General features: G+C 31.9%; 56 protein-coding genes, 2 tRNA genes and 1 pseudogene (2 of these 59 running past the window's edge). 19 read left to right on the plus strand and 40 right to left on the minus strand.

Features of this window, described 5'->3' with window-relative positions:
• Positions 1–651, minus strand: the 5' portion of a protein-coding gene (gene cbiD, locus SM9_RS08625) for a cobalt-precorrin-5B (C(1))-methyltransferase CbiD (protein WP_058739760.1). 426 nt of this gene lie to the left of the window's left edge; the window shows 651 of its 1,077 coding nt (coding positions 1–651); it begins with the start codon at positions 649–651; its stop codon lies beyond the left edge, outside the window.
• A 28-nt stretch (positions 652–679) separates the two neighbouring features.
• A complete protein-coding gene (locus SM9_RS08630; RefSeq protein WP_058739761.1) occupies positions 680–940 on the minus strand; it encodes a thioredoxin family protein in 261 nt (86 codons plus the stop codon).
• A 118-nt stretch (positions 941–1,058) separates the two neighbouring features.
• Here SM9_RS08630 and SM9_RS08635 point away from each other — a divergent pair, with 118 nt between their 5' ends.
• Positions 1,059–3,140, plus strand: coding sequence for a DEAD/DEAH box helicase (locus SM9_RS08635; protein WP_058739762.1), 2,082 nt, complete (start codon positions 1,059–1,061; stop codon positions 3,138–3,140).
• A gap of 8 nt (positions 3,141–3,148) precedes the next feature.
• On the opposite strand, the gene SM9_RS08640 is transcribed toward SM9_RS08635, so the two are convergent.
• Complete coding sequence (locus tag SM9_RS08640; protein WP_058739763.1) at positions 3,149–3,445, minus strand: DUF2098 domain-containing protein; 297 nt, start codon at positions 3,443–3,445, stop codon at positions 3,149–3,151.
• A gap of 16 nt (positions 3,446–3,461) precedes the next feature.
• Positions 3,462–3,749, minus strand: a complete 288-nt coding sequence (locus tag SM9_RS08645; RefSeq protein ID WP_058739764.1) for a PRC-barrel domain-containing protein — start codon at positions 3,747–3,749, stop codon at positions 3,462–3,464.
• A gap of 91 nt (positions 3,750–3,840) precedes the next feature.
• Here SM9_RS08645 and SM9_RS08650 point away from each other — a divergent pair, with 91 nt between their 5' ends.
• Together SM9_RS08650 and deoC are read left to right on the plus strand one after the other, a co-directional pair.
• Positions 3,841–5,496, plus strand: coding sequence for a tRNA uridine(34) 5-carboxymethylaminomethyl modification radical SAM/GNAT enzyme Elp3 (locus tag SM9_RS08650; protein WP_058739765.1), 1,656 nt, complete (start codon positions 3,841–3,843; stop codon positions 5,494–5,496).
• Between the two features lie 70 nt (positions 5,497–5,566).
• Complete coding sequence (gene deoC / locus SM9_RS08655) at positions 5,567–6,292, plus strand: deoxyribose-phosphate aldolase (protein WP_058739766.1); 726 nt, start codon at positions 5,567–5,569, stop codon at positions 6,290–6,292.
• Between the two features lie 101 nt (positions 6,293–6,393).
• Here the strand turns inward: deoC and SM9_RS08660 are convergent.
• From SM9_RS08660 to tes, 8 genes are all read right to left on the minus strand, one after another.
• Positions 6,394–6,466: transfer RNA gene (locus SM9_RS08660), tRNA-Phe, on the minus strand.
• A gap of 3 nt (positions 6,467–6,469) precedes the next feature.
• A tRNA-Val gene (locus tag SM9_RS08665) sits at positions 6,470–6,541 on the minus strand.
• A 124-nt stretch (positions 6,542–6,665) separates the two neighbouring features.
• Positions 6,666–6,866 carry a histone family protein gene (locus SM9_RS08670; protein WP_058739767.1) on the minus strand — a complete coding sequence of 67 codons (201 nt, stop codon included), beginning with the start codon at positions 6,864–6,866 and terminating at the stop codon, positions 6,666–6,668.
• Between the two features lie 204 nt (positions 6,867–7,070).
• Positions 7,071–8,345, minus strand: coding sequence for a tRNA (N(6)-L-threonylcarbamoyladenosine(37)-C(2))-methylthiotransferase (locus tag SM9_RS08675; RefSeq protein WP_058739768.1), 1,275 nt, complete (start codon positions 8,343–8,345; stop codon positions 7,071–7,073).
• A gap of 12 nt (positions 8,346–8,357) precedes the next feature.
• Complete coding sequence (locus tag SM9_RS08680; RefSeq protein ID WP_058739769.1) at positions 8,358–8,978, minus strand: HVO_0476 family zinc finger protein; 621 nt, start codon at positions 8,976–8,978, stop codon at positions 8,358–8,360.
• 23 nt (positions 8,979–9,001) lie between these two features.
• Positions 9,002–9,484: a homoaconitase small subunit gene (gene hacB / locus SM9_RS08685; protein WP_058739770.1), complete on the minus strand. Its 483-nt coding sequence runs from the start codon at positions 9,482–9,484 to the stop codon at positions 9,002–9,004.
• 8 nt (positions 9,485–9,492) lie between these two features.
• Positions 9,493–10,482 (minus strand): beta-ribofuranosylaminobenzene 5'-phosphate synthase, encoded by a 990-nt coding sequence (locus SM9_RS08690; protein WP_058739771.1) that lies wholly within the window; start codon positions 10,480–10,482, stop codon positions 9,493–9,495.
• A 20-nt stretch (positions 10,483–10,502) separates the two neighbouring features.
• The gene (tes, locus tag SM9_RS08695; RefSeq protein ID WP_394326117.1) at positions 10,503–12,008 is read right to left on the minus strand and encodes a tetraether lipid synthase Tes; all 1,506 of its coding nucleotides are present in this window, start codon (positions 12,006–12,008) and stop codon (positions 10,503–10,505) included.
• 150 nt (positions 12,009–12,158) lie between these two features.
• Here tes and SM9_RS08700 point away from each other — a divergent pair, with 150 nt between their 5' ends.
• Positions 12,159–12,725, plus strand: a complete 567-nt coding sequence (locus SM9_RS08700; RefSeq protein ID WP_058739773.1) for a CDP-2,3-bis-(O-geranylgeranyl)-sn-glycerol synthase — start codon at positions 12,159–12,161, stop codon at positions 12,723–12,725.
• Here the strand turns inward: SM9_RS08700 and SM9_RS08705 are convergent.
• The 5 genes from SM9_RS08705 to SM9_RS08725 form a co-directional block, all read right to left on the minus strand.
• Complete coding sequence (locus SM9_RS08705; protein WP_083495890.1) at positions 12,722–13,339, minus strand: ribonuclease H family protein; 618 nt, start codon at positions 13,337–13,339, stop codon at positions 12,722–12,724. The genes SM9_RS08700 and SM9_RS08705 overlap by 4 nt on opposite strands.
• Positions 13,282–14,304: a hydantoinase/oxoprolinase family protein gene (locus tag SM9_RS08710; protein ID WP_058739775.1), complete on the minus strand. Its 1,023-nt coding sequence runs from the start codon at positions 14,302–14,304 to the stop codon at positions 13,282–13,284. The genes SM9_RS08705 and SM9_RS08710 overlap by 58 nt, the downstream gene beginning before the upstream one ends.
• A gap of 3 nt (positions 14,305–14,307) precedes the next feature.
• Positions 14,308–15,381 (minus strand): ATP-grasp domain-containing protein, encoded by a 1,074-nt coding sequence (locus SM9_RS08715; protein ID WP_232299117.1) that lies wholly within the window; start codon positions 15,379–15,381, stop codon positions 14,308–14,310.
• The gene (gene wecB / locus SM9_RS08720; protein ID WP_058739777.1) at positions 15,365–16,687 is read right to left on the minus strand and encodes a non-hydrolyzing UDP-N-acetylglucosamine 2-epimerase; all 1,323 of its coding nucleotides are present in this window, start codon (positions 16,685–16,687) and stop codon (positions 15,365–15,367) included. Before wecB ends, SM9_RS08715 begins: the two co-directional genes overlap by 17 nt.
• A 379-nt stretch (positions 16,688–17,066) precedes the next feature.
• On the minus strand, positions 17,067–17,615 hold the full coding sequence (locus SM9_RS08725) for a DUF2115 domain-containing protein (protein WP_058739778.1): 549 nt from the start codon (positions 17,613–17,615) through the stop codon (positions 17,067–17,069).
• 113 nt (positions 17,616–17,728) lie between these two features.
• Here SM9_RS08725 and SM9_RS08730 point away from each other — a divergent pair, with 113 nt between their 5' ends.
• Together SM9_RS08730 and SM9_RS08735 are read left to right on the plus strand one after the other, a co-directional pair.
• Complete coding sequence (locus SM9_RS08730) at positions 17,729–19,066, plus strand: NCS2 family permease (RefSeq protein WP_058739779.1); 1,338 nt, start codon at positions 17,729–17,731, stop codon at positions 19,064–19,066.
• A gap of 43 nt (positions 19,067–19,109) precedes the next feature.
• Entirely contained in the window at positions 19,110–19,538 is a 429-nt protein-coding gene (locus SM9_RS08735; RefSeq protein ID WP_058739780.1) for a hypothetical protein, read from the plus strand.
• Between the two features lie 6 nt (positions 19,539–19,544).
• Here SM9_RS08735 and truA read toward each other — a convergent pair whose 3' ends face one another.
• A complete protein-coding gene (gene truA / locus SM9_RS08740; RefSeq protein ID WP_058739781.1) occupies positions 19,545–20,405 on the minus strand; it encodes a tRNA pseudouridine(38-40) synthase TruA in 861 nt (286 codons plus the stop codon).
• A gap of 76 nt (positions 20,406–20,481) precedes the next feature.
• Between truA and SM9_RS08745 the strand changes: the two genes are divergently transcribed.
• The gene (locus SM9_RS08745; protein WP_058739782.1) at positions 20,482–20,895 is read left to right on the plus strand and encodes a hypothetical protein; all 414 of its coding nucleotides are present in this window, start codon (positions 20,482–20,484) and stop codon (positions 20,893–20,895) included.
• A 19-nt stretch (positions 20,896–20,914) separates the two neighbouring features.
• Here SM9_RS08745 and SM9_RS08750 read toward each other — a convergent pair whose 3' ends face one another.
• From SM9_RS08750 to SM9_RS08765, 4 genes are read right to left on the minus strand one after another with little or no spacing between them, the layout of a single operon-like run.
• Positions 20,915–21,418, minus strand: a complete 504-nt coding sequence (locus tag SM9_RS08750) for a GNAT family N-acetyltransferase (protein WP_058739783.1) — start codon at positions 21,416–21,418, stop codon at positions 20,915–20,917.
• Between the two features lie 57 nt (positions 21,419–21,475).
• A complete protein-coding gene (locus tag SM9_RS08755; RefSeq protein ID WP_058739784.1) occupies positions 21,476–22,333 on the minus strand; it encodes an ABC transporter permease in 858 nt (285 codons plus the stop codon).
• The gene (locus tag SM9_RS08760; RefSeq protein ID WP_058740341.1) at positions 22,326–23,318 is read right to left on the minus strand and encodes an ABC transporter permease; all 993 of its coding nucleotides are present in this window, start codon (positions 23,316–23,318) and stop codon (positions 22,326–22,328) included. The genes SM9_RS08755 and SM9_RS08760 overlap by 8 nt, the downstream gene beginning before the upstream one ends.
• A 46-nt stretch (positions 23,319–23,364) precedes the next feature.
• Positions 23,365–24,972: an ABC transporter substrate-binding protein gene (locus SM9_RS08765; RefSeq protein ID WP_058739785.1), complete on the minus strand. Its 1,608-nt coding sequence runs from the start codon at positions 24,970–24,972 to the stop codon at positions 23,365–23,367.
• A gap of 364 nt (positions 24,973–25,336) precedes the next feature.
• On the opposite strand from SM9_RS08765, the gene SM9_RS08770 reads away from it, so the two are divergent.
• A complete protein-coding gene (locus tag SM9_RS08770) occupies positions 25,337–26,029 on the plus strand; it encodes a 4Fe-4S double cluster binding domain-containing protein (protein WP_058739786.1) in 693 nt (230 codons plus the stop codon).
• Here SM9_RS08770 and SM9_RS08775 read toward each other — a convergent pair.
• A complete protein-coding gene (locus tag SM9_RS08775; RefSeq protein WP_058739787.1) occupies positions 26,024–26,587 on the minus strand; it encodes a GNAT family N-acetyltransferase in 564 nt (187 codons plus the stop codon). The two genes, SM9_RS08770 and SM9_RS08775, sit on opposite strands and share 6 nt — an antisense overlap.
• 153 nt (positions 26,588–26,740) lie before the next feature.
• On the opposite strand from SM9_RS08775, the gene SM9_RS08780 reads away from it, so the two are divergent.
• Together SM9_RS08780 and SM9_RS08785 are read left to right on the plus strand one after the other, a co-directional pair.
• Positions 26,741–27,688: an ABC transporter ATP-binding protein gene (locus SM9_RS08780; RefSeq protein WP_058739788.1), complete on the plus strand. Its 948-nt coding sequence runs from the start codon at positions 26,741–26,743 to the stop codon at positions 27,686–27,688.
• Position 27,689: 1 nt separating this feature from the next.
• Entirely contained in the window at positions 27,690–28,304 is a 615-nt protein-coding gene (locus tag SM9_RS08785; RefSeq protein WP_058739789.1) for an ABC transporter ATP-binding protein, read from the plus strand.
• Here the strand turns inward: SM9_RS08785 and SM9_RS08790 are convergent.
• The 16 genes from SM9_RS08790 to SM9_RS08865 form a co-directional block, all read right to left on the minus strand.
• Complete coding sequence (locus SM9_RS08790) at positions 28,301–29,662, minus strand: MATE family efflux transporter (protein WP_083495891.1); 1,362 nt, start codon at positions 29,660–29,662, stop codon at positions 28,301–28,303. The two genes, SM9_RS08785 and SM9_RS08790, sit on opposite strands and share 4 nt — an antisense overlap.
• A 74-nt stretch (positions 29,663–29,736) precedes the next feature.
• Positions 29,737–30,000 carry a DUF6110 family protein gene (locus SM9_RS08795; RefSeq protein WP_058739791.1) on the minus strand — a complete coding sequence of 88 codons (264 nt, stop codon included), beginning with the start codon at positions 29,998–30,000 and terminating at the stop codon, positions 29,737–29,739.
• A 206-nt stretch (positions 30,001–30,206) separates the two neighbouring features.
• The gene (locus tag SM9_RS08800) at positions 30,207–32,963 is read right to left on the minus strand and encodes a heavy metal translocating P-type ATPase (RefSeq protein ID WP_058739792.1); all 2,757 of its coding nucleotides are present in this window, start codon (positions 32,961–32,963) and stop codon (positions 30,207–30,209) included.
• Positions 32,964–32,980: 17 nt separating this feature from the next.
• Complete coding sequence (locus SM9_RS08805; protein WP_058739793.1) at positions 32,981–33,358, minus strand: ArsR/SmtB family transcription factor; 378 nt, start codon at positions 33,356–33,358, stop codon at positions 32,981–32,983.
• A 102-nt stretch (positions 33,359–33,460) separates the two neighbouring features.
• Entirely contained in the window at positions 33,461–33,811 is a 351-nt protein-coding gene (locus tag SM9_RS08810; protein WP_058739794.1) for a hypothetical protein, read from the minus strand.
• Between the two features lie 95 nt (positions 33,812–33,906).
• Entirely contained in the window at positions 33,907–34,353 is a 447-nt protein-coding gene (locus SM9_RS08815; RefSeq protein WP_058739795.1) for a hypothetical protein, read from the minus strand.
• Between the two features lie 16 nt (positions 34,354–34,369).
• Positions 34,370–36,628 carry an ABC transporter permease gene (locus tag SM9_RS08820; RefSeq protein WP_058739796.1) on the minus strand — a complete coding sequence of 753 codons (2,259 nt, stop codon included), beginning with the start codon at positions 36,626–36,628 and terminating at the stop codon, positions 34,370–34,372.
• Between the two features lie 65 nt (positions 36,629–36,693).
• Complete coding sequence (locus SM9_RS08825; RefSeq protein ID WP_232299118.1) at positions 36,694–38,898, minus strand: ABC transporter permease; 2,205 nt, start codon at positions 38,896–38,898, stop codon at positions 36,694–36,696.
• Positions 38,899–38,965: 67 nt separating this feature from the next.
• Positions 38,966–41,236 carry an ABC transporter permease gene (locus SM9_RS08830; RefSeq protein WP_058739798.1) on the minus strand — a complete coding sequence of 757 codons (2,271 nt, stop codon included), beginning with the start codon at positions 41,234–41,236 and terminating at the stop codon, positions 38,966–38,968.
• 4 nt (positions 41,237–41,240) lie between these two features.
• Positions 41,241–41,945 carry an ABC transporter ATP-binding protein gene (locus SM9_RS08835; RefSeq protein ID WP_058739799.1) on the minus strand — a complete coding sequence of 235 codons (705 nt, stop codon included), beginning with the start codon at positions 41,943–41,945 and terminating at the stop codon, positions 41,241–41,243.
• 103 nt (positions 41,946–42,048) lie between these two features.
• Positions 42,049–43,479, minus strand: coding sequence for an ABC transporter ATP-binding protein (locus SM9_RS08840; RefSeq protein WP_058739800.1), 1,431 nt, complete (start codon positions 43,477–43,479; stop codon positions 42,049–42,051).
• Between the two features lies 1 nt (position 43,480).
• The gene (locus tag SM9_RS08845; RefSeq protein WP_058739801.1) at positions 43,481–44,188 is read right to left on the minus strand and encodes an energy-coupling factor transporter transmembrane component T family protein; all 708 of its coding nucleotides are present in this window, start codon (positions 44,186–44,188) and stop codon (positions 43,481–43,483) included.
• A 9-nt stretch (positions 44,189–44,197) separates the two neighbouring features.
• Positions 44,198–44,779: an MptD family putative ECF transporter S component gene (locus SM9_RS08850; protein ID WP_058739802.1), complete on the minus strand. Its 582-nt coding sequence runs from the start codon at positions 44,777–44,779 to the stop codon at positions 44,198–44,200.
• A gap of 50 nt (positions 44,780–44,829) precedes the next feature.
• Positions 44,830–46,575 carry an ABC transporter ATP-binding protein gene (locus SM9_RS08855; RefSeq protein ID WP_058739803.1) on the minus strand — a complete coding sequence of 582 codons (1,746 nt, stop codon included), beginning with the start codon at positions 46,573–46,575 and terminating at the stop codon, positions 44,830–44,832.
• Positions 46,576–48,366: an ABC transporter ATP-binding protein gene (locus SM9_RS08860; protein WP_058739804.1), complete on the minus strand. Its 1,791-nt coding sequence runs from the start codon at positions 48,364–48,366 to the stop codon at positions 46,576–46,578. It abuts the gene before it with no gap.
• A 218-nt stretch (positions 48,367–48,584) separates the two neighbouring features.
• On the minus strand, positions 48,585–49,523 hold the full coding sequence (locus SM9_RS08865; protein WP_232299120.1) for a helix-turn-helix domain-containing protein: 939 nt from the start codon (positions 49,521–49,523) through the stop codon (positions 48,585–48,587).
• An 82-nt stretch (positions 49,524–49,605) separates the two neighbouring features.
• Here SM9_RS08865 and hisA point away from each other — a divergent pair, with 82 nt between their 5' ends.
• The 5 genes and pseudogenes from hisA (at position 49,606) to pyrI (ending at position 52,820) form a co-directional block, all read left to right on the plus strand.
• Positions 49,606–50,343, plus strand: a complete 738-nt coding sequence (hisA, locus tag SM9_RS08870; protein ID WP_058739806.1) for a 1-(5-phosphoribosyl)-5-[(5-phosphoribosylamino)methylideneamino]imidazole-4-carboxamide isomerase — start codon at positions 49,606–49,608, stop codon at positions 50,341–50,343.
• 9 nt (positions 50,344–50,352) lie between these two features.
• Positions 50,353–50,813, plus strand: a pseudogene (locus SM9_RS08875) (adenylyltransferase/cytidyltransferase family protein).
• Positions 50,814–50,824: 11 nt separating this feature from the next.
• The gene (gene argC, locus SM9_RS08880) at positions 50,825–51,838 is read left to right on the plus strand and encodes an N-acetyl-gamma-glutamyl-phosphate reductase (protein WP_058739807.1); all 1,014 of its coding nucleotides are present in this window, start codon (positions 50,825–50,827) and stop codon (positions 51,836–51,838) included.
• A 12-nt stretch (positions 51,839–51,850) separates the two neighbouring features.
• Positions 51,851–52,351: a flavodoxin family protein gene (locus SM9_RS08885; protein ID WP_058739808.1), complete on the plus strand. Its 501-nt coding sequence runs from the start codon at positions 51,851–51,853 to the stop codon at positions 52,349–52,351.
• A 1-nt stretch (position 52,352) separates the two neighbouring features.
• On the plus strand, positions 52,353–52,820 hold the full coding sequence (gene pyrI, locus SM9_RS08890) for an aspartate carbamoyltransferase regulatory subunit (protein ID WP_058739809.1): 468 nt from the start codon (positions 52,353–52,355) through the stop codon (positions 52,818–52,820).
• 4 nt (positions 52,821–52,824) lie between these two features.
• Here pyrI and SM9_RS08895 read toward each other — a convergent pair whose 3' ends face one another.
• Entirely contained in the window at positions 52,825–54,030 is a 1,206-nt protein-coding gene (locus tag SM9_RS08895) for a GMC family oxidoreductase N-terminal domain-containing protein (RefSeq protein ID WP_058739810.1), read from the minus strand.
• Between the two features lie 121 nt (positions 54,031–54,151).
• On the opposite strand from SM9_RS08895, the gene SM9_RS08900 reads away from it, so the two are divergent.
• From SM9_RS08900 to SM9_RS08915, 4 genes are all read left to right on the plus strand, one after another.
• Entirely contained in the window at positions 54,152–55,522 is a 1,371-nt protein-coding gene (locus SM9_RS08900) for a TldD/PmbA family protein (protein ID WP_058739811.1), read from the plus strand.
• An 8-nt stretch (positions 55,523–55,530) separates the two neighbouring features.
• Entirely contained in the window at positions 55,531–56,088 is a 558-nt protein-coding gene (locus tag SM9_RS08905; RefSeq protein ID WP_058739812.1) for a TIGR00296 family protein, read from the plus strand.
• Positions 56,089–56,096: 8 nt separating this feature from the next.
• Entirely contained in the window at positions 56,097–57,128 is a 1,032-nt protein-coding gene (locus SM9_RS08910; protein ID WP_058739813.1) for an NOG1 family protein, read from the plus strand.
• Between the two features lie 70 nt (positions 57,129–57,198).
• A protein-coding gene (locus SM9_RS08915) for an Hsp20/alpha crystallin family protein (protein ID WP_058739814.1) crosses the window boundary here: on the plus strand, positions 57,199–57,671 show its 5' portion. Its footprint extends 148 nt past the window's final position; the window shows 473 of its 621 coding nt (coding positions 1–473); its start codon is at positions 57,199–57,201; the stop codon falls past the right edge of the window.

The following is a 57,671-nucleotide window of genomic DNA, read 5'->3' on the forward strand; positions in this document are numbered from 1 at the left end:
TTTCAATGCCAATTTTTCACCAATATTTCCAGGAACGAAAACCAAATCATTCAAAGACGATGCTATTGCAACATCAATTTGAGTAACTATAGAATTTTTATATGCTTCACTGGACATGGATCTTGCAATACCCGTTGTTCCCAAAACAGAAATACCATCAATAATACCTAATTTAGGATTCATGGTTTTTCGAGCAATTTCACGACCTTTAGGAATAGAAATAGTAACTTTAGCAGATTTATCTTCTGGCACTTTATCTTCCAAATTCTTTTTAATCATTTTTCGTGGAACGGGATTTATTGCATAATCTCCCACAGGAATTTGAAGACCAGGTTTTGTTATTATGCCAACTCCTTCACCACCAGTGATAATAACTTTTTCACTAGCAAAATCAATTAATTCAACATTAGCAACAATATCCAAATTTACTGTAACATCAGGATCATTATAAGGATTTTTATGAGCCACAGCATATGCAGATGAATCTGACAACCTGCAGCATTCATCAATTAGTATATCCAATGTCTTTTTGGGAGTCTCAACATTAACACAAACAATATCTGGTGAATCTAAAATAGCATCAATAGCTGCAAGAGAACAAGCAGTTGCAACAGTTCCTGTTGTAACACCAGTATAATTTTCATCAGTCATTTTTACAAAAAGAAAAAAAAGAAAGAATCTATAATAAAGATTCTAATTTGTCAATTAAGTCACTGTCACTAGGTGCACCAATAAATTCAACATTTCCATCAATTACAACAGTTGGTACAGCCATAATTTGATATTCTCTAGCCCTATCAATGCTGGCAGGTTCGTTGACATTAACTATTTCAACATCAATTTGATCACCTAACTTAGCTTTTGCACTTTCAGCAGCACTTACTGCAGCAGGGCAGTGTGGACATGAATCAGTTTTAAATACTTCAACTTTGATTGCCATATTATCTACCTATAAAATTTCTATTTTGTAACTATTATATTAATTATAGTATTTATAAATATTTGTTATCAAATGCTCTCACATAATATATTATATATGTAAAAAAACAATATTTTAAATGATTAAAATGGAAAATTTACCTGAAGATATTAAAAAAATAATAAATAGTGCATACCCATATATTGAGGAGTTCAATCCCGCACAAAAAGCAGTAATTGAATCTGGATATCTGGATGATAATTCAAACTATATTATTTGTATTCCAACGGCAAGTGGAAAAACAGTTTTAGGAGTATTGCCTGCTCTAAAAACAATACTTAACAAAGGAAAAGCAGTTTATGCAGCACCGTTATTATCTATTCAAAATGAAAAAGTACAGGAATTTAAAGCATTTGAAGAACATGGAATAAGCGTGGGCAAACATCCGTCAAGTGCAGATTTATCAGTGATGGTTTTTGAGTCATTTGATGCTCTTACACGATTTTCATGGGATACTCTTCGTGATGTTGATACTTTAATTATTGATGAATTCCATATGATCGGAGAATACACAAGAGGCCCCACATTAGAAGCGGCCATAACTAGAGCCAAAATTATTAATCCCTCCATGAGAATAATTGCCCTTTCTGCAACCCTTAGAAACATTGAAGAAATTGAAGGTTGGCTTGAAGGAACATGTATTGAACATGACTATAGACCAGTGCCTTTAAACAAAGAAGTTTTAGATGCTGAAATGTTTAATACAAAAAATAAGAATGATGTGATTGTCAAGATTGTTGAAAAAGCTATGCAAGATAATTCACAGGCATTATCCTTCGTGTCCACCAGACGTTTTACCGAAAGTCTAGCCACATATGTTGCTAAAAAAATAAATAAAAAACTTTCAAAAGAACAAAAGAAAACATTCAAAGAAGTTGCAAATAAACTATTAGAAGTTCCTAAAAATAAAGGTTCACTTCCAACAACAACATGTGTAAAATTAGCTGAAGCTGCAGAGAAAGGAGTTGCATTTCACCATGCAGGACTTTTTAATGAACAAAAAGAAATCATTGAAGATGAATTCAGAAAAGGAAATATTTTGATGATAAGTGCAACACCAAGTTTAATGTATGGTGTTAATTTGCCTTCAAAATCTGTTGCGATAAGAGATACAACACGTTGGACAAGCAATGGCCCACAACTCATCCCTGTCTTTGACTATGAACAGATGTCTGGTCGGGCAGGAAGACCACAATACGATGATACAGGATATTCTTATCTCATCGCCAAAACCGCAGATGAAGCCTTTGAATTAGAAGAACATTTTATAAACGGCGAAATTGAATTAACCAATTCCAAGTTAATTGACAATAAGGATGCTATTTATAAACAAATCATAGCACAAATTGCATCGACATTGTCCAAAGATTTAGACGAATTAATTGATTTCTTTGAAAAAACATTATACGGATACCAAATGAACAATAATCCATCAATGTCCTTATTCGCATCAGACAGTTTAAAATGGGAACTTGAAAATGCACTCCAATTCTTACTTCAAAACGGAATAATTAGGGCAACCCCAGATGGACTTAAGACAACAGATTTCGGAAATTTAATAGCAAAATCAAATTATACTGTTGAAACTGCTGTTAAAATTAAAGAATACATTTCATCAATGGATACATTCAATATTCCTGAATTTATCTATGCACTTGCTGAAACGCCAGACTTGCCATTAATAACATTTAAAGGCAGGAAAAATAAAGACCCCGTTCGTGAAAAAATGTCTGAAGTAGGGCTTTTCGCAGTAGACATTGGAAATCCTGAAGCGACAACAGTTTCATTAATTGAATGGATTAATGAACGAAATGAATTTGAAATAGAAAATAAGTATAGTGTTTATTCTGCATCAACCAGAAGAACTGCTTATGAAGCATCAAGACTTATTCGTTTTGCCAAAAATACTTCTGAAGTCTTAGGGGATTATTCCAAATTAAAAGATTATGATTACCTGTCTGCAAGACTTTACTATGGCGTTAAACAAGATATAATTCCTCTTGTTGTAGGTGTAAAACGTCTTGGAAGAAAAAGAGCTAGAAATATTGAAAAAATATTTGGCCTAGATTTAAAATCCGTCAGTGAAAAAGAGTTACAACAAATTGATGGTATCGGTGAAACATTATCTAAAAAAATAAAACAGTTTGCAGATAGTTATTAAGGGGAGGATTATCCTCCACCTTCTGCAACACTAGAATCCATTTCCATGTTCTCTAATTTTGCAGCTTTTTCTTTAAGATCCTCAATGTCAATGTCACGACCTGTTGGCGTGTTCTTAATATTAATATCTTTTTCATCAAGAATTTCAACTAATTTAGATTTATACCATAAATTAGTCTTATCAATTAAAACCCAACCGATTTCATCTTCGGTTTTTGTATCAAGAACTTTACCTACAGTTCCCGTATCTACATAACGAACATGATCATCGATTGAAATTTCTTTATCACGAGCATCAAATGCCATGATATTACCTCAAAATTTATTCGTCTTCTACTTCAATAGTGACTTGTTTAGGGTCTTCTTCGTCAGCTTCTTCTTTTTCTTCTTCTTTAGAAATTTCAGTGTTTAAGAGAATGCAGTCTCCAATAGTAGCAATTTTATCATATCCAACTTCAATTAAATCATTAGATAAAATACCTTTTTGTAATGATACAATAAGGGTGGTTATATTACCTGTTTCAGTATCGATGTCAACATCTTCTACTTTACCTACTTCATTTACTTTTTTATCTAATACAGTAATTCCGAAAAATTGTTTTGCACGCATTTTATCGCTTCCATATAAATATATTTTAATATACTATTAAAACATACCCATATATAAAATTAACTATATATAATAGAAATAGGTGAAATTAATGAAAGATGCATGTCGAATCATAATTGATGATATTATTGAAGGTAAAATATCCACTCGACGTGATTTGGAAGTTCGAAAAAGACAACTTTGTCGTGAATTAAAATTATCAAGATTTATGAGCAATGCAGATATTCTCGAATATGCCAGTGAAGAAGAAAAGGAACTTGTTTCAGATACTTTAAAGAAAAAACCTACAAGAACAAAATCTGGGGTGGCAATAGTTGCGGTAATGTGTCATCCACACAAATGTCCCCATGGAAGATGTCTTTATTGTCCGGAAAGTGATATTGCTCCGCCAAGCTATACTGGAGAAGAACCTGCTGCACTTAGAGGCAGAATGTTTGAATATCACCCATATGTACAATGTTTCAACCGACTAGCCCAACTTAAAAAAATTGGACATCCCATTGATAAAGTAGAGCTAATTATAATGGGTGGAACATTTCCATCAAGAGATTTGTGCTATCAGGAGTGGTTTGTATCACAATGTCTTAAGGCAATGACTGATTTTGGTTTAATATTAGACAACAATGCTGAATTTGAAATAAATAAGAAACTAATAAGAGAATTTGAAAAGGATGTGGTGAAAACTTACCCCCCTAACGATTATGTTTTAATAGAAGATATCCAGCTGGCTAATGAGAATTCAAAAGTCAGATGCGTTGGAATGACATTTGAAACAAGACCCGATTACTGTAAAAAAGAACATATCAATAGAATGCTTGATTTTGGTGTTACTCGAGTTGAATTGGGTGTACAGACATTATCTGACAAGCTATATGAAAAAGTCAAAAGAGGACACACAATTGCTGATGTGATTGAATCCAATCAACTTTTAAGAGATTCGGCAATTAAAGTAGCAATGCACATGATGCCTGGATTATTTGTTCGCCAGAAAGAAGACCTAAAAATGTTTAAACAACTTTTTAGCGATGAAAACTTCAAGCCAGATATGCTTAAAATTTATCCATGCCTTGTTACAAAAGGTAGTGAAATCTATGATATGTGGCAGGAAGGCATTTACAGACCATATAATGATGAAGAAGCAGTTGATTTGATTGTTGAAATTAAAAAAATACTTCCAAAATGGGTTAGGACAATGAGAATTCAAAGAGACATTCCTTCTACACTCATTGAGGCAGGAGTTCAAAAATCAAACCTTGGAGAACTCGTATACAACAAATTAGATGAAAATCACATTAACTGCCAGTGCATCAGATGTCGTGAAATAGGGCATAAAAAAACCAATGAAAATTATGCTTTAGAGGATTTCAGATTATTTAAAGAATCTTATACGGCATGTGGCGGTGAAGAAACATTCATTTCCATTGAAGATAAAAATGAAGAAAGTATTGCAGGATTTTTACGATTCAGAATACCATCCCAAAATACTTTTAGACCGGAAATTACAGATAAAACTGCCCTTATCCGTGAACTTCACGTTTATGGAAACATGATCCAAATCGGAGATAAAAACCCATCAATAGGTCAACATACAGGATTTGGTGAAAAATTACTTATGGAAGCTGAAAATTTGGCTATTGATAATGATAAAGATGAAATAGCCATCATTAGTGGTATTGGAACTAGAAATTACTACCGAAAATTTGGTTATGAAAGAAAAGGCCCATATATGGCAAAAAAATTAATCTAAAAAATCAAGACAAAAATTATATATAGTTTCATTCGTATATTAACAAACAATTAAAAAATAGAGTGGTAATATGTACAGAATAAAAAATTCAAAACACTTAGCAAGTGTCATCAATTACACAAATCTAAGTAATATGATTAGTGAAGCTGAAATGACTGAATTCTTAAATCAAGCAAAAGAATTAAACTTCAATACAGCGACAATTAATCCAACATATGTTCCATTAGCTAAAGAGATTTTAGCAGACAGTAATGTAAGAGTGGGTAGTGTAATAGGATTCCCGTTAGGATTTGAAAATACAGAATCAAAAGTTGGCGAGGCATTATCCCTAGTCGAAAACGGAGCAGACGAAGTGAATACCGTGATCAATTTAAATCATGTAGCAAGCGAAAAATATGATTTGATTGAAGATGAGGCAAGACAAATAAAAGAAGCCTTAGGTGATACAACACTGAAAGTAATTATTGAAAGTAAAATCCTTGAAGATGAACAAAAAGCAAACGTTGTAATAAGATTAGAAAATGCCAATGTGGATTATATTAAAACATCAACAGGATTTTTAACTCCAAATCACATTTATGAAATTGTAAATGACATCAATATCTTCCAGAAATATGCACCAAAAACAAAAATTGAGGTATATGATGGAATAGACATCTGGAAAATGGCACACCAAGTATTAACAGCAGGTGCAGATTTAATTGCATCAAATAATGGATATCAAATTGTATCCAAATACAAGGAATTAAGAGAAAACACACAAATCAAACCTAAACCAATAACCTTAAAAAAATAAATTGAACACATCACCATTTTTATTATTTTTTATAACACCAAAAATTTTTTTATAAAATAAGCATATAATGAAAAAATTTTAAAAAAATAAAAAATTAGTAATGCCATGGGCCGGACTTGAACCAGCGACATCTAGATCTTCAGTCTAGCGTTCTCCCATCTGAACTACCATGGCACATGGACCGAACGAGATTCGAACTCGTGATCTCCTCCACGTCAAAGAGGAATCATACCCCTAGACCACCGGTCCTGCACAACATATTATAATATATCAAAAGTAATATATAAAAGTTTGCAATTTACAGAACCGATAAAAAAATAAAATAAATTGACCAAGAAAAATGGCCAATAGATTTTAAATAACAGTAAAAAGCCTATTTGATAACTAATTTGATATCTTCAGCTTTTACAGTTTTTCTACCAGCGTGGCGTGCGAAATTAACTGCTTTTTTAGCGATTTCGTCACCTTTTTCTTCTAATGCTTCAGCTAATGCAATTTTAGCTTCGTCACTAATTCTTTGAGCTCCAGCATTTTTTAAGATACGACCTACTGGTGCAATTGGTAATTCACTCATTATTTCACCTCCAAATAAATTGTAGTAAAGCATAGTATATAAATGTTTTGGAAAAAAGGCCTAAATTTTAGTTATATATTAACCACCAAGCTATTAAGTAATAATTTTATTAATACAAAACAATAATAAAAAAAATAGATGAATAAAGACAAAACTTTATAAAAAATAATAAAAATGACAATTTAAGAAAAGTTAAAAATTATCTCATTCTACAATCCCTTTCAAGTAAGTAGCCGTTGCATGAGTTATTTTTACACGAACAAAATCTCCTAAATTAACATTATCAACAACCACAGGAATATAAGAATTTGTTTTAGCAATGAATCCTCCTTTAGAACCTTTTTCAACAACCAACGCAGTTTGATAAGAATGGAGCAATTCCTTATTTTCTTCCATCGTTATTTCACTCTTAATTTGAGTTAAAAATTTAGAACGTTTCTTCATAGTTTCATGAGGAATTTCCTTAAGTGATGAAGAAATTGCACCTTTCCTGTGCTGGTATTTAGATAAATGAATCAAACTAGGTTTAACACATTTCAACAATTCAACAGTTTTTAAAAAATCATCATCAGTTTCAGTAGGATAGCCAACAATAATATCAGTAGCCAGTGTCAAATTGGGAATTTCATTTTTGAATTTGCGGACAATATCCAGATATTGATCGATAGTGTGGCCACGCCTCATTTCCTTTAGGACTTTATCACTCCCACTTTGTATAGGCAAATGAATAAAATCATATACATTGGGTTGTTTTATTGCATCGATTATGTCATCAACATCATCTAAAATATTTTTAGGATGCATCATTCCAACACGAACTCGAAAATCTCCTTTTAAATTAGCCACTTCTTTTATTAAATCAGATAACTTTTCACCAGTGTCCCGACCAAATGCTGCAGTATCCTGTGCAGTGAGCTGTATTTCACAAGCCCCATTTTCAATAGCTAACTTGGCTTCTTCAACAATATCTGCAATAGGATAACTATTCAAAGGTCCTCGGGCAAAACGAGTACAACAAAAAGTGCAAGCACCCAAACAACCCTCACAAATCTGAATTATATGAATTAAACTATCATCAGTAACTTTGGCAACACCAACTTTACTTTCTTTTGAAAGACCACATTCCCGTACAACCTCACCACAATACGTTTGTTTTACAACATCTGCTGCTTTGTTTAATTGATGAGGTCCAATCCAGCTGCAATCAGGCCCGATATTGTTCAACTTTTCAGGATCAATTTCGACCATGCATCCCCCAACAATAATTTTTTTATCGGGAAAATTCTCCTGCAATTGTTGAATTTTATAAATAATCTTATTTTCAGTAGGTAACTTAACATAGCAGGTATTTACAATGACAACATCAGCATCATCAATATTATCAACTAAATCAATGTTATTTTCATTTAAAACACCTGCCATAATTTGGCCATCAGCTTTATTAAACGTACAACCATAGGATTCAATATATACTTTCATATAATAATCACACTAACCAGTTTTTTTGAAAATATTCGAGGTTAAATCATAATCATAATTATTGAATTTGACTGGTTTTGAATAAACTCTTTTAATTACTCCTGCCTTAGCAAATCCTGATGTAAGTTTTCTTTCATCAGTTTTGATAACATGAACTTTAACAATATGGTTCTCAATTTTGACAACATCACCAGGAGCGATTTCAAAATCCCTTTCCAAATCCAATTTATATGAATCAACTTTACCATGCAAATCAACTGAAAAACCAATACGAGCAGGAATTTCAATTGATGTAGCCCATATCGTTTCAATATTTTCAACCAAAGCTTTATTAACTCGAGTATCATCCACTTCAATACTTGATACTTCGACTTGACCCAAATCAGAAAGCAAAATATCTCCAACTTTCAATTCATCACTTGGAGATAATTCAATAGTTGTTTTATGAGATTTATTTTGTTCTGAAATAATAAGTCGATAATTTTTAGGTTTTTTTGCAGAAACAACATCTTTAAAAACATGACCGCAATCAAAACATTTTAAAAGATATTCCTCTGTAAATTTCTTTTTAGATTCTTTCTGTTTTGAATTTAAAATTTCAAGTTCATCAGAACCACAAATAGGACATTCCATATTATGCCTCCTTAATAAAAAAATTAATCATTATTTAAATAATGGTTTACTAAACCACCATCTTCTAAAATATTTAACATGAATTCTTTAAAAGGTTCAAAATTTTGAGATTCACCTGAAGTTTCATTAATCAAAATTCCTTTGGATAAATCAATTTTAATGATATCCCCATCTTCGGCATTAATATCACTTACAATTACAGGCAAACCTATATTTATTGCATTTCTATAAAAAATTCTTGCAAATGATTTGGCGATTATTGCATTTACACCCGCAGTTTTGATAGCTACTGGTGCCTGTTCACGAGAGGAACCGCATCCAAAATTTTCACCTGCAACAATAACATCACCCTGTTGAACATTTTTAGTGAAATCAGGACGTTCTCCTTCAAGAACATGATCCGCCAAATCCTGAGGATTAAAAGTTCTTAAATATCTTCCCGGAATAATGACATCCGTATCTATATTTTCACCAAAAGTCCAAGTTTTTCCACAAATAATATCCATAATAATCACTATTTTGTAAGAACATGACCATGATTTTGAGCTTTTGTTGTTATAACTATACCATCATCGCCAACATAATCTTTAATTTCTTGTACAATATGTTTGTTTGTTTTATCATAAAATGAATAAACTGTAGGTCCAAAAGAACTCATTCCTACAGCATAAGCACCAATTTCAGTTAATTTTGCCATTAATTTTTTTATATTATCTGACTGAAGTTTTATTTCAATATTCTTAAATCCTATTGTTTGTATCTTATTAATTATGTTTCCAAAGCAAGGCAAATCTTTTTCAAGTAAAAAAGGTATCATATTCATAAATATCAAATGAGAATATAATTCCACTTCATTACGATCAATAGGACAATATTCCTGGAAAATATTTACTTCTTTTTGACCGTTGACACTTACATCAGATTTTAATATGACAAGTAAAACTCCCCATTCATCAGGAAATTCATAGCGACCAAACAGTTGTGGGGGACTAGCTTTAGAAGCTGATGAAGGTAAAAAAGATGTCTTTTCCTTTCTGCTGTGACCACCATCAACAATGAAACCACCATAATCAAAGGCAAACACACCAATACCCGAAGTTCCGCCACGACCAGTGATTTTACCTAAAGTATAGCCATTAGCTTCTTGACCAATATGTTCGGTAATAAGTTTTCCAGTGGACAATGCTATTTGAGTTCCAGAACCTAATCCCGAATGAGGAGGATATGCTCGGTCAACTCTAAAATAAAATCCTTCATCCACACCATAAAAATCTATGACTTCTTGGGCTGCTTTAGTAATTTTTGTAATGCACTCATTCCGGATAGTTTCATTAAAGTTAAAGTTTTCGTTAAAATCAACAGTGATTCCTTTTTCAGCAGGTTCACCGAACAATATCAGATTTGGATCTTGGATTGTGAGCCCAATTCCCCCATCTAATCTACCATAAGACCCATTCATATCAATCAGACCCAAATGAAGTCTAGAAGGTGATTTAATTAACATGCATTACAACCTCGGGAAGACTATGCTTTAGATTTTTTCAAAGGGGTTGAAAACTCTTCTTCAACACCTTCACGATACATTGAATTGAATGTACAGAATGGAATAATTCTACCATCAGGGGTTGCATAATGGATAACACATTTTTTAACCCGGTCTTCATCAAAGTTAAAAGGATCCATAAAATGCATACATGAAATAAGCATTGCATCTTTTGAAAAAGCACCTAAAGCATCATATGATCTTTTAGTGAATACATTAAGTAAAATTCTCACAATATCCAAACCTTTCGGAGTTCTGCTTGTATGAACCAATTTTGGAAGAGCTGCAGTAGCACTAGCCAAAACCCTTTTTTTAATACCAAAACCGCCTTCATTTAATTTATTAGTTAATTCTGTTAATTTTTCAAATAAATCATCAACATCAATGAATCTATTGATAGGTATTAATTTATCCTTACCTGGACCCTCGGTCTTTTCTCTGAACACATAGGTAGCTATACCACAATGTTGATGACAATTTAATGTAACACTTGGTTTTTCACCATCCAATGCACCAATGAAGTTAGCTACTGGTTCAACTGATGAAGGAGGATAAAAATCTGTGGTTTTCACTTCACCATCAGTTTGGTCTTCGATAATCTTTATAAAGTCAGGAATAGTTATTCTTTGATCTTCAACCTGATCAGCAGGTGTTCTTCCTGCAAATGACACCGGCTGGAAGTTAACACCATAAATATTTTCATTATGGTCAAATGCAAATTTAATAATTTCCCCAACCTGGTGGTCATTTACCCCTTTAATTAAAGTAGGAACTAATACAACACCTAAATTTGCTTTTCTACAATTTTCAATCGCATCCAATTTATATTGAAGCAAATCTCTTCCCCTATTGTTAATATATGGTTCAGGAGTAACACCATCAAATGCTAAATAAACAGTGTTTAAGCCAGCATCTTTTAATTCCTGAGCCAAATTTTCTTTCATAGCTAATTTTAAACCATTAGTAGCAATTTGAACGTGAGTGAAACCTTCTTCCTTAGCCATTGCGACCAATTCAACAATATCTTTTCTAACAGTAGGTTCCCCACCAGCATACTGAATAGCAGGAGTTGGATTTGGTTTTAAGTTTCTTAAATTTTTAAGCATTTGTCTAATTTCATCTTGAGTAGGTTCAAATAAACGACCTGATGCTGCTGCATTAGCAAAACATACAGGACATCTTAAATTACACCTATTAGTAACGTCAATTAAGCCCAATACAGTAGAGGTTTCATGTTTAGAACAAAGTCCACAATTAGATGGACAAGGTGCAGTATTTTCTACACAGGGATTTTCTACAGATGTAATTGAAGGTTCAAATTTATTTACCCTATTATAATCATCGTCATTACTCCAGTAAGTGTTAATAAACTCCCCATGTTCGTCACAAGTTTTTTTGATATAAACTTTTCCTCCCTCATCATAAACTTCAGCATCAAGAGGTTTACCGCACTCTGGACATAAACTTTTTGTATCCTTTATTTTCAAAAAAATCACCTTACTAACAAACATAAATCATTAGTATAAATATAATATAAAATTATATAGTTAATATTATATTTAAACTTATTTAAAATTTAAATACTTTAACGATAAAACAATATATTATATATTAAACTTTATTGGAGTTAATAAAAAATGAATATTAATTTTACAATGTTGGCTGCATCCTGTATCACCATATTATACTTCTTACTTCCCGCATACCTATCTAATAGTGGAGGATTAATCTTTGGAGGAGGTAGACCAATCGATGGAGGCAAAACCGATTCAAAAGGCAACCGATGGATTGGAGATGGAGTAACCTGGAGAGGTTTGATTGGAGGAACCCTTCTTGGAACATTAGTCGGTGCGATACAGGGATACTTCGGACTGGACATTATTTCAGCATTCGGCCCATATATAGTAACTCCAATACCAATGGGAGTTATAAATGGAGTAATCATCGGATTTTTACTTGCATTTGGAGCTTTGGTTGGCGATGCAATAGGTAGTTTCTTAAAAAGAAGAATAGGAATCGGTCGCGGAAAACCAGCGCCAATATTAGATCAGCTTGACTTTTTAGTAGTGGCATTACTGTTTGTTTCATTAGTTGTAAAATTAGATTTAGGATTCGTAATAATAGCTATGGTATTAACAGTAATAATTCATTTGATTGCTAATACCGGAGCATATCTGCTTGGAATAAAAGATGTGTGGTACTAATCCACATATTTAGATTTTTTACCCAACAAGCCATCATTTTCATCAAAATAAGTTGTTTTATCTGTTTTAAATGCATCCATTTTAGCATCAACTGCTAATTTATCTGCCTCATCATTATATTTATTTGATGAATGACCTTTTACTTTTATAAAATTTAAGATGCATGAATTATTTCTAATTTCACCCATCAAATCCCATATTGATTTGATAATCTTTAAATTTTGAATAGGTTTATTATCAGACTTTTTCCATCCTCTTTTTTGCCAACCCGCAGCCCATTGTGTGAATATATTAATACAATATGCAGAATCAGAAAATATCTCAATAATATCCCCAGATTGTGACTTTAAAAGAAAATCTTTCATTGACGCATACATAGCATACAATTCCATTTCATTGTTAGTTGTCAGAGGACATCCTCCAAAACGAATAGAATCCTCACAACCATCAATTAATAATACAAAAGCCCATCCCCCAGCTTCACGAACATATTTGCCGTTTTCTTGTTTCATAGTGGCTGCGCCATCTGTATAATATGAATACTTGGACATGTTAATCAGCCCAGATATTTCTCCATCATGACAGCAGTCCCAACGGCAGGCGCTACAACACATTGTTCGTCTGTTAAAATATCCCCCATGGATTTAACTTCCAAACCCAAAAGCTCTGCAGCAGGTTTATCCAAAATATCTTTTCCCAAACCAGTCGTTACAATCAAATCAAGGTCTTGGGCTTCATGAACCTGTTTTAAACCATCAGCAATTTGTTCAATTTGCTTTTGATGAATGAATTTGGACATTTCAACAATATCATCCGGTGAAAGCATTTCTAAATCTGCACATACAACACGGGCAATACGTTTAGAGCAATCCCTTTTAGATTTGGATTCACCATCAAATGTATCGCAAACATAATCATCTTCTGAAATTAAATCCAAAACAGTGTAGACATCAGCAGTTTGAGCAAATAGTTCACTAGCTACACGATACTCTTTCCCATTTAACTCAACTTTATCCAAAAAACTAGCCAAATTAGTTCTTAAAGTACCAGTATAGACTAATTCACCAGTAGCGGATCTATCAAAATCAGATTTGCCTATTGCACATTCATTCCCATTTTTAATTGGAATAATGTCAGTTGTAGTACTTCCAGTATCAATAAAAATACAATTGTCTGATATTAATGTTGCAATCTGTGCTGTAGCTATCCAGTTTGCTGCAGCTGCTTTTAAAGGATTTTTTTCAATTTCTTTTCTAGAAAGCATTCCATCAATACCAACATAAGCTATAGGACAAGAAAATGTATCTTCACATTTTTTAACAACATCCAAAACTCCATCTTTTTTAGTATCATAGGCATCAACAAGCTCTGCAGTCATTGATATTCCAACAGCGTCAATTTCAGAAACTGGGCAAATATTCTCAATTAATTCGACTAAAACCTGTGATAAATCATCATTATTACTCCACATAGGAAGATAAGCAAAATCAACTTCAATATCTTTTATTTCACCATTTTCAAAGTCCAATACTGCCAAATCAGTATTAGCCCCACCAATGTCAAAACCTGCTATTTTCATGTTTTAAATTCTCCTAATATCTAAATTATCTCCTTGTTTTTTAAATTCGACTTCACCATCAAGAGAAATATCAGTTTCTTCAATATTTCCTTCAATAATAGTTTTTGCCAGATTAAAATTGGCTATTTTTCTAAGACCCACATAAGGAGTTGTGAATCTTGAATTTATCTCAAGCACATAAACAGGATAAATATCTTTTTCATCAGCACTTATTATTAAATCAACACCTACAAAACCATTTAAACCTTCAACTGATTCACACGCTTTTTTAGCAATGCTAAAAGCCTCATCCTTGTATTCACTTTCAAAAGGTAATTTACCACCAACATAAGTTCCTTTATCATTTTTAAGTTCTACAAATTGCTTATTTAAACTGATTGGTGTTGCTTTTCCATCATGACATATTAAGCTAACGCTAACATCTGTCCCTTCAATAAATTCCTGAACAATAATTCTGGACTCAGGAGGAAATATTTCTTCCAAATCATAGCCTAAATCTTCAATGTTTTCTATTATGACAATATCTTCACAGTCCACACCAATTAACGGCTTGATTATTAATTTTAATGGAGTGAATGGATCTTCAGCCTGCCATTTTTCATGTAAATTTGTAATGGCTCTTTTCCAATATCCTTTTGAATCTATTTTGAATCTGAAAGTTCTTGGCTGAGTAACAGTATTTGATATTTTTTCATATGTTAAAGACTTGTCTGATGAAATAAGACATGCTTCACTTGATGAAGTGTAAATAAAGATATCATTTTCCTCTAAAATTTTTGTGATATTATATAAATTATTGTTATTTTCTGCTGCAATGAAAATAGCCTTATTGAAATTGCAGGCATTATCGTTCAACCAAGAGATAATATCTGTTTCAATTAATATGGGGTTAACATTTTCATACTTTGATATGATATTTTCATAGGATTTATTTACAACAACATCCAAATTATAATCGCTTAAATCTTCAATTAATGCAAATAACATTGCTTCCGCTTCAGAAATGATACATTTATCTTTTTCACCGGAAGCAGTGAAATACTCAAAAACCAATATTGAATCATTCGTAGATATCATAAGTAACACACATCTCATTAATATTTAATTCATCATTAGGGAAAAACATTTTTTGTCCATCAAACACCATATGGATTAATGCATTGTTTTTTTCTTCAAATTCTTTAACAGTAATGTCCTCTTTGATTAATGCCATTTTTCTTTCAAAGGATGCCATTATATCTTCTGGAGCTTCAATGTTAAGCAGTCCCTCATCATAGTATTTTTGAATTGCATCAACAGTTTTTTCGGCAGAATTACCTTGTCCATATGGATTTGGTGCATTTCTCATTTTTTCTGCAAATTCTTCATCATTCAATATTTTATTTGCATTTTCAAGAATAACATCCTTATCTGATCCGACCAAAATGTTTCCACCGGCAGTGACGGTTTCAGGCCTTTCTGTATTGTATCTTAATGTTAATGCAGGAACATCAAGCGTGATTGCCTCTTCCTGAAGGCCTCCGGAATCAGTTAAAATTAAACTTGATTTAGCAGTTAACTGTAAAAAGTCCAAATAACCTAAAGGTTTAATGATATGAACATGATTCAAATTATTTAACTCATCAAACAATCCAAAGTTTTGTAAAGTGTTTTTAGTTCTTGGATGTATTGGAAAAATAATATTCATCTGATTCAGTTCTTTTAAAGCTCCAATAATATTTGTAACTCTGGATTTATCATCAACATTTTCTGCCCTGTGCATAGTTAAAGTTAAAATATTATCCATATTGCCAATGTCCAAATCCGCTAAGGATTTTTCTTCAAATCCACGTTTTCGAGCAATTTCCAAATGCCTAAAACAGGCATCAACAACAGTGTTTCCAGTTATAAATAGATTTTTTCTTGAAAAACCTTCAGCCAAAAGATTAATGGCTGACTCTTCAGTAGGAATAAAATACATTGTTGAGACAATATCACAAGCCCTGCGGTTTATCTCTTCTGGCATGGTCATGTCAAAAGAGCGAAGTCCAGCTTCAACATGTCCAACGGCAATGTGCAGTTTAGAAGCGACAAGAGCACCTGCAAGAACAGCATTGGTGTCTCCTTGGACTAAAACGATATCCGGTTTTTCATCCATCAAAACCTCTTCAATACCTTTCATCATCAAACCAGTTTGCTTTCCATGAGAACCTGACCCCACATGAATATTATAATCAGGAGATGGAATTTCAAGGTCTCTAAAAAAGTTATCAGACATTTCCTTATCATAATGCTGACCCGTGTGAATAAGACACAAATCAATACCACGATTCACAATTTCATCAATTATTGGAGCCATTTTAATAATTTCTGGCCTTGTTCCAAGTACAACAGCTATTTTCATAATATCACTTAAATATATTTATATAACATTTAAATAATAAAAATTTTTGTTGAAATAAACTTATTATTCAGTAAAAATGAGATATTGGCAATGAAAATAAACCTGTTAAACAGATTATAATAAATGTAAAAATATATACCCATTTATCTCTACTTTTCTAGATTTTATATCTATTATTAACGGCAGAAAAGCAATTATCGGCAGAAAATATCTTGACGCCCAATATGGTGCTACTTACTAACGGACTCCACATTATATAAAAACAATCATTGATTTGTGATAGTCAGCGAAGTAATTTGTTAATATTCATTAACAATATTATTAAAATAAATGAATAAAATATTTTTTATTAATATGAAATTTTTTGAAATTAAAAAATTTAAAAATCCAACTGCTCTGCAATACACATTTTGCAAACAGCATTAGGAGATTCAAGATTTGCATCCTTAACTGGACAATAAAAAACACCATTTTTCTCTTCAACTTTCAGAGACCCTGGAAATGGAGTGCCAACAGGATGAATCGGCTCTTCCAAAACAAAAGTGGTGTATAATGATACGATTGCATATATTAATGGGAATTTAGTCTTATGAGTTAATGATTCTGCATCATGGTAGGATTTTAAAGTAGCTACTGCATCAATAAACTCTTCCTTATCAATATCATTATCATATATTGCATTATCATTACGTATTTCACGAATGCGACCTAAAAAATATTTGGCATAAACAGCATGACTTTTATCTTTGTAATTTTCCTGAACATATTTGCTTTCCTCAATCATTTCAGCGTTCACCTTCATCAAATCAAATACTGAAATTGTAGCCGAATATTCCTTTAATACTTTCAAAATAGCCTGAGGAGATACTTTTTCCTCAGCAATAGCAACATTTGAAAAATCATTATACATTGCACTGTAACCACTCATTAATATCACTATAAATTACAATTATTCAATTAATATCTAAATCATTAACTTTTATAATATTAATACTATATAAATATTAATATCGAAATAGACAGTTTCGATGAGAGGATTATATGTTAGACAATTATTTTAATTTTAAGGAAAATGGTACAGATTTTAAAACAGAAATTTTAGCAGGAATTACAACATTTCTTGCAATGGCATACATCCTTGGAGTTAACCCTACAATGTTAGCAGATGGGGGAATGCCAGCGTCAGGAGTGTTTTTTGCAACGGCATTATCCTCAGGAATTGCATGTATCATAATGGGTATTGTTTCTAAATATCCTGTGGGACTTGCACCAGGTATGGGATTAAATGCATTATTTACATATACGATAATACTTGAAATGGGAAATACATGGGAAACTGCCCTGGCAGCGGTATTTGTTTCAAGTATTGTATTTTTAATAATAACTGTTTCAGGTTTGAGGGAAAAAATTTTAAATATTATTCCAAATGATTTGAAACTAGGTATAGGTGCAGGTATCGGATTTTTCTTGGCTTTCCTTGGACTTAAGAGCTGTGGAATAATCACGTCAGACCCATCAACATTTGTTACAATGGGATCCCTTTTATATCCACCAGCACTACTTGCATTAATTGGTATATTAATTACATTAATTTTTTATGTACAAAAAGTGCCTGCAGCAGTATTTTTCGGCCTGCTTGCAACTGCAATAATAGGTTTGATTTTTACATTCCTCGGATTTGGTGCAGGAGATATGTTAATGCCATCCATCCCAAAACAAATCATAACTTTAAATATGGATACAACATTAGTTGGTGGATTTTCAAGAGGATTCGGACAGCTATTTTCAAATATCCCTAATTTAATAATTATGATATTTTCATTAGTATTTGTTACATTCTTCGATACAACAGGTACATTAATGACTATTGGAAGACAATGCGGATTTGTCGATGAAGACGGAAATGCCAAAGGAATTGAAAAAGCATTCTTAAGTGATGCATTAGCTGGAATTATCGGTTCTGTTTGCGGTACAAGTACTGTGACTGCATATGTGGAAAGTGCAACGGGAATCGGCATTGGTGGAAGAACTGGATTAACAGCAATAGTTACTGGAATCCTATTCATATTATCAATATTTATCTCCCCATTAATATTATCATTATTTACTTCATCAGTAACTGCAGCGGCATTAGTTATTGTTGGAATTCTAATGGTTAGTCAGTTAAGGGAAGTAAACTGGAATAGTCTAGTTATAAGTGCATCAGTATTTATGACTATAATAATCATGATATTAAGTTACTCAATTTCTATTGGTATTGCTTGGGGATTCTTAATATATGCTCTTGGAACAATAGCCAAAGGTAGATATAAAGAAATGGGACTTGGAATTTGGATTCTTGCCATAATCTTTTTATTATATCTGTTCTTCGGATTATAGTTGTATGATTATTCATACAACTAATTTTTTTAAAGTGGTTAACATGATTAAAAAAATATTCTTATTATTAATAATATTGCTTTTTAGTGTTAGCGTAGCATTTGCTACCAATATGAATGATTTAGAAATACCCCATGATTTTTCAGGAAAAAAAGCTGATGGAAAATACTTCATACCTAAAGCTTATGATAATCCTAGATTCATTATAGAAGAAGTAAATGACAATAGCCCAAACTTTAAAAATTCATCATTGTATGGATTTTGGCCAAGCGGTGAAGAAAATATATATTTCTTTTCAAATCATCAGGTAAGTGATATGGGCGGTATTGAATTAATTGAAATGGATGGAAAAAAATACACAGTATCTGTATTATATGCAAGTACATTAATAGATGAGGATTATTTACAGGATTCACTGAAATATCTTAAAGAATTCAATCAAAAAAATAATATTACACCAATTAAGCCATAATTCAGATTAAATTAAATCATCCAAACTTTTTATCATTGATTCACGAATTGCATACCTCTTTTGCAGATTGTCGAGTGAATCAACCAAATCTCTTTTAAAGCGTCTGCAGGCATATTCATCATATTTAAATTTAATACCATCATATTCAATATCCATTAAGATCAGATATTCTGCTTCCATTACTTTAATATTTGCTCTTGGAGAATTTTCCGAAGGATTCAATAATTCACAGACTTCATCCAAGGACATTTTATCCAATGAAACATCTACAAAAACGCGCATCATTTTTCTTACCATATTCCATAAGAATGATTCTCCATAAATATCAACAAAAATAGGAGCAATTGTCTCATGAAGATTAGGAAATTCCCTTTTGTGATAATCACCCAATTCCACTTTTGTAATCTTTATATCGTCAATTGTTCGTGTGGTTGTTTTTTGAAATCGTTTAGTGAAATTAGTGAAGTTATGAGTTCCTTTAAATATTTCTGCAACTTTATTTAATTTATCTATATCCAAATCCTGGAACAATAAATATCGATATTGTCTCATTTGAGCATATCTCGGCTTGAATGCATATCGAACAGGTGCTTTAGCAAGTATCTGGATATCATCAGGCAGACTGTTGTTAATTTCATTTACCTGAACTTCCTTATCTGACTGGAAACTGATTACATTTCCCAAACTATGAACTCCAGCATCAGTCCTGCCTGCAATTCTAAATCGGGATTTCTTTAAATCATCAATGTAGCCTAATTTACGCAAATGATAAATCAATTCTTCCTCAACAGTCCTAACATCAGGCTGTCTTTGAAAACCATGAAAATTAGTTCCAATATATCCAATTTTTAAAGCTGTCCGTTTCATCAATAATTATTTTAATTTTAATATAAAATAAATTTTAGCAAAAAAAGTATTAATTTAATGTGAATAAAATATTAATATGAAGAGTAAAAATATCATATTAATTTTAACAATTATCGTGATAATTTTGGCAGCTGCAATAGCAGTTGAAGCAATTATTTTAAATAATAAAAATACAGTTAATCCAATAAATAATACAACAACAAGCAATACAACAACAGTTGTATCCATATCTAACGATTCACAACAAAGCAGTGATAGTAGCAGCAGCGAAAATTCAATCGATTCAAATAGGCCAAAAAATGATCCAAACTACAAAGGATACAACCCCTATCATGAAAGTGAAGTAACAAGCGACGGTTGGAATCCAAAAGAGCATGAAGTTGGACGTGACAAATTAAATGATGGTTCACAAAGAATTCGTTATGATGACGGTTACTTTAGAATCGTTGATAAAAACGGATATGTAATAACATATGGTTATGGTGGTTAAAAAGCATGAAAATGCTTTTTTATAAATTTTTTATCATATGACTAGTTTCGTCATAATCATCTTCTTCGACAGTTATCTCATAACCTAAAGATTTCCAGAATGATAAAGCTCCATCAAGATACCTGTGTGTGTGAAGATACATTTTATCATAAGATTTTTTACGTGCAAAATCCTCCATTACATCTACAAGATTTCGGGCAAGACCCTGTCTTCTATAATCTTCATCAACCATCAATCTCCATATACTGGCAGTATCATCATTAGAGTATACCCCTTTGAACATTTCATAATCTTTATCATAAGCCCGCACAGCGGCTGTTGCTACTATATTATCACCATCCCAAGCAACATAAAAATTATTTCTGGAAGGCAAAATATAGTATTCTTTTAATTGATCAATGTCATAATGAAACTTAGGATTTCTACCGATTCCATAAACTTTTTTAATTTGATTAAATAAGAAGCATTTAGCAAGATTTATTTCTGCATCATTATTGTTAATTTCTTTAATTGTAATATTCATAGTATCTCCTGTAAAAATTAAAAAAAGAGAAATGATTAATTTCTCATGATTATATTGTTATTCTTGTGCTGTTTCAGGATTTAGTAATTTTTCAACATTTTCCCCAATCAAATCAAATAGCAACACAACTATCAATAAAGACAAACCAGGATAAAATGCCAACCACCAATATCCAGAAGATAAATAGTGCATTGATTCTGACAATATTACTCCAATTGCAGGCTCATGAGGAGGCAAACCAAATCCTAAAAATGTTATGGCCGCTTCGTGCATAATAGCATGAGGAAACATTAAAATAACACCCACAATTATTTGAGAGATAATCAATGGCAAAATATGCTTAGTTGCAATCCAAATTTTTGATTTTCCCAGATTTTCAGCCAAATGGATATATTCTTTAGTCTTAATTTCTTTTACTTCAGACCTGAGCACTCTTGCAAGAGGAGTCCAATGAGTCAAACCAACACCCATGATTACCCCAATTGTTCCTCCACCAAACATGATTGAAATAAGAATAATCAAAAGTATGTGAGGTATTGAACCAAATAAATCAATGATACTTGCAACAGCCTCATCGGCAAATCTATTGAAACTTGAAAATAATCCTAAAATAATAGAAATTAAAGTACTTACTAATGAAGCAACAATACCAACAGTTAAGCTTAATCCAAGACCTGCAACAGTTCGCTGAAACATATCTCTACCCATCCAATCAGTTCCGAACAGATGAGCGAAAGAAGGCATCTGATTAGCACTGGTGAAACTTGTTGGAATTTCGCCAATGAACAAACTTGAAATCAAAATACTGACTATGACCAATGCAGAAATTCCAATGATTATGAAAGTCTTAGTTCTAAGATTAGCTCTAAACAAAAACCATTGTTCCTTTTCATTAACTTGTTTTTTCCTAATCATTGAACTCATTCTCCTTAATTCTTGGATCTATAAAGTAATAAGAAATATCTGCAAGCAAATTACCTACAAAAACAAACACAGCACTGAAAAGCACAATACCTAAAAACAGTGGAACATCGCTTTGAAGACCCGCTGCAACAGCGGTTTGTCCAATTCCCGGATATGAAAATACTTGTTCTACAAGTACCGCACCACCAAATAATTCACTGAAAGATAAAAATTGCAATGTAACCGCTGGAAGTAAAATATTTCTAATTCCATGGTTTTTTACTAAATTCCAACCTTTTTCACCTCTTGATTTTGCAAATAATACATAATCAGAGGACAATACTTGAATTAATTCATTACGAGTATACATTGCTATAGGTGCTAAACCAACCAAACTTAATGTTAAAGTCGGAAGGACAAGCCTTGATGCCCAATCCATAAATGATGCATCAGTACTGCTTACACCAATCGGAACTCCAAACCCAATTGGGAATAATCCCAAATATACTGCGAATACCATTAATATAAGCATACCAACCCAAAATGATGGAGCAGATTGAATTGCATAACAATATACTTTTACGGCTTTATCTATCCAGGATCCTTTATTTTTACCTGCAACAACACCTAGTGCGAATCCAATGATTCCACTAAATATCCATGATAAAGTCATCAATGCGAGAGAAGCAATGAATTTCTGAGTGATTACATCAATGACCGGTGCACGATATATTAAAGATGTTCCTAAGTCTCCTTGTATTAAATTTAATAACCAATGATAAATTTTAATATGTAATGGGACGCCCACACCAAAATATTGATTTAAAATAGTCCTTTGAGCTTCAGATACAGCAGCACCTTTCAAATAAACAGTTACTGGATTAATAGGGGATAAATCTAACAATATAAAACTAAAAATTGCAACAGCAATCATCAAAATTATAAAACGCAATAATTTATAACTAAAAAATTTAATTATTCCTTTTCTATTCAAAATAAACCCCCACAAAAGTTTTAAAAAAATAAAATAGAAAAGAGATTAATTAAGCTCTTTTCCATTCACAAATATTAATTAAAATATCATTTCCTAAACCATCAGGTTGGTTTCCAATATCAATTCCATCTTTAATGAAGTAATTGTAATCATAGTTAGCAATCCATACCCATGGAGCATCACCAGCTGGTCCCCAACCATGACCATTTACAAGAGCAGATTCCGCCCATAAACTATTAGCTTGATTGAAATCATTTGAAGCCATAGCTTTTTCCATTAAAGCATCAGATGCGGAATCATTATATAAATTAGGGTTCATATAGAAACCATCCATTTCTTTACTGTGGTATTGTTGGTAAATTGATTTATAAGGGTCTGGAGAAGTTTGTTGCATTAAAGCAGCAGAGCTATACATATTTGCATAGATTGTATCCCAATCAGCTCCAACAAGTTTTACTTCAATTCCTAACTGTTTTGCCTGTTCAGCGAAAACTGTGGATAAGGATTGTCTGTCAAGATAATCTGGAGGATAGTATAAGTCAAATGATGCTTTAGTACCATTCTTCTCAACAATTCCATCACCATCAGTATCTGTCCAGCCACCCTGAGCTAAAATTTGTTTTGCTTGTTCAACATTACCGTCAGCGACTTTACTTTGATTATTTGCATAATCCCTAGTGTCAACACCAGTAAATTCAGGAGTAGCATGTCCTGAAAATACAGAATTAACAATTTCAGTACGATTAATACCAACATTTAAAGCTTCACGAATAGATTTATCCGCAGTTACATTATTACCTACCTTCATAGAACCATTATATACAACTCCAGTATCTTCAAGGTATGGTAAGGATACACCTTGTGCTCTACCTGCTGATTTTTCAACAAATTGGTATCCGTCAACAGTTTGATTCAATGCGGAAGTTGCAACAGGCACTACATCCACATCTTTAGATTTAGCTAGTTCTAACCATGTTGATTCTTCAGGGAATAACATAGTAATTTGAGTAAAGTATGGTTTTTCGCCATAATAATTATCATTTATTTTAAATATTGCTTGTTGGCCTTTATCCCAATGATCCAATACATATGGGCCTGATCCAATAGGGTGTTCACCATAAGTACTCTGGTTATAAGTGTCTGAAGGTACAATACCAACATATCTTAAATCATATATGAATGTTGATCTAGGTTCAACCAAGTTAAACTGAACACATGTATCATTTACAGCAGTTGCATTAGCCAAGTTTGTTAAATCCAATTCAGATTCAGTTTCTTTAGCAGTATTGAATGTGAATGCTACATCTTCAGCATTTAAAGTAGAGTTATCGGAAAATTTAATATCATTTCTTAAGTTTACAGTCCAAGTTTTTCCATCACTACTGATTGAATAATCAGTTGCTATATCAGGAACAATAGTTCCATTACTATCTGTTTTAAATAAACAACTTTGTATTAATGGATTATAGTTCTGATGTCCACATCCCCAACCAGTCAGAGGATTGAAACCCGCTTTTGGTTCTTTAATGTTACTGTGAGCAGCCACAACCAAATGAGTTGGGTCATCATCATGATGAGAATTGCCCATAAATGCAAAAGCACCCACAATAACAATTAATAGAACTACAATTCCACCAATTATTATCTTTTTGTCCATAATTTTCACCATATTAAAAACCATATTAAAATAAGTAATACTTTTTTTTATCAAAATGCTTAAAAAGTAATACTATAAATATATATTTTAATACAGTTTAAAATATATTTAATAATATATAAAAACATGTTTATTAATTATTAATAAAACAATGAAAATATAAAAAATAAATATTTATAAACTATAAATTAAATAAAAATATAAAAAAAACAATATTTTAAATAAATAACCATTAAATAAAATTTAAAATTAAACAAAATAAATATTTAAAAAAAACACCAAAGTAATACTTTATTTATAATACAAAGTTATACAATAGATAATAACTAAATTAATATAAAACTAAAAATAAATATTACCAATAATGTCATTTTCAAACAAATTAAAAAAATTTTTATTAAAAAATGGTGCAGATGAAGTAGGCTTTGCCAACATAAATAATTTTACTCCTAAAAATAAATTAAATATTGGTGTGGTCTTTTATATTACTTATCCGAAAGAAATAATTAGAAGAATGGTAAATGCGCCAACCCAAGAATATGTAGATGAATTAGTGAGCTTAAACACCAGATTAGATGCTTTGGGAATGAAATGCGAAGAATATTTGATTGAAAATGGTTATGAAGCATATGCGCAAACCAAAAAAAGATTAGGTACTGATTTTGGCGAAAATAATTCCTTTGAATTACCTCACAAAACAATAGCAACACGTGCAGGCTTAGGTTGGATTGGAAAATCAGCACTTTTTACAACATTAAAATACGGATCCGCTTTAAGACTATCATCAGTTTTAACCAATGCCCCATTAGATGTTGGAATACCAATTACTAAATCAAAATGTGGAAAATGCATGGAATGTAAGAATGCATGTCTTGGAGGGGCAATAAGTGGGAAAGAATGGAATTACAAATTAAAAAGAAACGATTTTTATGATGATAAAAAATGTGAAAAATATGCTCTAAAAATTTCTTATGAAAATTTAGGAAAAGAGGATACAGTATGTGGAAAATGCATTTTCGCCTGCCCACATACACAAAAATACATTAAAAAATCATAATTCCAAAGCATAATTAAAAGTAGAACTAGGAGATGTTATTTCAATACCCATTATCTTTTTATCCATATGAACCGTTTCCAGTTCGTCACCAGCATCTATAGTAATAACAAAACCCATTTTCGTCCAAAATTCAAGAGCTCCATTCAATGTCCTATGAGTATGCAAATAAATGAAATCATAATCCTGTTGATTAGCAAAAGTCTCAGCTACACCAAACATTTTAGAAGCCAAACCACAACGCCTATATTTTTCGTCAACAAATAATCTCCAAATGCTTGAAGTAGATTTACTGGAATAAATATTTTTAAATTCAGTGAAATCTTTATCATAAGCCCTGATTCCAATAGTTGCTATAATTTCATTTGTTTTACTATTGAATGCAACAAAAAAATTATTCCTTTCAGGATTGATATAATAGTTTTCTAAGTCAATAATATCTTGATGCCACTCAGGAACATACCCATAGCCAAATTCTTTTTCTATTTGATAAAATAAAAATTCCTGAACATTTTTTATTAAATTTTTATCATTAGATAATTCCTTGATTATTACATTCATATAAATCCCTTTTAAATAGTATTACTTTTAATATCAAATATATGTTATTGGTAATACTTTTTATTGAATTTTGAATAACTTTAATATTGATAAAGTTCAATATAATATATAAAAGTTATCATTTGACAAAAATCAGATGAACATGGTGAAAAAATGGATAAATTATTGGACGTAGAAAATGTTTCTATTTCTTTTATACAATACACACAAGGACTAAATCAAAGAAATTTAAAAGTAATTACAGATTTAACATTAGATATAAACGAAGGAGAAATATTGGCAGTTTTAGGTTCAAGCGGTTCGGGAAAAAGTCTGCTTGCTCATGCGATAATGGGAATATTGCCGGAAAATGCACAGTTAAATGGAAAAATAAAATTTAAAGGTAAAGATTTATCACAAGAAGATAAAGAAGAAATACGAGGATCAAAAATAGCATTTATTCCACAGTCAGTTAATTTTTTAGACCCATTAATGAAGATTTCAGACCAGGCAATAGGGCATACTGAAAGCGAAGAAGAAAAAAAATCTAAAAAAATCAAACAAAGAGAGATATTTGAACATTATAATTTAGGTCCGGAAGTGGACGAAATGTATCCATTCCAATTATCCGGAGGTATGGCGAGACGTGTACTGGTATCTACAGCATTATTATCAGATCCAGAATTAGTCATTGCAGATGAACCGACACCAGGTTTAGATGAAAAAACTGTAAAAGAAACCCTCAACCATTTCAGACATATGAAAGAGGACAATATTGGAGTTCTTCTAATTACACACGATATTCATGCTGCTTTAGATGTTGCAGACAGAATTGGAATATTTTACTCAGGTTATGTTATAGAGATAGCTGAAACAAAAGACTTTACCGGAGATGGTGAAAATCTGCTTCATCCTTACACAAAAGCATTATACAAGGCATTGCCTGCAAATGGATTTGAACTAAAAAAAGGACATCAACCATTGCACGGAGAAATTCCTGAAGGATGTCCTTATTACAACCGATGCGAAATGGCATTTGACAGATGTGAAAAAGAAAGACCTCAACTAATAAGTTTGGGCAATAAAAAAGTAAGATGCTTCAAATATGAAGAAGGTGCATAAAATGAAATTAAAGGCAGAAAACATTTCCTTCAAATATCCTTCAGCTAAAGAATATCTCTTAAAAGACATAAATTTAGAATTAGACAACACTAAAATAATGGGTTTAATTGGAGATAGTGGAAGTGGAAAATCCACTTTATGTAAAATATTATCCGGATATGTTCAAAAATATGAGGGAAACGTACTATTTGATGGAAAAGAACTTCCAAAAAAAGGATTTAAACCAGTTCAATTAATTTATCAACACCCTGAAAAAGTAATGAATCCAAAATGGAAAATGGATAAAGTACTTTCTGAATCATGGGATGTGGATGATGAAACATTATCCGAATTCGGTATTCAAAAAACATGGCTGACCCGTTTTCCACAAGAACTATCTGGAGGAGAACTCCAAAGATTTTCTGTTGTAAGGTCACTCAATCCAGAAACTAAATTTTTAATAGCTGATGAAATGACAACAATGCTTGATGCCATAACTCAAGTACAGATATTGGATTCAGTGTTAAAAATTGTTAAAAAAAGACAAATGGGATTTTTACTTGTAAGTCATGATATGGATTTGGTTGATACAATATGTGACGATAAAATATATCTAAAAGACATTAATGGTATTTAATCATTAATGTTAATTAACTTTTTAATTGCATAATCTGCCCAAATTAAAGTAATGTTATTTGATACAACCTCACCTAAAACAATACCCATCCACGCTCCCCAAACACCCCAATTGAATATAAATGTAAACAATAAAGCAAAGACTAATGTAAATCCAGTTTCTCTCATAATCGTTTGAAACATTGCAGTCATTCCACGACCTATTCCCTGAAAAACATAAGTTGATGCTACACCCACAGCCATTGTAGGATAATACAGCACAATCCATGTTAAAAATGCAGCCAACTCACCAGAGATTCTAACACTGCTTGATGAAGATGAGAATACAGAAGCAATTTGCGGAGCAAAAGCTATAGTAAAAATCATCACAAAAACTGCAAAAATCATTGAAATCTTCATTGCATATCTGTGAGCTGTTTGAATGTTTTTGTAATTGCGAGCACCATAATTTGCTGCAATAACCGATATTAATGCTGTTCCAATAGCCAAAATTGGTGTTGTTCCTATAGTGACTATTCTCCACCCAGTAGAATAAACCGCCACAGAATCAGTTGATGATATAAATACCAAAAGTACAGAAAACACCGCAGCAAAAAATGCATTGTTTAAAAGCTGCAGACTTGCAGGAAAACCTACTTTTATAATATCAAATGAAATTTCTTTTTTGAAATTAAAATTACTTAAATAGGGCTTTAAATAGGTGTCCTTTTTAATATAAAACCAATAGAATTGTATTAATATGACAAAAAATGCGGAAATTAAAGTAGCAATTGCAGCACCTTTAACTCCAAGATTTAGAGTGTAAATGAAAATAGGGTCCAAAACCATGTTTAAAACAGCCGATGCAATCATAGCATACATTGGCCTTTTACTATCACCTTCACCTCTAAAGATACCATACAATGCATTGGACAAAATTACAAATATCGAACCAAAAATGATTATCTGACCGTAATCCATCGCATAATTTAAAGTTTGTGATGCTCCCATAAATATTAAGATATCTTTTAAAAATAAAAGTAAAATAGCCGTAATGATAATTGATGTAATGACCATGATTAATATTGCATGTATTGAACCGTTATCTGCCTTTTGTTTATTATTTTCCCCAATATATTTTGAAATTGCAAAAGCAGATCCTGCACCCAGACCATTTCCAAAACCTATCAGAATCATAAATATTGGAGTTACAAATCCAACACCCGCAAGTGCATCAGCTCCAAGGCCAGAAACCCATATTGCATCGATTACATTATATAAACTTGAGATTAATAATGAAATAACAAGTGGAATAGACAAATTTATTAAAGCTTTTTTAGGATTGCCCAATAATACTTCCACATTATTTTCATTGAACATTAATAATAATATATTTCAAATAGTTAATAATATTTTCAGTGGTGTTAAAAAAAAGTTAAAAATGAATAATAAAATTATTCATCATCAGTTACATAGATTTCTTTTTTAGTTTCTGCACTAGCATCAACAACAATATCTTCTGCATTTTCTTTCATGTCCTGGAAAACTTCTTCAGCATCCTTTTTAGCAGACATTACAGTAGCCATTCCTTTAGTAGCAGCATCTTTAACTACATCTGATTCGATAATTTTTTTACCTACAATTGCAGTTGCAATACCTGCAGCAAAAATTAATGCATGTTTATGTTCTAGTGCTTGATCGACATATCTTCTAACCATTTTTACATCTCCCTAAATTTAAATCATTATTTATCTACAAAAATTAAGTAATATTACTTAAATAAACATAAGTAAAAAGTAGTATATAAATTATTCGATTTTAAGTGCTTTTTTAGGTAAAACAAATAATTAAATTTAGTTATATCAAAATTAGGCTAATCTAAACCTTTAAAAATTTAGCAATACCAAAAAAATAAAAAAAGTAATTAGAATAGTGGATCTTTCACCATTCCAATCCTAAATGAGTTCAAAATAACTAAAAGTGTTAATCCCAAATCACCAAAACCAACAGACATCATCAATGTGATTATTCCCATAATAGCCAATACTACACATAATAATTTAACAGCAATAGCTACTGAAATGTTTTGTTTAATAATACCCATTGTTTTACGACTTAAACTGAATAGATATGGCAATTTTGAAATATCATCCTGCATCAATGCCACATCCGCAGTTTCAATAGCTACATCAGAACCTGCAGCACCCATTGCAATACCAATATTTGATCTAGCCAGTGCAGGTGCATCATTAATACCATCACCAACCATAGCAACATTACCGAATTTATTCCTAATAGTGTCTAAAATATTCAATTTATCTTCAGGCATCAAATTGGAATAAACATATTTTATTCCTATTTGATTAGCAACATTACGAGCAGCAAGTTTATTATCACCAGTCAACATTACTGTCTGTACACCTTGTTTGTTTAAATCAGCAATGACTTCTGCAGCATTATTTCTGATTTTATCAGATACTGTAATTATTGCCAATAATTCTTTTGAGTTACCTACAAATATGACTGTTTTACCTTCAACAGAGTATTTATTTACATCATCATGAGAAATTTCAAATGCACTGCCTTCAATTAATGATTCATTAGCAGCATAATATTGTTCGCCACCAATAACACCAATAATTCCTTTTCCAGGAACATTTTTAAAGTCATCAATTTCTTCAAATTCAATATCTTTCATTGTTGCATAATTGACAATTGCCTGTGCAATAGGGTGGGAAGATCCATGTTCAAGAGATGCTGCTATTTTAACTACTTCCTCTTCAGATACTGAATCACTTACCACTTCAATTTCACTTAATTCAAGTTTTCCTTCTGTTAAAGTACCAGTTTTATCAAATATGACTGCTTTAATATCCCTCATTTCTTCAACATATGTACTTCCTTTAATTAAAACACCGTTTCTGGTAGCTGAAGTAATAGCAGACACCATACCCACAGGTGTTGAAATCAGAAATGCACAAGGACATGAAATTACTAGAAGAGAAAGTGCTTTATAAACCCAATCAACTAACGGTTGGCCTAATAAAACTGGAGGTATTAATGCTACACAGAGTGCAGCCACCATCATAACAGGAGTGTAATACTTAGCAACTTTTTCAACTAAAGATTCTGTTTCAGACCTGTTGAGCTGAGATCTTTTAACCAATGTAACGATTTTGGAAATTACGGAATCTTTTGCCTTTTTGGTAACAACCATTTCAAAGTAACCATCTTCATTAACTGTTCCGGAAAATACTTCATCACCAACTTCCTTGTGTACAGGAACACTTTCACCAGTGATTGATGCCTGATTTATGGAAGAAGAACCTGAAATAACATTTCCATCCAATGGAACTTTATCTCCAGGTTTTACAATTACAATATCACCAATATTTACATCATCAACATTTTTTTCCACTTCAGAATCGCCGACTTTTACCCTAGCAGTTTCAGGAGCGATTTCTACTAAAGATTTGATTGAACGTTTAGCTCTGTGTTCCGCATAATCTTCCAAGAATTCTGCAATATAGTAAAGGAATGTTACTGCTGCACCTTCTTCAGGATGTCCAATGATAAATGAAGCAACACATGCAATACACATAAGCATTGCAGGACCAACAGTATGTCTTTTAACTAATGACCTATATGCCATACCAGCAATTTCATAACCTGCAATAATAGCAGCACACATGAAAACAAGTGTTACAATAGTTGAGTTGAATGACAGGAATTCTAAAATATGTCCTGCTGCAAATAGTATACCACTTGCAACAATGATTTGGATTGGCCTATTAACTATTAAAGGTTTTCCTTCAGCTAAAAGTTCCTCATTGCTATGTCCATGGTCATGACCGTGATCATGGTCGTGGTCATCATCCGCACAGTCAGGACAACCACAGATACTTATTTCAACATCATCATCGTCATGGTCGTGACATCCACAGTCAGGGTCTGAGCAAGTATCCTTTTCTTCATGTTCATGATGATGTTCATGTTCATCATGACAACCACAATCCGGATCAGAACAAGAATCCTCATCCTCATGCCCATGATGATGCTCATGCTCGTGCCCATGGCCATGCTCATCATGACAACCACAATCCGGATCAGAACAAGAATCCTCATCCTCATGCCCATGATGATGCTCATGCTCGTGCCCATGGCCATGCTCATCATGACAACCACAATCCGGATCAGAACAAGAATCCTCATCCTCATGCCCATGATGATGCTCATGCTCGTGCCCATGGCCATGCTCATCATGACAACCACAATCCGGATCAGAACAAGAATCCTCATCCTCATGCCCATGATGATGCTCATGCTCGTGCCCATGGCCATGCTCATCATGACAACCACAATCCGGATCAGAACAAGAATCCTCATCCTCATGCCCATGATGATGCTCATGGTCATGATTGTGGTCATGGTCATCTGCACAGTCAGGACAGCCACAAATATTGATATCTACATCCTCATCATAGTCTATTTCTTCTCTGTGATTATAAACACTTAAATCAGCATTAGCCTGATAATCTTTTAATAATTGCTTATCAAAATGTTGTTTGTTTTCACAGTGAATATCTTCACAATTAGGATCAAAACAAATGAAATTGAAATGTTCCGGATTATGACAATCCCCATCATCACAATCAGGTTCATAACACCTATTTTCCGCCATTTAAAACACCATTAAATTTATTCTAAAATATGTTCCAAACCAACTTTATAAATCATTTCAATATGAAGATCTGTAAGAGAGTATCTTGCCATTTTTCCTTCTTTTTGATATTTTACAATATTATTTGCTCTTAAAATCCTTAATTGATTTGAAACAGTAGTTTGATTTAAATCTAATGCATCACAAATGTCACAAACACATAAATCTTCAATAGCAAGTAATGAAAGAATTTTTAATCGTGTAGGATTACCAAATATTTTAAAAAACTCAGCTAATTCTGAATATTGGTCTTCTTCAATCATACGTTTTTGTACACGTTCAATAACATCTTCGTGAGAATTGAAAACTTCACACATATCATCATTGTTATTTTCAAGATTATTTTTGTCTGCCATCATAATCACATTAAATTTTATCTAGTTCATATTTTATAATGTTTATATATATAAATATTTTTATATCATAATATTATGATATGTTAATCTAAAAAAAATAAATTAAAATAAATCATCAAAACGATGTTTATCTTCTTTAATAGCTTCCAAATATCTAGTTTTTGATATTTTAGTGATATTTAAATCTAAAATATGTTCAGGATTTAGCATTTCTTTTGTATTGTTAGCTAATTCAAAAGTGATACAATCATCACTTGTATCCAATACAACCGTATCCACGTAGAATTTATCTTCAACAATCTTTTCTTCACCATCCCAAAGATAACGAATATCACATCTAACAGGAACCACACCAAACTCGTTGAATGTGAAATAATCCCCATTTTCTTTTGAAATGACATCAATAGTTGTAGATACAGCTTCAAATTTATCTAAAATGGTTTGGGTTTTCATGATAATTCTCCTAAAAAACAGTATTATTATATTGTGTGTAAAAAGTATTTAAACTTTTTGTTAAATAAAAAATCAACATATCTCTGCAGCCACCATTACTGCAAATCAGTTATATTTTCCCCAACATACTTTACATTTTTCACAAGCAAAACATCACGAGGATTCTTAACATTGCCTAAAGAATGATTTTCCAAAATAACACAATCAAAGTACTGTTCAATGTAAACATCAGTTACATCCTCACATTTAAGTTTTGCAGCATCATGAGAATCCATTATCACAATAAATCCATTGCCATTAAACACAGATTTATCTCCCAAAGACTTCATCCACCCCAAGGTTTCATTATCATAACCTGCATAATAAGACTTATTTTCAACATCACCTATGAAATCAGTTAATTTATACATTCCGGAGGACACAGCCAATCTTTTAACATCCGAAGAATCATTACCCTGATTCTCACCAAAAGAATAGGCGAAAACTATTGATAATACTACTAAAAGAATTATTAATATTATGACATTACTTTTTTTGACCATAATTACAACCCATTAATTATTCAACATCTTTTAGAGCTTCAACCATATTTAAATTCTTAATTTTACTTGAAAATAATAAATTAACCACAATTGATACAGCAAATGTTATCACACCACTTAATATTATATTTCCCAAAGTTAAAGAAGGAATATAATACAGAGATTCACCTGCAGCATCCACCATTAATGTCATTAGGTAAAATCCTAAAGGAATACCCAATATAAATCCAATAGCAGCGAATATTATGTTTTGTGTCAATAGTAATTTTCTTAAATCACCAGTTTTAAATCCTAACACCTTAAGAGTTGCAATTTCACGTTCAATTTCTGTAAATGATAAAATTCCAAGATTATATAATACCACAATAGCTAAAAGTATTGCAAAGAATATTAAAATTGAAACCATCATCATTATAGATCCAGACATTTCATCCCAATTTTCTTTCATTTCACTTAATGTAGTGACACTTTTAATTGAATCATATTCCTTATCAACATTCTGGGAAGTTATAATGCTTGTTGGTGTGAAATTTAATCCTAATTCATCCAATTTATCAGATGACAATATGATTCCCTGGGACAACGGTTCACCATGAATATTAGTTATTTTACATTCAACCCAATCATCAGACCCTATGACATGCCATTTTATTGTATCTCCAACACCAACATTTAGACTTTCCGCCATTTTTGCAGAAAGTGATATATCTGTATTGGATAAACTGAGTGGATTTTTATTTTTATCTGTCTGAGATATCAAATTCGTATCATTTAATATAAGAAGTGATGCAGTCTTTTCATTTCCTTGAGCTTTTATTTCAATAGCTTGCTCCATTATAGTATGCCCATTTACATCCTTTCTGACATCATCAATATCACTTAATGATGCACCATTATTAATAATTAATTTAGACTCAAAATGAGAAATATCATCATATTCCCAAGTTTTTAAATTATCCATAGAATCATTCATACCAAAAGCTGAAACCAAAAGAGCAACACAACCCATAACCCCAACTATCGCCATCAATGCTCTGAATTTATTTCTTTTAGCATCCCTGTAATTCCAACGAAGATTGAAATTTAACCTATTCCATAATGAGGATTTTTCCAAAAATCCTGAAGATGAAATGTTTGGAGCTTTTGGTCGCATAGTATTTGCAGGATTTTCTTTTGAAATATTTCGAGCAGCCAAATAAGATACTAAAAGAGATGATAAAACCATCAAGGCAGCCACTACAACAAAACTAATGTCAAAACCAGGATTCCATTCAGGAAGTGAATATCTGTAAGTCATGGTTGGATAAAATAAATTTGGAATAATCATAGGCCCTAAAATTAAACCTAAAATAGCACCAGCTAAAACCAACCAGAACCCATAGGACATAAAATGAAGAATTATAGTCCTATTTTTATAGCCCACTGCCTTTAAAACTCCAATTTGTGTTCTTTGATGAGATATTATACGAGTCATTGTTGTTAAAAGAGTTAAAAATGTAACTAAAATAAACACTATTGGAAAAACATCACCAATCATTTTATGTTGAGCCATTTCCTCATTAAACTGAGAAACACTTACATGTTCTGATTGCTTAGTGAAAGACAGATATTCAACAGAATCATCCAATGAATTCTTAAAATCATCAGGACTTTGGTTGAATTTAACCAATAATACATTATATTTAATATCTGAAGGAAATGCCTTATAAGACATATAAGCAAAACCCATATCTTTAAAATCAGGTATTATAGACGTTGGTGAAGCCTCATAAACATACTCCGGAGAGTAACCGATTCCTTTAATTTCCTTTTCAATTTCAATACCATTAAATTTAAAACTAATATTGTCCCCAACAGATAAATTTTGAGCATCAGCAAACCTTTTATCTAACCAAACTCCAGATTCATCAGATAAATTAAACTCCTGACCTTGAGATACATAAAATATAGATATTTCATTATCTTCTACAAAATGCAGAGTAATGTCAGGATCATTTGAAAAATTGGCAACAGACTGAACAACAAGTTGTTTTTCACTATTCGTCGTAAAATTATTTATTTCATCAATAGCATCGTCTGTAATTGTGGTATTATAAATCCAACCATCTGCAAGATTAGTATTTGTATAAAAATCAGAACTAGTTTGTTCTAAACCATAATACTCACTACATACTCCACAAAATGCAAAAATGCCTAAAAATGCCATTAAAAATATGGAAATAAATTGAGTTTTGTTAATTTTTATATCCCTAAGCATCTTTTTAGATAATGACATGAATAATAATATGAAAAAAATAATTGTTAAAATTAATGATTATAAAAAAATAAAGAAAAATATGGTTATTCATTATCCTTTAACGATTCAACCATATTCAATTTTTTAATTTTACCTGAAAACATTAAATTAACAAGAATAGAAACTACATATGTAATTAAAAATGTTATTATTAATGTTTTAAGAGAAATGTTCGCTTTCAAGTAAAATGAATCACCCATTGTTCCCCACAAGTACTGTAATACTTCACGTCCTAAAGGAACACCAATTACGAAACCTATTGTTGTAAACCACAGATTTTGCGTTAGCAATAGCTTCCTCAATTGAGAGGACTTAAAACCTAGAACCTTTAATGTGGCAAATTCCCTTTTGATTTCAGTAAATGACAACAATCCAAGATTATATAACACAATAACAGACAACAATGATGCAAAGGCTGCCAACAGATATATTATAGTCATGGAAGATTCCATCATATCATCCCAACTGTCAGTCAGTGAATCCATTGAAAATATGGTTTTGACCCCAGAATAATTTTTATCCACACCATGAGAAGAAATTACACTAGTTGCAGTGTAATTCAATCCTAAATCATCTAACTTCTCTTTGGATACGATTATACCCTGTGATGTTGGATCAGAATGAATTTTATCAACTTTTGTACTAATCCATTTATCAGAACCCATAATATGCCATTTTATAGTATCGCCAACACCAACACCCAACAATTGAGCCATCTTTGTAGAAATGGAAACCTCATTGGAAGAGATGCTAATTGGATTTTTATTATCATCCGTTGGAGTGTATAACTTATTATCATCAAGAACTGTAATGACACCCGATTTTTTAATATCTCCCGATTTGATTTCTATCGAACTTTCCATCAATTTTTCGCCACCAACGTCATCTGCAATATAATCAACCTGTGAAGCTGTAATGTTATCTTCAAGAACCAGTTTTGATGAATAATGATTAATATCTGTGTATTCCCATTCTTTCATCTCATCAAAGCCATCCATACAACCAAATGATGCAACAATGATCAATGTACATGCCATTACACCAACAATACTCATCAATGCCCTGAACTTATTTCTTTTTGCATCACGATAATTCCAACGAACATTAAATGAAAATTTTTTCCATATTCCCAACTTTTCTAAAAATCCTGAAGTTGACACCTTTGGAATCTTAGGTCGTATTGCGCTTGAAGGAGACTCATTTACAATATTTCTGCATGCAAAGTAAGATATTAATGCTGCCAAAACAACCATCAACAAAGTAACCACGATAAAGCTAATGTTGAATCCAGTTAACCAGTAAGGAATAGAATACAAATCAGCCATCTCTTCAAACATTATTGGAGGCAAGGTTAAAGGTCCTAAAATCAAACCCAAAATGCTTCCTGCCAACACCATCCAGAACCCATAGGAAATGTAGTGAAACATTATCGTGCGATTCTTAAAACCTAATGCCTTTAAAACACCAATTTGCATTCTTTGATTGTTGATGATTCTGGTCATTGTCGTTAGTAGAGTCAACATTGAAATTATTATGAATATTACAGGTATTACATCAGTCATCATTTGATGCTGTTCTGTTTCATCCTGAAACTCTGCAAAACTAGGATATTGGGCTCTTGGAAGAAATGAAGAGTAATCTCTTGTCAAATCATCATCCAACTGTTTTTCATAATTTGAAGAGTTCCCATCATATTTAACCAATAATACATTATATGGAACATCAGATAATGGAAAAGCATTATACGAAAGATAAGCAAAACCCATCTTACCATAATCAGGTATCATTGATGAATCAGATGTCTGATACAAGTGCTCCGGCGAATAACCCAAACCTTTAATTTCCTTTTCAACAGTTATTCCTTCAAAAGTAAATGAAATATTATCGCCAACAGTTAAATTTTTAGCTTCAGCAAACCTAATATCCAACCATACCCCATCACCATCAGATAAATTAAATTCTTCCCCTTTTACGAGATAAAATTTTGAAATATCATTATCCTCTAAAAAGTGTAGAGTAATATCCGGATCATTGTCAAAATCGGCAATCGAGTTTACAATTAGTTTACGTTCAGAGTCTTTCGTTGAAGACAAATCATTTACCTTATTTACAAAATCACCATCAATATTAGATGCGTAAATCCAGCCGTCAGCCAGATTAGTTTCACCATAATATGTTGAAGCAGTTTCTTCAAATCCGAATGATTCTGCTCCAAAACCTGTAAAGACATATACTCCTAAAAATGCCATTAAAAAAATGGAGATGAATTGAATCTTATGATTCTTGATATCCCTAACCATTTTTTTGAATAGCACCCTATTCAACCCCTTTAAGAGATTCGACCATGTCAAGCTTCTTGATTTTGCGTGAAAACAACAAATTCACAAGAATAGATAATGCAAATGTTATCACAGCAGTCAACAGGAAGTTTGAAAGTGATATTGAAGGCAATATATAGAATGAATCACCGGAAGACTGCCACATGATATCCAAAATATAATAACCCAATGGAAGACCTAAAACAAATCCAATAGCTGTAAACCATAAATTTTGAGTTAACAGCAATCTTCTAAGAGAACCTGTCTTAAATCCTAAAACCTTTAATGTGGCAATTTCACGTTCAATTTCAGTGAAAGATAACAATCCTAAATTGTAAAGCACAACAACCGCTAAAAGACATGCAAAAAATATTAGAATGTAAACTAAAAGCATCATTGATTCAGTCATTTCATCCCAGCTGGTTGTCATGTCATTCATTGAATTAACAGCCTTAATGTCTGAGTAGTTCTTATCCACATGCTCAGAAGTGACAATGCTTGTTGGAGTATAGTTCAAATCCAATGCACCCAATTTATCAGATGACATTATAAACCCTTGTGAAATAGGATCTGCATGTATTTTATCAATTTTTGTTGATACCCATTTATCTGAACCCATAATATGCCATTTGACAGTATCACCAACACCAACACCCAGCAAATCAGCCATTTTTTGAGATATTGAAGTTTCATCGTTTCCGATTTTAATTTCATTCCTATCATAATCGGTAGGCGTTACAAGATTCGTGCCATTCAGTACCAGAAGTGAACCTGACTTTTTAGCATTGCCCGATTCGATTTCTATAGCACTTTCCATTAACTTATCACCATTGACTTCATCGGCTATATTATTTATGCTTGATATGCTTGCATTATCATTTACAATCAATTTTGAATCATAATGATTGATTTGTGAGTATTCCCATTCTTTCAAATCATGCATTCCATCATACATGCCGAATGCAGATACTAAAAGTGCAGCACAACCCATAACACCAACAATTGTCATTAATGCTCTGAATTTATTTCTTTTGGCATCACGATAGTTCCAGCGAACATTAAATGAAAACCTTTTCCATATGCTTGTTTTTTCTATAAATCCTGAAGAAGAAATTTTAGGCACCTTAGGCCTTATTGTATCTGCAGGATTTTCACTGGATATGCTTCTAACAGCAAAATATGAAACTAAAAGAGACATTACAACCATTATGATTGCAACATAAACAAAGTTCATGCTCCATGCAGGTTTCCATTCCGGTAAAATGTATGTGGCACTCATTGATGGATAAAATAAATTAGGCAATGTTAAAGGACCAATAATAAGACCTAAAATTGCTCCAGCCAATACCAGCCAGAAACCATATGAAACATAATGGAAAATTATACTTTTATTTGTATATCCAACTGCTTTCAATATACCGATTTGTGTTCTTTGATGGGCTATGATACGAGTCATAGTTGTCAATAAAATCAATAAAGCAATTAAAATGAATACAACTGGGAAAATATCCCCCATCATCTTATGCTGGTCTATTTCTTCTGAAAATTGAGACACACTCGGATTTTCTGATTTCTCAACAAATGAATTATAATCTCCGTCCAACTTATCTGAAAGCAAATCATTATAATTACCAGCAGATCCATCAAAATCAACTAATAATACATTATATGGAACATCAGATAATGGAAATGCTTCATAGGACAAATATGCAAAACCCATTTTATTGAAATCCGGGATTATTGATGAATCAGATGCATGATAAACATATTCTGGAGAATATCCCAATCCTTTAATTTCCTTTTCGATGCTTACTCCATTGAAAGTGAAAGAAATATTATCTCCAACTTTTAAATTCTTTGCATCAGCAAAACTCTTATCTAGCCATACTCCATCTTCATCACTAATGTTTACATCTTCACCTTCAAGAAGATAAAATTTAGAAATAGTATTGTTCTCTAAAAAATGCAATGTTATTTCCGGATCGTTTGAGAAATTTCCAATCGAATCTATTACAAGTTGTCTTTCAGTATCTTTTGTAGGTGATAGGTTATTTACCTTATCAACAAAGTTATCATCCAAGTTTGCTGAATAAATCCAACCATCTGCTAGGTTAGTTGCATCATAATAATCATTAACACTAACTTCCAAACCAACTGATTCTCCTCCGACACCAGCGAATACAAAAACACCTAAAAAAGCCATTAAAAAAATAGATAGAAACTGTGTTTTATGCTTCGCGATGTCTCTCAACATCTTTTTAAAAAGCATACACTCACCATTCAAGTTCGTCTACTTTTTTAGGATGTTCATTAATTGCAATATCTTCAATTTGGCCGTTTTTAATTCTGATAACCTTATCGGCCGCTTCAGCCAAAATTGCATTGTGAGTAACTATGATAACAGTCGTATTTCTGTTATTACTCATATCCTGAAGCAAGTTTAAGATTAAAACCCCAGTATTAGAATCAAGTGCACCAGTAGGCTCGTCACATAAAAGCATGGCAGGTTGTTTGGCAACAGCTCTTGCAATTGATACCCTTTGTTGTTCACCTCCGGAAAGTTGTGCAGGGAACTGATTGGCATGGCCAGCTAAACCAACGGAGTTGAGAACTGCTTTTCCGTCGATATTAACGTCGACAATATCCTTCATCAATTCCACGTTTTCAATTGCAGTTAAATTTGGAATTAAATTATAAAATTGAAAAATGAAACCTACATTTTTAGCACGATATTTGGTTAATTCATTGTCATTGAAGTTTTCCACATGTTCCCCATTCACAACAATCTGACCACTGGTTGCAGAATCAAGTCCGCCTAAAAGATTTAGAAGGGTTGACTTACCCGCTCCAGACGGTCCGAGAATTACAACAAATTCTCCTTCATCTATTGTGAAGTTAACATTATCCATCGCTCGTAAAATGTGATCTCCAGACTTATATTCTTTTACCACATCTTTAAATTCTATTAATGTGCTCATTAAATTAATCTCCCGTATTATTATTTAACACTTAATGTATTTATATAATCATCTATTTAATATTTAGGTTAACCAAAAAATTGTATTGAAATATCAAATATGCTTATAAGAAAAACTTCTTTAGTTTTTCTTTATTAATTTTATAATTATCCACAATTTTTCCATTTTCCAAATGCAAAATATGTGAACAGCATTCCATTATCAATTCAAAATCATGTGTTATGATAAATGAAGTAATTCCCAATTTCTGAAGATATCTGAGATTTTCAGAAACTTTAAGCATATTTTTTAAATCAAGACCACTGGTTGGTTCATCAAATATTAATATTTCTTTTTTAGAGGCAATAGCTGATGCTATAGCAACTCTTTGTTTTTCACCACCAGATAATGCCATCGGATGCTTGTCTTTTAAATGATACAAATTTAAATTAGACAAAATATTTTCAGCCAATCCAATATTTTCCTCATCCATACTTAACAGTACTTCATCCAAGACACTTTCTGTAAATAATTGATGGTTTACATCCTGCATTACCATATAAGTCTTTTTAAGTAAATCTTTTCTTTTTAGATTTTCATTTTTATAAATTACCTCACCTTTAAATGATCTTTTAAGGCCACATAAACAATTGGCAAAAGTGGATTTTCCAGCACCATTTTTTCCAATTATTGCAATAATCTCATTTTTAGGAATTTTAACCTGATCAATGTCCAAAACATGTTTTTTACCATATTTAAAATTAAAATTTCTGAACTCTAAAAACTCATTATTTTTAGAATAATATTCATTTTGTTTTATTTTTAGATTATCCAAAGTTATTTCTCTTAAACCAAAATCCCTATGATTTATATTATTAAACTCAGAAATCATCCATTGATTAAATATTTTACCTTTTTTTAAAAATATAACTCTATCAACGACATTTTTTAAAAAGAATAATTTATGTTCTGCAATTATTACAGTTTTACCCTGATTTTTCCAATTTTGAATTATGTTTTCCAATTCCCAACTTGATTCAGAGTCTAAATTAGAAGAGGGTTCATCTAAAACAAATATATCGGGAAAAACCGCTGATACTGATGCACATGCAATTTTTTGTTTTTCACCACCGGACAATTTAAAAATATTTTTATCCAACAAATTTTCAATTTTAAACTGGTTGACAACAATATTTAATCTGTTTTTTATTTCAGACTCATCAATTCCCAAATTTTCACATCCAAAAACTATTTCGCTTGTTGTATCAACATTGAAAAACTGTGTTTTTGGATTTTGAAAAACAGACCCAATATATCTAGATATTTCATAAACAGGCATTTCACTAATCAAATCATTATTTAAATAAACTTCACCTTGCTTTTTTCCATTAAAAAAATTTGGAATGAGACCATTTAAAAGGCGTGTTAAAGTAGTTTTTCCACACCCTGATTCACCACAAAGCAATATTACTTCACCTTTTTTAATATTTAAATCAATATTTTCAAGACCAGAATCATTATTATAAGAAAAAGAAACATTATTAACATTAATCAAATTAATGACCCCCTATAAAGTAAAATACGTATATTAAAAATCCAATTACAGATATTAGAAGCAATGAATAATCCAGTTTACTAAATTCAGTATCAACCAAATGTGTTCTTTTTTTAGGATTGCTCAAACCCCTTGTTAAAGAAGCGGCAGATAATTCATCACTTGTTTTAACTGCACTAATTAATATTGGAACCATATAAAATTCTATTAATTTCAATGGATTTTTAAAGGATTTGACAGTTAAACCAAAACCCCTCATCTTCATTGCATTAGTTATTGATTTAATTTCTTCAATGATAGATGGAATATACCTAAAAACAACTGAGAGAGGAATGATAATATCTTTTGGAACATTACTTTTTTCCATTGCAGAAATAAATTCACTTACCTTAGTTGAAGCTATTGTATAATATCCCATAATTAAAATAGGCAGCATCCTCGAAGAGGTGTAACTAAAAATCACCAGGATAATTGATATTATGCCTGTTGAATTTGGAAGTAAAAAAATTTGAATATATTTTGCAGCCACATACAATACAACATAAATTACTGCTGCTTTTTTATAATTCGAGAAAAATAAGCAGATAAATGGAATTAAGACTAAAATTCCACTAACATATATCGGTGCTTCATTAAATACCATGAAACTTATAATTACAAGAATTATAATTTTAGTTCGAGGATCTAATTTAAATTGGCCTAATTCCATTTTTATCACTTAAGCAATACCCGCTTTTTCAAAATGTTTTTTCAAAACAATTTTACCCACATATGCACTAATTAAACCGACAATGAATGTTACAATAACTAAAATAATTAAAACTTCATATGTTAAAAACGGTTCAATAACAGCTACATAGTCATTACCCATTGATGTTCTGATAGATTCTACAAAAAAATCTCTCAAAATAAAAAATGGCAACATGTTACCGAATATTCCCAATATAAAAACACCAAAACTAATAATGGAATTTTTAACTGATGAATAGTTACCTGCTTTTAAAATTAAATCTGCAATCAATGCAAATAATGTGAAAACCAAAATTGGTATCCATGTGTGTCCGGATAGAAACATGATAATGCCTAAAATTAATCCCATTAAAGTTACCATTCCAAATTTATTAACTCTTGTTAAAAACAACATATACGGAATTCCAGCAACTAATGCAGCCAATATCGGAAGTGCTATCATTAATATGGGAATATAACCCAACATACCAAATATAAATATCAAAACAGTCAGTATGACTGAAAAAATACCTACAGTAATTAAATCTTTCACGTTCAAACGTTCACTCATTAAAATCATCCTCCATATTTTTTAATAAATTAATGAGAATTATTGGGGAATCAAATTTTCCATTCCCCACTTAAATTTTGTAAATCCACCATTCTCTTAAACAAACCATCTTTAGACAGCAACTCTTCAGGTGAACCTTGCTCAGCAATTTTACCGTCATCTAAAACCACGATTTTATCTGCATTAGATATAGTTCGCATTCTATGAGCAATAATAATGACAGTTTTATTCTTGATTAATTCAGATAATGCCTTCTGGATTTTTGATTCGTTTTCAACATCCAAAAATGAAGTTGCCTCATCAAGCAAAATTACATTGGCATCTTTTAGAAGTGCTCTTGCAATAGAAATCCTTTGTCTTTGACCACCAGAGAGCAGTTCACCATTTTCGCCTATTACAGTATCATATCCTTCAGGCAATTTTTGAACAAATTCATCACATTCCGCTAATTTTGCGGCATTAATTACTTCTTCATCGCTTGCATCTTTTTTTCCAATGCGAATGTTTTCCATTATGGTATTGTTGAATAAAATCACGTCCTGAAATACAATTGAAAAGTTTTCTAAAAGTTTTTCTGAATCTAATTTAGATAAATCCTGTCCACCTAAAGAAACTTCTCCACTCACAGGATCCCAGAATCTGGCTGCAAGTTTTGAAACTGTCGATTTACCACCACCAGATGGTCCGACCAAAGCTGTTACCTCACCTTGTTTTGCAGTGAAATTAATATCGCTCAATACATCTTTCAAGTCATCATAATTGAAATTGACATTATTAAATTCAATGTCATAACCATCCAGTGAATACTCAGTCAGTCCACCACCAATGACAAGCTCTTCAATTTCTTTTGTACGGTCAACCTTCATATCCATCATATATATTTCAGATAAAAACATCAATCCGTTTTCAACAGGAGCATAGATTGTAGCTGAAGCTATTAAGAAGATTAAAAATGTGAAAATGCTTATTTGAGAATTCATGATTAAATAAGATCCGACCAATATTACTGAAACAAATCCTAATTTTAAAACCATATTCCCCGAAATTACTCCCATGGCAGTCATAAGTTCCGCTTTTATTCTTGATTTTTCAATTTTTCTTGTAAGGCCATTTAATTTAGATGAATATTCTGCCTCATGATTATATGATTTTAAATCTCTAATTGACTCAATGCTTTCCTGCATAGAATCCCCGCAATCAAGCAAATTATTCAATACAACATTTCCTTCCCTATAAATCAGTGCTCTGGAAACATACAATATAACAAAAGCAACAGGAACTACCCATAAAAGTGCAATAGCCAATCTCCAATCAAATACGAACAAACCAATTGCAGCAATAATCAATGAAATTATAGATCCTATAAGCTGTGGAACTGCATGTGAAAAAACATGTTCCAGGTCTGTGCAGTCATTCATAATTGTTGATGTTAAATCGGCCAAGTCCCTATTTTCAAAAAAGGATAATGGAAGCTTTCTTAAATTTTCACCCAGGTTTATTCTTCTTTTTTCACTTTCACCATAGGTGGTATTATAAACAAAGTGATATTGTTTCCATGCAAATACAAAAATTATCCCAAGAGCAATTAATATCAGAACTATGAAAAGTCCTAAATTTGGTTCTATGATTTCACCGCCAGTTAATGGGGACAACCACATGTAAAGCAATAGTGAGTATAATCCAATAGGGATCATAAATGAGATATTTTGAAGTGCGGTGTATATTATTCCCTTAACGAGATTATTGGAACCCTCTTTTGTTAGGCCAAATCTTTTTGATAAGTACTCTGAAATCATTTATATCGCCTCACTTTTGACTTTCCATTGAATGGACTGATTAAATTCATCCCACATTCTTGAATATAAACCATTACTGCCAACCAAATCATCATGATTGCCTTCCTCAACAATTCGGCCATTATCAATAACATAAATCTTATCAACATTCCTGATACTGGACAAGCGGTGTGCTATCATTATGACAGTTTTATCTTTTGTAATTTCAGAAATGGCCTTTTGAATCAGATATTCATTTTCCGGGTCTGCCAATGCAGTTGCTTCATCCAAGATAATGACTGGAGCATCTTTTAAAATAGCTCTTGCAAGTGCAATTCTTTGCTGCTGACCACCTGAAAGATAAGTACCTTCAGAACCGATGACGGTATCTATTCCATCTGGCAATTCATCAATTATATCATCGCATTGAGCTAAACTAATTGCTTCAAGAACTTCACTTCTAGACGCACCCTTACGACCAATAGCTACATTATTATAAATTGAATCTTTAAATAAAGTAGTGTTTTGGAAAACAAAGGAAATATTTGACATTAACTCTTTAGTTGAAATATCTCGAACATCAACATCCCCTAACTTAATAGTACCTTTATTTACATCCCAGAATCTTGGAATTAATGAGGCAATTGTAGTTTTTCCTCCACCTGACGGACCGACCAATGCAACTGAATCATTTTCATTAATTTTTAAATTAATATCATTTAAGATATGTTCATCACCAGAGGTTTCATCATAATCAAAGTAAACCCCTTCAAATTCTATAGCATGACTTTTAGGTTTTTGAGGGTTTTGAGGTTCAACTAGAGGTTTTTCGTTTAAAATCTCTTCAATATTGTCCAATGCATTACTTGCCAACATCCAATCTTGTGAAACCATCATTATTTTATTCATCATAACAGCACAAATTGGAGTAAATATTATGTAAAATAAGAAATTTGACAAAAATTTTACATCAACAACAGACCCTGCAAGCAGAATTCCCGCTGGAATCAGCAATGCGAAAAAACCATTAATAGATACTGTGAATGAAGTCATAGGAAGCTGTGTTGAAAATGCATATTCTGAAGAAAACTTGGCATAATTTTTAATTGCCAGTATAAAATTTTTATATGAATAAACACTTTGTTGGAATGCTTTTGTAACAGGAATTCCTCTTATATATTCAACAGCTTCAGCATTCATTTTTTCCAAGTATTTTTGATATTCCATCATGAAATTTTGGGATTCCCCTGTAAACATAGGAATCATAAACAAGAAACATAAAATTATTGGAATTAAACAAATCAATCCAAGAATCCAATCAAAACTAAACAATAAAATCAAAAATACTATTGGTGTTACAATAGCACCTGATAAATCAAATAATTGGTGTGCTAAAAAGCCTTCTGTTTTTGCTGTACTGAAATCAATTATTTTTCTTAAACCCCCGCTAGTATGGTTGGAAAAATATCCTAATGGTAATTTAAGCAAATGATTAAATGCTGCATCTTTCATATTTTTCTCATTTCTAAATGCGGACAAATGGGTGCACATCAAACCTGCAAAATTAAGGACAATTCCCAAAATTGCAAATAAAAATGCCCTAATTGCATAAACATCTATATTTTGTGCTTTTGTAAAGTCCGGAGCGACCACCAAAAGTGCATTTACTACATGCCAAATGTAAATAAATGGAATTAGCATGGAAATTGCACTTAAAGCAGACAATATAATACCAACGATTGAGAGGTATTTATATTTTCCAGAATAACTAAGCAATCTAAAAAATTTATTTTTACTTTTATTTTCTGACATCTTATCGCCTTAAATTAAATTTAGGCTTACCTAAAAATTTAAAATAACCAAAAAAGACAACTCTTTTAAAAATATTTAAAAATAAAATAAAAGAGTAAATTTAGTTATTTAAATAAAAAAAATTAAATAAACCTATTTTCAATAATAAAATTAATTTAATTTAGTATATAAATATATTTGAACTAAAAAGACAAATACTATACCAAAAAGACAAAAAATTAATGAAGATATTCAGAGGGAGTACATCCAACATAATCCTTAAAAGCTTTTGAAAATTTAGAAGGAGAACTATAACCGACCATTTTAGAAATTTCAGAGATATTATATTTACCTTCCCCAATTAACCTGCAAGCATAATCAAGCCGATATTCTTTTCTCCATTTAATAATAGGTTTTCCATATACTTCCTTAAAAGAATTCTTTAAAGAAGTTTTACTGATACCATATTTATTAGAAAGTTGATCAAGAGTTATTTTACTATCCAAATCTTTAATTAAATCCTTTTTAACATTTTCAACAATTTGAACCTGATTTTTAGAGAGGGAAAATTCATCATTTGTAAAATTCGTAATGGAAAAAAACAGCAATAATTCAACACATTTTAATTTGAAATATGATTCTTTAATTCGCTCATCAACATTATATAATTCGCCGATAACATGGTCAATGCGTTCATTGGAACGAACTAGCACATAGCCTCGGGATTTCTCTAATTCTTCATAAAACTCAATAACATCAAAATCAGGAATGAATTCTTTAATATGTTCATTTGCTATGTCTATATCAATAAAAAACTCAACACCATTATAAAATCCTAATGGAAAATCAGCCAATGTTTTTGTCATATCATAAATACTTATGCATAAATCACCCTTTCCAAAGTAAATTACCTTATCCTCCCCTACAGTATAAGCATATCGACCACTGGAACAATGATTAATTTCGAGCAATCTGGAGGGCAATTTATTTTCAATAAATACATTACTATAATTTTCCACATTAATATCAATGAAAGCTAAAACAATACCTGGAAATAATGAATATGTTTCCAATTTGCCATATTTGCCCAAATCAATTATTTTTTTAAATCCCTCACCATCAACATTAAAATCAGAAATAAAAACATTACCAAATAATTCATAAAGATTTTCATTCATACAAATATTTTTATATAAACAATACATATAAAACATTTCAAAACATATAATTTATTATAATAAATATTTAGGAAAAATCCAAATGTCATTTAAAAAAGATGAAATGTTAATAATGCCCGCAGTTGACATAAAAAATGGAAAATGTGTTCAGCTCGTTCAAGGCAAACCCGGCAGTGAAATGGTTGAAATAGAAAACCCAGAAAATGTTGCCCTACATTGGGAAAATGAAGGTGCAAAAAACATCCATGTTATAGATTTGGATGGAACAATTGACGGAAAAACCAGCCTGCCAGTGATTAAGAAAATATTAAATGAAGTCTCTGTTCCAATACAGCTGGGCGGCGGAATAAGAGATATCAAATATGCGAAAAAACTTCTGGACTTGGACATTGAACGATTAATAATCGGAACAATGGGAATACAAAACCCGGAAACAATAACACAATTATCAGAGGAATATGGCTCTGAAAGAATCATGATTTCTCTAGACAGTAAAGACAATAAGGTTGTCATTAAAGGATGGCAAGAAAAAATCGATAAAAGCCCCTCTGAAATTTCCAATGAATTCAAAGAGCATGGAGCAGGAAGCATTCTATTTACCAATGTTGATGTTGAAGGCCTATTGGGCGGATTTTATACAGACCCATTAATTGAGCTTAAAAATTCCGTAGATTTGCCAATTGTCTATTCTGGCGGAGTAACGACAATAAATGACATTAAACAGCTTAATGAAACTGGAGTGGAAGGTGTTGTTATAGGTTCTGCACTTTATAAAAATAAAATCGACTTGAAAGAAGCATTGAAATACCAGAAAAGGTAGTGAATATTTATGAAAAAAGTAATGGCAAGTGGAACATTTGATTTATTGCATCCCGGACATGGCATTTATCTGCAGGAAGCAAAAAATCTTGGAGGATATAATTCTAAACTTTATGTTGTTGTTGCAAGAGATTCTACTGTAGAAAAAAGAAAAAGAGTCCCTATTGTAGGTGAAAATCAACGTTTAGAATTAATCAAAATGCTAAAACCCGTTGATGAAGCTTATTTAGGTAATGAAGAAGGAGACATTTTTAAGATTGTTGAAGAAATTGACCCGGACATCATTGCAATAGGACCTGATCAAACCCATAATGTTGAAAAATTACAGAAAGCTATCGATGAAAGAGGGCTTAAAGCACGTGTTCAACGAGTAAGTGTTTATCATCAGGATGAACTTGACAGCAGCTGTAAGATTATTAAAAAAATAAAAATACCGATTTTGAAGGAAAAATTTTAGATAACTGTGAATAGGAGGAATCAATATGTATGAAGTAGCAATAATTGGAGCAAGCGGATATACCGGCGGAGAACTTTTAAGAATGTTATTAAATCATCCTGATGTAGAAGTAACTGATATTACTTCAAGACAATACGATGGTACACCAGCACATAAAATTCATCCACATATTAGAGATTCTGGGCTTGTATTTACAAATAAAAGTCCGTCAGATTTGGATGTTGATGTTGCTTTTACCGCAACCCCTCATGGTGCGTCAATGAAAATCGTGCCCGAATTATTGGATGCAGGCATGAAAGTAGTTGATTTAAGTGGAGATTATAGATATCGTGATACAGCAGTATATGAAAAATGGTATGGTATGGAACACACAGATAAAGAAAATAAAGGTGTATTCGGGCTTCCGGAATTATACCGGGACGAAATCAAAAAAGCAAAACTTGTTGCAAATCCAGGATGTTTCCCAACAGGAGCAATCTTGTCATCTTATCCATTAGTTAAAAATAATTTAGTTGATAGAATAATTATTGATTCAAAAACCGGTGTTAGTGGAGCCGGTGTTAATCCATCTTCAACTACACATTACCCAAATATTGCAGATAATGTTAATCCATATAAGATTTCATCACACAGACACATGTCAGAAATTCAACAGGAACTGCATGGTTTTGAAGATGTTAAAGTGTCATTTACACCACATTTAGTTCCAGTTATTCGTGGAATCCAGACAACAAGCCACAGTTTACTAATCAAAGATATCACACCAGAAGAATTAAGAGAAATTTATGAAAAAGAATATGGAGGAGAATATTTCATTAAATTAATGGATGAAGGAGAAATCCCTCATTTAAGCTCAGTTAGAGGATCCAATTTCGTCCATATCGGAGGATTTGAAATAGATGAAACAGGAAGAGTAGTGATGCTATCAGTTATCGATAATTTAGTCAAAGGTGCTTCAGGACAGGCAATTCAAAACATGAACATTTTACTTGGACTTGATGAGAGCACAGGCCTAAAACACTTTGGTCTTCATCCATAAGAGGTAAAAAAAATGAAAACTTTAATAATATACTATTCAGGAAGTGGCAGTACAAAGATAATGGCCAGAACATTATCCATGCATTTGAAAGCAGACATAATTGGAATAAAAGATTTGAAAAATAGGGAAGGTTTTGCAAACAGATTATTATCTTCAATTGATGCATTCAGAGAATCAAAAACAGAAATCTCCCCATCAAAAGTAGATTTAACAGATTATGATTTAATATATGTGGGAACTCCAACCTGGGCAAATAAACCTACTCCTGCAATAATTACTTTGATTGATAGATGCAATTGGAAAGGCAAAGATGTGATTCTATTTACAACTATGAATAAAGACGGATCTGACGAGCCAACAATTGAAAGACTTGAAGAAAAAATAAGTATGCGTGGGGGAAGAATTGTTGAGAGCTTTTCACTTAAAACAATGGATAAAAGTCCTGAAGATATAATTAACGATACTGAAGGAATTATCCAAACATTAGTTTTGAAAATGTATAGTGGTGTATAAAATGAAATCTGAGTTGAAAATCAAAGCTATTGAAAATGGTACTGTAATTGACCATATTACTGCAAATAAAGCGCTTCACATTCTTAAGATTTTAGGTCTTCCAGATGAAGATGTTATAAATGTTACAGTAGCTATGAATGTATCTTCTAGAGAAACTGGAAGAAAAGACATTGTAAAAATTGAAAACAGAGAAATTGACCATGAAGAATTAAATCAAATTGCATTAATAGCTCCAAAAGCTACAATAAACATCATAAGAAATTATGAAGTTATAAAAAAAGATAAGATAATTCTTCCACAAGTCATTAAATCAATAATAAAATGTACAAACGACAAATGCATTACAAATTACGAAAATGAACCTATTAATTCAAAATTTAATGTGATTGAATCTCAGCCACCAGTACTCAGATGTCATTACTGTGAAAAATTAATAAAAAATGAAGATATCGAAAAACAATTCGAATAATCTTCTATTTATTTTTTAAATAATCTGAAAGTCTTTTTGATAATGCAAGGATAGTCAATATTGGTGGCTTTCCCGGAGATATTGGCAATACACTTGCATCACTGACGAATAAACCTCCAATCTCTGTTTCCTGATTTGAATCTACAATCTTTCCGATTGGAGCTGTTCCTCCAGGATGTGCTCCCCTGTAAACTGTTGATCCGATTGTTGAAGGGTCAACACCTGCTTTTTCTAAAATAAAACCTGCTGTCGCAACACCTTCAGCCAAATAACGAATGTCCTGAATTGTATTGACTTTTACCACATCTCCGTCATCATCCACATATCCTTTAGCTTCATCGGATGTTTTAACCATAATACTTAAAATATCCTTGTCATCAACATTTTTATCGTCAATATTGCCTTTAATGAATGATGAAAAATGTGGTGATAAAACAAAGTTTTTGCCAACAACCAAACCGGCCATTTGCACTTCTGTGTTAAAATTAATATCTTTTAAGTATCCTCCAACAGATACAAACGGATCAAAGAATAATTCACGACCCGCATCTATTCCAACACTCCTTAAAATTAATGTTGAACCGATAGCCCCAGCAGATAAAACAACAGTATCTGAAAAAATTGACTTTTCTACACCATCTTTTATATATTTGACTCCTTTTACTTTGGAATCATCAACAATGACTTCGGTCACTTCTGCTTCAGCAATTAATGTTGCTCCATTCTCAACTGCTTCATCAACAAAGTCTTTTCCAGACCATTTTGCATCAGCAGGACATCCGAATGCACATTTTCCACATTGAATACAGTCTTTTTCACGAATTGCTTTAGGCATTTTAACTGTATTTAATCCGAGTTCACGACCAGCATCCAAAAATAATTGAGTACCACGGCCAATATGTGAATCATCCAACTCATGCACATCAATTAACTCTTCAACATACTTATATTCTTCTGAGATATCAATACCATACTCATGCAATTCACTGTCCAGTGCATGAACCATATTTGACATGGATACAATAGTTGCTCCGCCAATGCATGTTGTGGTCAATAAATCAACATCATCATTATACGCATCATAATAATTAAATGCATCTTTAGAATGAATATAAGGACCTTTTTCAATAATTGTTACATCAATATTATCTTTTGCTAATTCTCGAGCAATAATTGCCCCGCCGGCACCAGTACCAACAATAATTACCATAAAATATCACCAAATATTAAATTATGTCAATTGTTATATTTTACTCTCTTACTATAAAAATATTAATATTAAGTATTATGAAATCCAATATATTTAATGATTAAACTTTTTGAGTGATAGAATGGAAGAATACATTAACTTATTTGAAAAAGTTATAGAAAAAACAATCCCTAAAGTTGATTATATTGATATCAGAGCTGGAAAAGGAAATAGCACATCAATTTTAATGAAAGATGGAGAAATTGATGAAATTAACACTGGAATGAGTGTTTCAGCAAGGATTAGGGTATTAAATAATGGAGCTTGGGGATTTGCATACACAACAGACATGTCTAAATTTGATGATATCACCGAAACAGCACTTAAACTTTCAAACTCTCTAAAAGGAGATATTGAATTAGCTGAAAGTGATATTGTAAAAGATAAAATAGCAACTGATGTAAAAATACCATTTGAAGATATTTCCATTGAAGAAAAACAGGAAATAATGAAAGAAGCAAGCGACAGTGCAATGCTTGAAAATGTAAACAGTACAACAGTTGGCTATGGGGATATAGAATCCAATGAATTATTTTTAAACAGCGAAGGAAGTCAAATTGAAGTGAAAACAAGCCGTGTGAGAATGGCACTTAATGCTACAGCAACAGACGGACAAATAATACAATTTGGACATGGAAGCCTTGGTGGAGTAAAGGGATTTGAAATAATCAAGGATGCAGATATTGAAGAATTCGCAAGAAATGTAGGCAATAAAGCTCAAAGATTATTGAAAGCTGAACCTGCACCATCAGGAAAATTCAAAATCATTGCAGATCCGGAATTAACTGGAGTGATGATACATGAAGCATTAGGCCATGCAACTGAAGCAGATTTAATATTGCAAAATGATTCCATTCTTAAAGATAAATTAAACACAAAAATAGCTTCAGATATAGTCAATATATTCGATGATGCAACAATAAAAGACGGATTTGGATATTACCCTTATGATGTAGAAGGAGTTAAAACCAAACCTAACCAATTAGTTAAAGACGGTGAACTTGTTTCATTATTATCTTCAAGAGAAACCGCATCAAAATTAAATATGAAATCCTCAGGAAATGCAAGATCAATTATTGCAGATGCACCAATAGTAAGGATGAGCAATACGTACTTACAGCCGGGCGACATGACCTTTGAAGAATTGATAGAAGATATTCCTGATGGAATTTACTTAAAAGGTTCAAGAGGCGGACAAGTGGATACGGGTAAAGGAATTTTTCAATTTAATGCTGCTGAAGGATTTAAAATTGAAAATGGTGAACTAACAACAGCATTACGTGATGTGTCATTATCCGGAAATATCCTTGAAACATTAAACAATGTAGAAGCACTTGGAAATGACTTCAAATTAAGTGTGGGATTCTGCGGAAAAGACGGACAGACTGCACCAGTGGGAGATGGCGGACCACACACAAGAATCAATGATGCTATGGTTGGAGGAAGCAGTTAGGTGATAATATGATAAGTGAGGAAAACGGACAATACTTAGTTGAAGTTGCTAAAAATGCAATATCAACATATTTGGAAACAGGTAGGAGACCATTTATTCCTGAAGATTGTCCTGAAGAATTAAAAGAAGAATTAGGAGTATTTGTAACTTTAAATAAAAAGCATAGGCTAAGAGGATGCATCGGATATCCGGAACCTGTAAAAAGCCTTATCGAATCAACAATTGATGTGGCTATTGCAGCAGCATTTGATGATCCTAGATTTCCTGAGTTAAAAAAAGAAGAGTATAATGATCTTGAATTTGAAGTAACCGTTTTAACTCAGCCTGAACTAATTGAAATTGCACATCCAGACCAATACCTAAAAGAAATTGAAATTGGACGTGACGGATTAATCATTCAAAAAGGATATGCGAGAGGATTGCTTTTACCACAAGTTGCACCGGAAAATGGTTTTAGTGTGGAAGAATTCTTAGACCATACATGCATGAAAGCAGGAATAAGCGCTGACAGCTGGATGGATGAAAGCTGTGACGTGTATAAATTCCAAGGACAAATTTTTAAATAGTGATATATATGATGATACCAACGATACCGACCCCAGATGAAATTTTGGATAAGGGATTTAGCAGAGGAAAAAAGGCTGCAGATTTACTTAGAACACAAAAAATCCCAAAACATCTTAAGGGTAAGAAACTTGAAGAAAGAAGAGTAGTTACAGCATGTCAAGTTATTAAAGATAAATTAAAATCAATTCTTGATGCAGTTCCAGAAATTGAAGAGTTACATCCATTTTATCAAGATTATATTGATATTACAGTAGGCGTAGATTCCATGAAACAGGCATTAGGTGCACTTAACTGGGCATATGGAATTCTAGCCCAATTGGAAAGAGAATATTCCAATAAATTTAAAAGAAACCCTTCTGAAAGAGCAAGTTCCATTCAAAGAGAGGCATATGGAAGAATTGCATCTGTTGTTAATAAGATTGAAAAAGATCTGGACTTTTTGGACTTTGCAAAGGCAAGTTTAAGAAATATGCCAACGATTGATTTTGATGCAACAACCATTGTAATTGCAGGATTTCCAAATGTGGGAAAATCAACTCTCTTAAGACAGCTCAGCGGTGCTGATCCACAGGTTGCCAATTACCCATTCACAACTAAAGGAATCCAAATTGGACACACTGAAAGACACTGGAAAAGCATACAATTTATTGATACCCCAGGATTGCTTGACAGACCAGTCCTAGATATGAATGATATTGAAATGAATGCGATTGTAGCATTAGAGCATTTGGCCGATGCAATATTATTTATTTTTGACGGATCTGAAACCTGCGGTTTCCATTTGGAAAATCAATATAATTTATTAAAGCAAATAGAAAAGATATTTAGCGAAATTCCAATCATATATCTATTTAATAAGATGGACATTGAACAGGATGAAGAATACATTAATCAGTTTATAGATAATCCGGAAAATACATTGTTTATTTCAGCCATGGATGGAGAAGGAATTGATAAAATTAATGAAAAAATAGATAAAATCAAAAAAATTGACAGAACCCCGGATGATGTAGATGAAGAAGAACTTGATTATTATTAAAGGCAATATTTATATATTTTAATGAATAATCTAATATCAACATAAAATAATTATAAACCCCGGTGAAATTATGGTAGAAAAAGATGTTCTTGAAGAAAAAATGAATGAAAGAAAAGAAAAATTCGATTCAGCAAAAGAAAAAGTTGAAGAAAAAGTCGACGAAAAATATAACGAGAAAAAAGAAAAATTCGAACAAAGAAAAGAAAAAGGTAAAGTTTACTCTGAAAAATTTGTAAACGATTTAAACTGTACCATCGAAGAATTTAAAGAAAATTTCAAAAGTATGCAAAAGTATGCTGATGAAAAATTCAATGAATACAAAAATGCTACAATAAGTAACTTAGCTGTTGATTTAGTAGAAGCAGACGATATTTACTACTTAAAAGTTGCAATTCCAGGAATTACAAAAGATGATGTTGAAATTGAAGCTGGTGACAATGACCTTGTTATTACAGCAACATTCAAACCATTCGTCGAAGAATTAGGTTTTAACTTAGAAGCAGAAGACGAAGAAGATGCAGATGATGTTAGAATAATTGCATC

It is taken from the genome of Methanobrevibacter millerae (genome assembly GCF_001477655.1).
Taxonomy (GTDB): domain Archaea; phylum Methanobacteriota; class Methanobacteria; order Methanobacteriales; family Methanobacteriaceae; genus Methanocatella; species Methanocatella millerae_A.

What these genes read in the sequence shown, in the direction of transcription:
- SM9_RS08630 (WP_058739761.1), bottom strand. Translation starts at nt 940, where the DNA reads ATGGCAATCAAAGTTGAAGTATTTAAAACTGATTCATGTCCACACTGC.
- SM9_RS08635 (WP_058739762.1), top strand. Translation starts at nt 1,059, where the DNA reads ATGATTAAAATGGAAAATTTACCTGAAGATATTAAAAAAATAATAAAT.
- SM9_RS08640 (WP_058739763.1), bottom strand. Translation starts at nt 3,445, where the DNA reads ATGGCATTTGATGCTCGTGATAAAGAAATTTCAATCGATGATCATGTT.
- SM9_RS08645 (WP_058739764.1), bottom strand. Translation starts at nt 3,749, where the DNA reads ATGCGTGCAAAACAATTTTTCGGAATTACTGTATTAGATAAAAAAGTA.
- SM9_RS08650 (WP_058739765.1), top strand. Translation starts at nt 3,841, where the DNA reads ATGAAAGATGCATGTCGAATCATAATTGATGATATTATTGAAGGTAAA.
- deoC (WP_058739766.1), top strand. Translation starts at nt 5,567, where the DNA reads ATGTACAGAATAAAAAATTCAAAACACTTAGCAAGTGTCATCAATTAC.
- SM9_RS08670 (WP_058739767.1), bottom strand. Translation starts at nt 6,866, where the DNA reads ATGAGTGAATTACCAATTGCACCAGTAGGTCGTATCTTAAAAAATGCT.
- SM9_RS08675 (WP_058739768.1), bottom strand. Translation starts at nt 8,345, where the DNA reads ATGAAAGTATATATTGAATCCTATGGTTGTACGTTTAATAAAGCTGAT.
- SM9_RS08680 (WP_058739769.1), bottom strand. Translation starts at nt 8,978, where the DNA reads ATGGAATGTCCTATTTGTGGTTCTGATGAACTTGAAATTTTAAATTCA.
- hacB (WP_058739770.1), bottom strand. Translation starts at nt 9,484, where the DNA reads ATGGATATTATTTGTGGAAAAACTTGGACTTTTGGTGAAAATATAGAT.
- SM9_RS08690 (WP_058739771.1), bottom strand. Translation starts at nt 10,482, where the DNA reads ATGTTAATTAAATCACCTTCTAGACTTCATTTGGGTCTGATTGATATG.
- SM9_RS08700 (WP_058739773.1), top strand. Translation starts at nt 12,159, where the DNA reads ATGAATATTAATTTTACAATGTTGGCTGCATCCTGTATCACCATATTA.
- SM9_RS08705 (WP_083495890.1), bottom strand. Translation starts at nt 13,339, where the DNA reads ATGTGTTGTAGCGCCTGCCGTTGGGACTGCTGTCATGATGGAGAAATA.
- SM9_RS08710 (WP_058739775.1), bottom strand. Translation starts at nt 14,304, where the DNA reads ATGAAAATAGCAGGTTTTGACATTGGTGGGGCTAATACTGATTTGGCA.
- SM9_RS08715 (WP_232299117.1), bottom strand. Translation starts at nt 15,381, where the DNA reads ATGATATCTACGAATGATTCAATATTGGTTTTTGAGTATTTCACTGCT.
- wecB (WP_058739777.1), bottom strand. Translation starts at nt 16,687, where the DNA reads ATGAAAATAGCTGTTGTACTTGGAACAAGGCCAGAAATTATTAAAATG.
- SM9_RS08725 (WP_058739778.1), bottom strand. Translation starts at nt 17,615, where the DNA reads ATGAGTGGTTACAGTGCAATGTATAATGATTTTTCAAATGTTGCTATT.
- SM9_RS08730 (WP_058739779.1), top strand. Translation starts at nt 17,729, where the DNA reads ATGTTAGACAATTATTTTAATTTTAAGGAAAATGGTACAGATTTTAAA.
- SM9_RS08735 (WP_058739780.1), top strand. Translation starts at nt 19,110, where the DNA reads ATGATTAAAAAAATATTCTTATTATTAATAATATTGCTTTTTAGTGTT.
- truA (WP_058739781.1), bottom strand. Translation starts at nt 20,405, where the DNA reads ATGAAACGGACAGCTTTAAAAATTGGATATATTGGAACTAATTTTCAT.
- SM9_RS08745 (WP_058739782.1), top strand. Translation starts at nt 20,482, where the DNA reads ATGAAGAGTAAAAATATCATATTAATTTTAACAATTATCGTGATAATT.
- SM9_RS08750 (WP_058739783.1), bottom strand. Translation starts at nt 21,418, where the DNA reads ATGAATATTACAATTAAAGAAATTAACAATAATGATGCAGAAATAAAT.
- SM9_RS08755 (WP_058739784.1), bottom strand. Translation starts at nt 22,333, where the DNA reads ATGATTAGGAAAAAACAAGTTAATGAAAAGGAACAATGGTTTTTGTTT.
- SM9_RS08765 (WP_058739785.1), bottom strand. Translation starts at nt 24,972, where the DNA reads ATGGACAAAAAGATAATAATTGGTGGAATTGTAGTTCTATTAATTGTT.
- SM9_RS08770 (WP_058739786.1), top strand. Translation starts at nt 25,337, where the DNA reads ATGTCATTTTCAAACAAATTAAAAAAATTTTTATTAAAAAATGGTGCA.
- SM9_RS08775 (WP_058739787.1), bottom strand. Translation starts at nt 26,587, where the DNA reads ATGAATGTAATAATCAAGGAATTATCTAATGATAAAAATTTAATAAAA.
- SM9_RS08780 (WP_058739788.1), top strand. Translation starts at nt 26,741, where the DNA reads ATGGATAAATTATTGGACGTAGAAAATGTTTCTATTTCTTTTATACAA.
- SM9_RS08785 (WP_058739789.1), top strand. Translation starts at nt 27,690, where the DNA reads ATGAAATTAAAGGCAGAAAACATTTCCTTCAAATATCCTTCAGCTAAA.
- SM9_RS08790 (WP_083495891.1), bottom strand. Translation starts at nt 29,662, where the DNA reads ATGTTCAATGAAAATAATGTGGAAGTATTATTGGGCAATCCTAAAAAA.
- SM9_RS08795 (WP_058739791.1), bottom strand. Translation starts at nt 30,000, where the DNA reads ATGGTTAGAAGATATGTCGATCAAGCACTAGAACATAAACATGCATTA.
- SM9_RS08800 (WP_058739792.1), bottom strand. Translation starts at nt 32,963, where the DNA reads ATGGCGGAAAATAGGTGTTATGAACCTGATTGTGATGATGGGGATTGT.
- SM9_RS08805 (WP_058739793.1), bottom strand. Translation starts at nt 33,358, where the DNA reads ATGGCAGACAAAAATAATCTTGAAAATAACAATGATGATATGTGTGAA.
- SM9_RS08810 (WP_058739794.1), bottom strand. Translation starts at nt 33,811, where the DNA reads ATGAAAACCCAAACCATTTTAGATAAATTTGAAGCTGTATCTACAACT.
- SM9_RS08815 (WP_058739795.1), bottom strand. Translation starts at nt 34,353, where the DNA reads ATGGTCAAAAAAAGTAATGTCATAATATTAATAATTCTTTTAGTAGTA.
- SM9_RS08820 (WP_058739796.1), bottom strand. Translation starts at nt 36,628, where the DNA reads ATGTCATTATCTAAAAAGATGCTTAGGGATATAAAAATTAACAAAACT.
- SM9_RS08825 (WP_232299118.1), bottom strand. Translation starts at nt 38,898, where the DNA reads ATGGCATTTTTAGGAGTATATGTCTTTACAGGTTTTGGAGCAGAATCA.
- SM9_RS08830 (WP_058739798.1), bottom strand. Translation starts at nt 41,236, where the DNA reads ATGCTTTTTAAAAAGATGTTGAGAGACATCGCGAAGCATAAAACACAG.
- SM9_RS08835 (WP_058739799.1), bottom strand. Translation starts at nt 41,945, where the DNA reads ATGAGCACATTAATAGAATTTAAAGATGTGGTAAAAGAATATAAGTCT.
- SM9_RS08845 (WP_058739801.1), bottom strand. Translation starts at nt 44,188, where the DNA reads ATGGAATTAGGCCAATTTAAATTAGATCCTCGAACTAAAATTATAATT.
- SM9_RS08850 (WP_058739802.1), bottom strand. Translation starts at nt 44,779, where the DNA reads ATGAGTGAACGTTTGAACGTGAAAGATTTAATTACTGTAGGTATTTTT.
- SM9_RS08855 (WP_058739803.1), bottom strand. Translation starts at nt 46,575, where the DNA reads ATGATTTCAGAGTACTTATCAAAAAGATTTGGCCTAACAAAAGAGGGT.
- SM9_RS08860 (WP_058739804.1), bottom strand. Translation starts at nt 48,366, where the DNA reads ATGTCAGAAAATAAAAGTAAAAATAAATTTTTTAGATTGCTTAGTTAT.
- SM9_RS08865 (WP_232299120.1), bottom strand. Translation starts at nt 49,523, where the DNA reads ATGAATGAAAATCTTTATGAATTATTTGGTAATGTTTTTATTTCTGAT.
- hisA (WP_058739806.1), top strand. Translation starts at nt 49,606, where the DNA reads ATGTCATTTAAAAAAGATGAAATGTTAATAATGCCCGCAGTTGACATA.
- argC (WP_058739807.1), top strand. Translation starts at nt 50,825, where the DNA reads ATGTATGAAGTAGCAATAATTGGAGCAAGCGGATATACCGGCGGAGAA.
- SM9_RS08885 (WP_058739808.1), top strand. Translation starts at nt 51,851, where the DNA reads ATGAAAACTTTAATAATATACTATTCAGGAAGTGGCAGTACAAAGATA.
- pyrI (WP_058739809.1), top strand. Translation starts at nt 52,353, where the DNA reads ATGAAATCTGAGTTGAAAATCAAAGCTATTGAAAATGGTACTGTAATT.
- SM9_RS08895 (WP_058739810.1), bottom strand. Translation starts at nt 54,030, where the DNA reads ATGGTAATTATTGTTGGTACTGGTGCCGGCGGGGCAATTATTGCTCGA.
- SM9_RS08900 (WP_058739811.1), top strand. Translation starts at nt 54,152, where the DNA reads ATGGAAGAATACATTAACTTATTTGAAAAAGTTATAGAAAAAACAATC.
- SM9_RS08905 (WP_058739812.1), top strand. Translation starts at nt 55,531, where the DNA reads ATGATAAGTGAGGAAAACGGACAATACTTAGTTGAAGTTGCTAAAAAT.
- SM9_RS08910 (WP_058739813.1), top strand. Translation starts at nt 56,097, where the DNA reads ATGATGATACCAACGATACCGACCCCAGATGAAATTTTGGATAAGGGA.